Annotated in this window: 46 protein-coding genes, 1 tRNA gene, 1 pseudogene and 2 riboswitches (2 of these 50 running past the window's edge); of the genes and pseudogenes, 17 read left to right on the forward strand and 31 right to left on the reverse strand. The window is 72.4% G+C overall.

All coding sequences use genetic code 11. The annotated features are described in order from the left end of the window. The 6 genes from J2S41_RS31675 to J2S41_RS31700 all read right to left on the reverse strand — a co-directional run. Window positions 1-740 carry the 5' end (the start) of a YhgE/Pip domain-containing protein gene (locus J2S41_RS31675; RefSeq protein ID WP_310373459.1) on the reverse strand. 1,327 nt of this gene lie to the left of the window's left edge, so the window shows 740 of its 2,067 coding nt (coding positions 1-740); its start codon is at window positions 738-740; its stop codon lies beyond the left edge, outside the window. Then, window positions 737-3,196 (reverse strand): AMP-binding protein, encoded by a 2,460-nt coding sequence (locus J2S41_RS31680; RefSeq protein ID WP_310373461.1) that lies wholly within the window; start codon window positions 3,194-3,196, stop codon window positions 737-739. The genes J2S41_RS31675 and J2S41_RS31680 overlap by 4 nt, the downstream gene beginning before the upstream one ends. A 365-nt stretch (window positions 3,197-3,561) precedes the next feature. Beyond that, window positions 3,562-4,797: an IS110 family RNA-guided transposase gene (locus J2S41_RS31685; RefSeq protein WP_310361669.1), complete on the reverse strand. Its 1,236-nt coding sequence runs from the start codon at window positions 4,795-4,797 to the stop codon at window positions 3,562-3,564. 302 nt (window positions 4,798-5,099) lie between these two features. Next, window positions 5,100-8,162 (reverse strand): EAL domain-containing protein, encoded by a 3,063-nt coding sequence (locus tag J2S41_RS31690; protein ID WP_310373464.1) that lies wholly within the window; start codon window positions 8,160-8,162, stop codon window positions 5,100-5,102. A gap of 175 nt (window positions 8,163-8,337) precedes the next feature. Continuing rightward, window positions 8,338-8,688 carry a hypothetical protein gene (locus J2S41_RS31695; protein ID WP_310373466.1) on the reverse strand — a complete coding sequence of 117 codons (351 nt, stop codon included), beginning with the start codon at window positions 8,686-8,688 and terminating at the stop codon, window positions 8,338-8,340. Between the two features lie 115 nt (window positions 8,689-8,803). Further along, complete coding sequence (locus J2S41_RS31700) at window positions 8,804-9,934, reverse strand: glycosyltransferase (protein WP_310373467.1); 1,131 nt, start codon at window positions 9,932-9,934, stop codon at window positions 8,804-8,806. Window positions 9,935-9,998: 64 nt separating this feature from the next. Here J2S41_RS31700 and J2S41_RS31705 point away from each other — a divergent pair, with 64 nt between their 5' ends. Further along, entirely contained in the window at window positions 9,999-10,799 is an 801-nt protein-coding gene (locus J2S41_RS31705; RefSeq protein WP_310373469.1) for a methyltransferase domain-containing protein, read from the forward strand. A gap of 183 nt (window positions 10,800-10,982) precedes the next feature. Here J2S41_RS31705 and J2S41_RS31710 read toward each other — a convergent pair whose 3' ends face one another. After that, a complete protein-coding gene (locus J2S41_RS31710) occupies window positions 10,983-12,404 on the reverse strand; it encodes a glycine hydroxymethyltransferase (protein ID WP_310373471.1) in 1,422 nt (473 codons plus the stop codon). A gap of 20 nt (window positions 12,405-12,424) precedes the next feature. After that, window positions 12,425-12,517: riboswitch (ZMP/ZTP riboswitch) on the reverse strand. A 50-nt stretch (window positions 12,518-12,567) separates the two neighbouring features. On the opposite strand from J2S41_RS31710, the gene J2S41_RS31715 reads away from it, so the two are divergent. Beyond that, window positions 12,568-12,777 (forward strand): RNA-binding S4 domain-containing protein, encoded by a 210-nt coding sequence (locus J2S41_RS31715; protein ID WP_310373473.1) that lies wholly within the window; start codon window positions 12,568-12,570, stop codon window positions 12,775-12,777. Window positions 12,778-12,791: 14 nt separating this feature from the next. Further along, complete coding sequence (locus J2S41_RS31720) at window positions 12,792-13,055, forward strand: hypothetical protein (RefSeq protein ID WP_310373474.1); 264 nt, start codon at window positions 12,792-12,794, stop codon at window positions 13,053-13,055. Window positions 13,056-13,112: 57 nt separating this feature from the next. Here J2S41_RS31720 and J2S41_RS31725 read toward each other — a convergent pair whose 3' ends face one another. Beyond that, entirely contained in the window at window positions 13,113-14,420 is a 1,308-nt protein-coding gene (locus J2S41_RS31725; RefSeq protein WP_310373476.1) for an LPXTG cell wall anchor domain-containing protein, read from the reverse strand. Between the two features lie 482 nt (window positions 14,421-14,902). Between J2S41_RS31725 and J2S41_RS31730 the strand changes: the two genes are divergently transcribed. Continuing rightward, a tRNA-Arg gene (locus tag J2S41_RS31730) sits at window positions 14,903-14,975 on the forward strand. 319 nt (window positions 14,976-15,294) lie between these two features. Here J2S41_RS31730 and J2S41_RS31735 read toward each other — a convergent pair. Both J2S41_RS31735 and J2S41_RS31740 read right to left on the reverse strand, forming a co-directional pair. After that, entirely contained in the window at window positions 15,295-16,950 is a 1,656-nt protein-coding gene (locus tag J2S41_RS31735) for a sulfatase-like hydrolase/transferase (protein ID WP_310373478.1), read from the reverse strand. A gap of 48 nt (window positions 16,951-16,998) precedes the next feature. Beyond that, the gene (locus J2S41_RS31740; protein WP_310373480.1) at window positions 16,999-17,646 is read right to left on the reverse strand and encodes an SCO2207 family protein; all 648 of its coding nucleotides are present in this window, start codon (window positions 17,644-17,646) and stop codon (window positions 16,999-17,001) included. A gap of 435 nt (window positions 17,647-18,081) precedes the next feature. On the opposite strand from J2S41_RS31740, the gene J2S41_RS31745 reads away from it, so the two are divergent. From J2S41_RS31745 to J2S41_RS31755, 3 genes are all read left to right on the forward strand, one after another. Then, entirely contained in the window at window positions 18,082-19,884 is a 1,803-nt protein-coding gene (locus J2S41_RS31745) for a protein kinase domain-containing protein (protein WP_310373482.1), read from the forward strand. Window positions 19,885-19,960: 76 nt separating this feature from the next. Continuing rightward, the gene (locus J2S41_RS31750) at window positions 19,961-21,229 is read left to right on the forward strand and encodes a hypothetical protein (protein ID WP_310373484.1); all 1,269 of its coding nucleotides are present in this window, start codon (window positions 19,961-19,963) and stop codon (window positions 21,227-21,229) included. Window positions 21,230-21,293: 64 nt separating this feature from the next. Then, window positions 21,294-23,261, forward strand: a complete 1,968-nt coding sequence (locus J2S41_RS31755) for a hypothetical protein (protein ID WP_310373486.1) — start codon at window positions 21,294-21,296, stop codon at window positions 23,259-23,261. Window positions 23,262-23,283: 22 nt separating this feature from the next. Here J2S41_RS31755 and J2S41_RS31760 read toward each other — a convergent pair whose 3' ends face one another. Together J2S41_RS31760 and J2S41_RS31765 are read right to left on the reverse strand one after the other, a co-directional pair. Continuing rightward, the gene (locus tag J2S41_RS31760; protein ID WP_310373488.1) at window positions 23,284-24,354 is read right to left on the reverse strand and encodes an LCP family protein; all 1,071 of its coding nucleotides are present in this window, start codon (window positions 24,352-24,354) and stop codon (window positions 23,284-23,286) included. 237 nt (window positions 24,355-24,591) lie between these two features. Then, a complete protein-coding gene (locus tag J2S41_RS31765) occupies window positions 24,592-27,249 on the reverse strand; it encodes an ATP-binding protein (RefSeq protein ID WP_310373490.1) in 2,658 nt (885 codons plus the stop codon). A gap of 58 nt (window positions 27,250-27,307) precedes the next feature. On the opposite strand from J2S41_RS31765, the gene J2S41_RS31770 reads away from it, so the two are divergent. Continuing rightward, window positions 27,308-27,973 (forward strand): hemerythrin domain-containing protein, encoded by a 666-nt coding sequence (locus tag J2S41_RS31770; protein ID WP_310373492.1) that lies wholly within the window; start codon window positions 27,308-27,310, stop codon window positions 27,971-27,973. A 45-nt stretch (window positions 27,974-28,018) separates the two neighbouring features. Here the strand turns inward: J2S41_RS31770 and J2S41_RS31775 are convergent, their stop codons facing one another. Further along, window positions 28,019-29,353 carry an MFS transporter gene (locus J2S41_RS31775; protein ID WP_310373495.1) on the reverse strand — a complete coding sequence of 445 codons (1,335 nt, stop codon included), beginning with the start codon at window positions 29,351-29,353 and terminating at the stop codon, window positions 28,019-28,021. A gap of 86 nt (window positions 29,354-29,439) precedes the next feature. On the opposite strand from J2S41_RS31775, the gene J2S41_RS31780 reads away from it, so the two are divergent. After that, on the forward strand, window positions 29,440-30,252 hold the full coding sequence (locus J2S41_RS31780) for an SDR family oxidoreductase (protein ID WP_310373497.1): 813 nt from the start codon (window positions 29,440-29,442) through the stop codon (window positions 30,250-30,252). Here the strand turns inward: J2S41_RS31780 and J2S41_RS31785 are convergent. Then, window positions 30,249-30,857: a TetR/AcrR family transcriptional regulator gene (locus J2S41_RS31785; RefSeq protein ID WP_310373498.1), complete on the reverse strand. Its 609-nt coding sequence runs from the start codon at window positions 30,855-30,857 to the stop codon at window positions 30,249-30,251. The two genes, J2S41_RS31780 and J2S41_RS31785, sit on opposite strands and share 4 nt — an antisense overlap. A 391-nt stretch (window positions 30,858-31,248) precedes the next feature. Between J2S41_RS31785 and J2S41_RS31795 the strand changes: the two are divergent. After that, window positions 31,249-32,823, forward strand: a pseudogene (locus J2S41_RS31795) (immune inhibitor A domain-containing protein). A gap of 43 nt (window positions 32,824-32,866) precedes the next feature. Here J2S41_RS31795 and J2S41_RS31800 read toward each other — a convergent pair. Continuing rightward, window positions 32,867-33,601 carry an SDR family oxidoreductase gene (locus tag J2S41_RS31800; RefSeq protein ID WP_374728185.1) on the reverse strand — a complete coding sequence of 245 codons (735 nt, stop codon included), beginning with the start codon at window positions 33,599-33,601 and terminating at the stop codon, window positions 32,867-32,869. A gap of 70 nt (window positions 33,602-33,671) precedes the next feature. Next, complete coding sequence (locus J2S41_RS31805; RefSeq protein ID WP_310373505.1) at window positions 33,672-34,451, reverse strand: SDR family NAD(P)-dependent oxidoreductase; 780 nt, start codon at window positions 34,449-34,451, stop codon at window positions 33,672-33,674. Between the two features lie 46 nt (window positions 34,452-34,497). Between J2S41_RS31805 and J2S41_RS31810 the strand changes: the two genes are divergently transcribed. Next, entirely contained in the window at window positions 34,498-34,620 is a 123-nt protein-coding gene (locus J2S41_RS31810; protein ID WP_310373506.1) for a 50S ribosomal protein L36, read from the forward strand. Window positions 34,621-34,773: 153 nt separating this feature from the next. Here the strand turns inward: J2S41_RS31810 and J2S41_RS31815 are convergent, their stop codons facing one another. Further along, complete coding sequence (locus tag J2S41_RS31815; protein WP_374728186.1) at window positions 34,774-35,454, reverse strand: HAD family hydrolase; 681 nt, start codon at window positions 35,452-35,454, stop codon at window positions 34,774-34,776. A gap of 146 nt (window positions 35,455-35,600) precedes the next feature. Between J2S41_RS31815 and J2S41_RS31820 the strand changes: the two genes are divergently transcribed. Next, window positions 35,601-38,522 carry a glycosyl hydrolase gene (locus tag J2S41_RS31820; RefSeq protein ID WP_310373508.1) on the forward strand — a complete coding sequence of 974 codons (2,922 nt, stop codon included), beginning with the start codon at window positions 35,601-35,603 and terminating at the stop codon, window positions 38,520-38,522. A 41-nt stretch (window positions 38,523-38,563) separates the two neighbouring features. Here J2S41_RS31820 and J2S41_RS31825 read toward each other — a convergent pair whose 3' ends face one another. The 6 genes from J2S41_RS31825 to J2S41_RS31850 all read right to left on the reverse strand — a co-directional run bounded on the left by J2S41_RS31825 (window position 38,564) and on the right by J2S41_RS31850 (window position 47,685). Then, complete coding sequence (locus J2S41_RS31825; RefSeq protein WP_374728287.1) at window positions 38,564-39,559, reverse strand: coiled-coil domain-containing protein; 996 nt, start codon at window positions 39,557-39,559, stop codon at window positions 38,564-38,566. Window positions 39,560-39,561: 2 nt separating this feature from the next. Continuing rightward, a riboswitch (cyclic di-AMP (ydaO/yuaA leader) is annotated at window positions 39,562-39,692 on the reverse strand. Window positions 39,693-39,909: 217 nt separating this feature from the next. Then, window positions 39,910-42,276, reverse strand: coding sequence for a glycoside hydrolase family 65 protein (locus J2S41_RS31830; RefSeq protein WP_310373510.1), 2,367 nt, complete (start codon window positions 42,274-42,276; stop codon window positions 39,910-39,912). Window positions 42,277-42,335: 59 nt separating this feature from the next. Further along, complete coding sequence (locus tag J2S41_RS31835) at window positions 42,336-43,088, reverse strand: HAD family hydrolase (protein WP_310373513.1); 753 nt, start codon at window positions 43,086-43,088, stop codon at window positions 42,336-42,338. Between the two features lie 213 nt (window positions 43,089-43,301). After that, entirely contained in the window at window positions 43,302-44,609 is a 1,308-nt protein-coding gene (locus J2S41_RS31840; RefSeq protein ID WP_310373514.1) for an ABC transporter ATP-binding protein, read from the reverse strand. A 170-nt stretch (window positions 44,610-44,779) separates the two neighbouring features. Next, window positions 44,780-45,985 (reverse strand): glycosyltransferase family 2 protein, encoded by a 1,206-nt coding sequence (locus J2S41_RS31845; RefSeq protein ID WP_310373516.1) that lies wholly within the window; start codon window positions 45,983-45,985, stop codon window positions 44,780-44,782. After that, window positions 45,985-47,685 (reverse strand): CDP-alcohol phosphatidyltransferase family protein, encoded by a 1,701-nt coding sequence (locus tag J2S41_RS31850; RefSeq protein WP_310373518.1) that lies wholly within the window; start codon window positions 47,683-47,685, stop codon window positions 45,985-45,987. Before J2S41_RS31850 ends, J2S41_RS31845 begins: the two co-directional genes overlap by 1 nt. A 154-nt stretch (window positions 47,686-47,839) precedes the next feature. Here J2S41_RS31850 and J2S41_RS31855 point away from each other — a divergent pair, with 154 nt between their 5' ends. Beyond that, window positions 47,840-48,052 carry a PspC domain-containing protein gene (locus J2S41_RS31855; protein ID WP_310373520.1) on the forward strand — a complete coding sequence of 71 codons (213 nt, stop codon included), beginning with the start codon at window positions 47,840-47,842 and terminating at the stop codon, window positions 48,050-48,052. Window positions 48,053-48,107: 55 nt separating this feature from the next. Here the strand turns inward: J2S41_RS31855 and J2S41_RS31860 are convergent, their stop codons facing one another. Further along, the gene (locus J2S41_RS31860; protein WP_310373522.1) at window positions 48,108-48,839 is read right to left on the reverse strand and encodes a DUF4230 domain-containing protein; all 732 of its coding nucleotides are present in this window, start codon (window positions 48,837-48,839) and stop codon (window positions 48,108-48,110) included. A gap of 143 nt (window positions 48,840-48,982) precedes the next feature. Between J2S41_RS31860 and J2S41_RS31865 the strand changes: the two genes are divergently transcribed. Continuing rightward, entirely contained in the window at window positions 48,983-49,861 is an 879-nt protein-coding gene (locus J2S41_RS31865; protein ID WP_310373524.1) for a CDP-alcohol phosphatidyltransferase family protein, read from the forward strand. Window positions 49,862-49,877: 16 nt separating this feature from the next. On the opposite strand, the gene J2S41_RS31870 is transcribed toward J2S41_RS31865, so the two are convergent. Genes J2S41_RS31870 through pdxH form a run of 4 tightly spaced genes read right to left on the reverse strand, consistent with a single transcriptional unit; the run spans window position 49,878 to window position 52,533 of the window. Next, window positions 49,878-50,192 (reverse strand): type II toxin-antitoxin system VapB family antitoxin, encoded by a 315-nt coding sequence (locus tag J2S41_RS31870; RefSeq protein WP_310373526.1) that lies wholly within the window; start codon window positions 50,190-50,192, stop codon window positions 49,878-49,880. 45 nt (window positions 50,193-50,237) lie between these two features. Next, window positions 50,238-50,894 (reverse strand): nitroreductase family protein, encoded by a 657-nt coding sequence (locus J2S41_RS31875; protein WP_310373528.1) that lies wholly within the window; start codon window positions 50,892-50,894, stop codon window positions 50,238-50,240. Window positions 50,895-50,904: 10 nt separating this feature from the next. Then, the gene (locus J2S41_RS31880) at window positions 50,905-51,852 is read right to left on the reverse strand and encodes an aldose 1-epimerase family protein (protein WP_310373531.1); all 948 of its coding nucleotides are present in this window, start codon (window positions 51,850-51,852) and stop codon (window positions 50,905-50,907) included. Window positions 51,853-51,888: 36 nt separating this feature from the next. After that, window positions 51,889-52,533 (reverse strand): pyridoxamine 5'-phosphate oxidase, encoded by a 645-nt coding sequence (gene pdxH / locus J2S41_RS31885; protein WP_310373533.1) that lies wholly within the window; start codon window positions 52,531-52,533, stop codon window positions 51,889-51,891. A 116-nt stretch (window positions 52,534-52,649) separates the two neighbouring features. On the opposite strand from pdxH, the gene serC reads away from it, so the two are divergent. From serC to J2S41_RS31900, 3 genes are all read left to right on the forward strand, one after another. After that, complete coding sequence (serC, locus tag J2S41_RS31890; RefSeq protein ID WP_310373535.1) at window positions 52,650-53,777, forward strand: phosphoserine transaminase; 1,128 nt, start codon at window positions 52,650-52,652, stop codon at window positions 53,775-53,777. Between the two features lie 186 nt (window positions 53,778-53,963). After that, window positions 53,964-55,055, forward strand: a complete 1,092-nt coding sequence (gene sepH / locus J2S41_RS31895) for a septation protein SepH (RefSeq protein WP_310373537.1) — start codon at window positions 53,964-53,966, stop codon at window positions 55,053-55,055. A gap of 73 nt (window positions 55,056-55,128) precedes the next feature. Then, complete coding sequence (locus tag J2S41_RS31900) at window positions 55,129-55,623, forward strand: nuclear transport factor 2 family protein (protein ID WP_310373539.1); 495 nt, start codon at window positions 55,129-55,131, stop codon at window positions 55,621-55,623. Between the two features lie 125 nt (window positions 55,624-55,748). On the opposite strand, the gene thpR is transcribed toward J2S41_RS31900, so the two are convergent. The 3 genes from thpR to J2S41_RS31915 all read right to left on the reverse strand — a co-directional run. Further along, window positions 55,749-56,309 carry an RNA 2',3'-cyclic phosphodiesterase gene (thpR, locus tag J2S41_RS31905; protein WP_310373541.1) on the reverse strand — a complete coding sequence of 187 codons (561 nt, stop codon included), beginning with the start codon at window positions 56,307-56,309 and terminating at the stop codon, window positions 55,749-55,751. A 9-nt stretch (window positions 56,310-56,318) separates the two neighbouring features. Further along, window positions 56,319-56,648, reverse strand: a complete 330-nt coding sequence (locus J2S41_RS31910) for a hypothetical protein (RefSeq protein WP_310373543.1) — start codon at window positions 56,646-56,648, stop codon at window positions 56,319-56,321. Between the two features lie 257 nt (window positions 56,649-56,905). Then, on the reverse strand, window positions 56,906-57,398 hold the end of the coding sequence (locus tag J2S41_RS31915; protein WP_310373544.1) for an MFS transporter. Its footprint extends 803 nt past the window's final position; the window shows 493 of its 1,296 coding nt (coding positions 804-1,296); the start codon falls outside the window, past its right edge; its stop codon occupies window positions 56,906-56,908.

Genomic DNA, 57,398 nt, shown 5'->3' on the forward strand with positions numbered 1-57,398 from the left:
AGGCCCCGGGCGCCGGCGCCACCGGCCTGCGCGACCGCGGCCAGGTCACGCGCGCCGGCGAGCAGGTCGTGGTCGCCGCCGGCCAGCTTCGCACTGCGGTCCGCCAGCTTCTCCGCGCCGTCGTGGGCCTTGCCGGCGCCCTCGGCGAGCGTGTCCGCGCCGTCCGCCGCCTGGGAGGTCCGCTGGTAGATGTGCTGGAAGCCGAGCAGGAACCGCTCCGCGGCCCGGCTGCCGACCTCGTGGGACAGCGACTCCTGGACGCGCGTGGCGACCTGCGCAGCGATCGTGTGCACCAGGTAGTTGTTGGCGTCGTTCGTGGTCAGCACGATGGTGCCCTGGCGCGGCGGGCCGCCGGACTCGACCGCCTCGGTGGTGGAGATCAGCGAGGCGGAGAAGTCGGCCGGGATGCGCAGCGCGAAGTCGAACTCGCCGTCCCGCACGCCGGCCTCCGCGGCCTCCGCGGTGGTCCGCCGCCAGTCGAACGTGCCGTCGGAGATCAGTTCGGCACCGACCCGCGCGCCGGCCTGCATCAGCGTGCCGTCCCGCTGGGTGGCCCCGACGTCGTCGACGACCAGCGCGGCCGGCACCCGGTCGAGCCGCTCGTACGGGTCCGCGTTCGCGTAGAGGTACAGCCCGCCGTAGAGCAGCGGCACCGCGGCCAGCGCCAGCACCACCAGCGTGGGCGCGCGGCCCGCGGTGAGCCTGCGCAGCTCCGAGACGGCCAACCGGACAGCACTCACGATCTCTCCTCGGTGTGACGGCCGGCCGCCCCCGCGCGGCGGCCGAGCGGCTCCGTGTCGCGGACGGACGGCTCCGGATCGCCGGCGATCGCGGCGGCACCCAGCTCCCGGCGGCGCACCCGGCCGATGCTGAATCCGCCGGTCCCGGCCGGCGCCTCGGGATCGGCGTTGCCGAGCCCGACCGCGGGCAGTCCGAGCAGCTCCGCCGAGCCGTCGGTGCACTGGACGAGCACGCCGTAGCCGCGGGCCGCGAACACGCCGGCCAGGTCCCACCAGGCGCCGGGACCGCCGCCGTGCCGGTCGGGCAGCGTGAGCACGAGCACGCTGACGCCGGGGCGCAGCGCGGCCAGTTCGGCCAGCACCCGGGTACGAACCGGGCCCGGCACGTGCTCGGTGCGGGTCTCCGCGTAGACCAGCGCACCGTGCCGGTCCAGCCACTCGCGGACGGCGCGGCGCCCGGCCTTCGCCCTGGCCATGGAGAGCTCCTCGCCGACCACGGTGGCCAACGGCAGCATCTCGTCCGGCTCGCTGACACCGGGCACGTCGACCAGGGCGACGACCTGGCGCAGCCGCCGCCCGGAGCGCTCGCCGTCCAGCGTGACCTCGCCGCCGTCCGGGTCGAGCCGGCCGCCGAGCGCCAGCGCGAGCGCGGTGTGGCCGTGGCCGGGCGGCCCGGCGACCGCGACCCGCCGGCCGGTGACCACGCCGACGCTGGTCGGGCGCAGCAGCGTGCCGTGCGGTCCCCGGACGGTGAGCGCGCGGGCCTCGATGGTGAGCGCGTCGACCGGGTCCTCCAGCACCACCTGCGGCGTCGTCTCGATCGCGTACAGCCGCTCGATCTGCGCGGCGAACAGCGCGTCGAGCAGGCGGCGGCGCGGGCGCAGCGCGGGCGTGAGGTGGCCGGCCCGGCGGGACAGGCCACCGGGCAGGATCTCGAACCGGCGGATCTGCTCGGCCGCGGAGGCGCGCGCGTTGGCCGCGTCGATCGCCACCCGGATCGCCTCGATGACGCGCGGGTCGCCGACCGGGTCCTCGATGCCGGGGAACGCGCGCCGGACCGCGCTCTCCTCCAGCGCGATCAGCGCGGCCACGTACGGGCGGCGGTCGCCGACGGCCAGGCAGTGCGCCACCAGCGGGTGCGCGCGGACCGCCTCCTCCAGCGCGACCGCGGCGACCCGGCGGCCGGAGCGCAGCGTGATCATGTCCTCCACGTTGCCGAGGATGCGCAGGTAGCCGTCGTCGTCGAGGGCGCCGAGGTCGCCGGTGTGCAGCCAGCCGGACGCGTCCACCACCGGGTCGCGGTCCACCTCGGACGGCCCGTCGTAGCCGCCGAACACGCCGGGACCGCGCACGTAGATCTCGCCGTCCGGGCTGACCCGCACCTCGACGCCGGGCAGCGGCGTGCCGACCGTGCCGGGCCGGTACAGCGCGGGCGTGTTGAGCGTGACCGCCGCGGTGGCCTCGGTCAGCCCGTAGCCGGCCAGCAGCGGCACGCCGGCGCCCCGGTACAGCTTCGCCAGCCGGTCGCTGACCGGCGCACCTCCGGTGATCACGCACTCCATCCGGCCGCCGAGCGCGTCCCGCAGCGCCGCGTAGGCCCGCTTGTGCCGCGACCGGCGCAGGCGCCCGCGCAACCGGCCCGGCTCGGCCAGCGCGGCCCGCTCCGCCGCGTCGTCGTCGCCGAGGTGGCGACCCCACAGGTGCTCGAAGAAGCGCGGCGGCGCCGCGAGCACGGACGGCCGCAGCTCCGCGAGGTCGGCGAGGATCCGGTCCGGCCCGGTGTGAGCCAGCCGGACGCCGCCGATCAGCGCCGCGAGCTGCACCACCCGGCCGAAGATGTGCGACAGCGGCAGCGCGGTGAGGACCGTACCCGGGTCACCGCCGAACAGCTGCGGCAGCGCGTCCCGGACCGCGCGGGCAGCGGCGTCCAGGTTCGCGTGCGTGAGCCGGCAGGCCGCGGGCCGCCCGCTGACGCCGGACGTGTACACCACGGTGGCGACCGCACCGGACGGCATCGCGGCCGGCGGAATCACGCCGAGCGTCGGCACGTCCAGCGCGGACAGCGGCGCGAGCGGCCCGTCCCCCGGCTGCCACGCGTGCCCCAGCCCGGCCGCCGCGACCCGCTCCGCGAGCACCGGATCGGTCCCGGTCACCACGCAGGCCGCGGCCCCGCAGCAGCGCAGCATCCAGTCGAGTTGCTCGCCCGGCACCTCCTCCTGCAACGCCACCGGGATCGCGCCGATCCACCAGGCCGCGAGGTCCGTGAGCGCCCACTCCGGCCCCGGCGGCCCGAGAATCGCGATCCGGTCCCCCGCGCCGAGCCCGGCCGCCAGCAGCCCGCCCGCCCGCTTGCTGATCCGGGCCTGCAACTCGGCGGGCGCGAGTTCGCGCCAACCGGCGACGGTCCGTTCGCACAGGAGGGCGCGCTCCGGCCACCGCTGCGCCGACACCGCCACAACCGGCAGCGTAAGCCGGATCTAAGCCCTATACCGCGCGAATCGTCCTAACCGGCCACAGGCCGAAATCCTGTGCTAAAGGCCTTCCTTTCCCACTCCCGGCGTGGTCCCGCGGGCACCGCTCGGCCGTGGCCGGCCTCCCTGCCGGTTCCGCATCCCCGAACCCCAGCACCGCAGAGGGGTGGGCCTCGATGACTACTGATACGTAGAGCACGTAGACAGCGCCTCCTGACGTGCTCTACGTATCAGTAACCAGTGGATCATCCGCGTGAGGCGCCGGAAGTCGCGTGGTTTTGGGTGACCGCCCGCGGGACAGGCAGGGAGGCCGCCCGCGGCCGACCGGTGCCCGCGGGAGTTGCTCTGTGTCAACGTCTCTGGTCGAGTATGAGTTGGAGTTGGCCGTGTTTGTCCTGTTCGTAGGGGGTGTTCGTGGTCCAGCATTTCCAGATCACTGTCAGCCAGGCGCGGGCGAGGATCCGGACGGCGTGCTGGTGTGTGTGGCCGCGTTCGCGGGCGCGGTGGTAGAGGTTCGCCGCCCATGGGTTGGCGTGGCGGCTATCGGCGGCGAAGTCGCAGACCGCGTCACGAAGGTGTTTGTCCGCGCTCCAGCGGAACGTGACCACCTTCGATCGGCCGGACTGGCGGGTCGAGGGAGCGGCGCCGGCCAGGCAGGCCATCGCGTTCGGGGTGGGGAACCGGCCGCGGGCGTCACCGATCTCGGCCAGAAGCCGGGCCGCGCGGATCGTGCCGGCTTTCGGCAGGCCGGCGAAGATCGGCGCGTCGGGGTGGGCGTCGAATGCCTCACCGATCTGCGTGCTGAGGGCTTTGATCTGCGCGACGAGGCTCTGCAGGATCGCCACGAGCGCGACGGTGATCCCTGCCAGCCCGGCCCCGGCCGGGCCCTGCGGCCCGCGGGGCGCGGACCGGATCCGCGCCAGCAACACCGCCGCTGACGTCCGCCCGGAATACCGCTGCCGGGCCAGCCACCGGGCCAGCCGGGCCTCGGTCAACCGGTCCAGGGCGTCCTGGCTGGTGAACACGGCCAGGAACGCCAGACTGATCGGCGAGTCCAGGTCCGCGAACAACCCGACCGTCCCGGGCATGGCGGTGTCCAGATGCGCCCGTAGCTGGTTCGCCGCCGCGACCCTATGCCCGATCACGTCCTTACGCGCCCTCGACAACCGCCGCAACACCACCGTGTCATCCCGATCGGTGCACAGGGGCGTGAGCCGAGCCCGGTCCGTGCGCACCACATCGGCCAGCACGAACGCATCGAACCGGTCATCCTTGTTCCCCGCCGACCCATACCGGCCCCGCAACGCCTTCACCTGCCCCGGAGCAATCACGAACACCGGAAGACCCGCATCGAGCAGCGCATCGACGACCGGCCCGTCACCCCGCTCGATCCCGACCGCGTCCACCTCATGCCGGTCCAGCACCCCGACCATCCGGGCCAGCCCCGCCGCCTTGTGCGTCACCGTGACCCGCTCCACCACCCGCCCGGCCTCGTCGACCACACACACCACATGATCATCTTTCGCCCAGTCGACTCCCGCCCACCGCACTCGACCCGACACCACCGTCTTTGCCACACTCACCACAGGATTCCTCGCTGTTGCAGCAGCAGGGGAAACACCAGGCGGCTCCCGGGGACCACCACCACCGAAAGCTCATTGACCGGCACTCGACAAGGTGCATAGCTCTGTCGTCGGTCAAGGTGGCACCCCGGGCGCCCGTCAGGCCTCGCAGAACTCCCGCAGGACCTCAAAAATCTCGCAAGCAGAGGCAATGACCCAACGAACACCCGGTGCTACCCGACCCATACAGACCCGGGCACCACCCATGTTGACCAATGAGCATGCGGGTCGTGGCCACGCCGGAAGTGGGCGGAGCAAGAGGGGTTTCAGGCGGCGAGGCGTTCGCGGATGCCGTGGTCGAGCCAGGTGAGGACGGTGTCGGGCCAGGCGGGTGGGGAGAAGAGGTAGCCCTGGCCGAAGGGGCAGCCCATGTCGAGCAGGAGTTGTTTGTGGGCCGGGTCCTCGACGCCCTCGGCGACCACGCCGAGGTTGAGGTTGTCGGCGATGTTGACGATGGCGGCCACCAGCGCGCGCTGCTGCCGGCTGCTGGAGATGTCGTCGATGAAGGACTTGTCGATTTTGAGGATGTCGACCGGCATCTGCCGCAGGTAGCTGAGCGAGGAATATCCGGTGCCGAAGTCGTCGATCGCGATCCGGACGCCCATCTCGCGCAGCCGGGCCAGATCCTGCCAGACCGATTCGTCGTCGCGGAGCAGCAGGCTTTCGGTGATCTCCAGCAGCAGGCGCCACGGGGGTACGCCGCTCTCGGTGATCACCTTGGCGACCTCGTCGACGAAGCCGGGGCTGCGGAACTGGCGGGCGGAGACGTTGACGGAGACGTAGCGCAGCGGTGCGGCCGGGACGAGTTGCCGCCAGTTGGCGATGGCCAGCAGTGCTTCGCGCAGCACCCAGGCGCCGATCGGCACGATCGCGCCGTTCTCCTCCGCGACCTCGATGAACTCGCCGGGGCCGATCAGCCCGCGGGTCGGGTGTCGCCAGCGGACCAGCGCCTCCAGGCCGACCACGTCCTCGGTGGCCAGGTCCACGATCGGCTGGTACTGCAGGACCAGTTGCTGATCCTCGACCGCGCTGCTGAGCGCGGCGCGCATCTCCAGCCGCTCCACCATCGCGGTGTGCAGGTCCGTACGGAAGCGCTGGTAGCGGCCCTTGCCGTCGCCCTTGGAGACGTAGAGCGCGAGGTCGGCCTGGCGCTGCATCTCGGCCGCGTCGTGCGCCTCCACGTTCGTGGTGACGCCGATGCTGACCGCGCCGCCGACCATGGCGGTGCCGCCGGTGTCGTAGCGCAGCTCGAACGGTTCCGCGCAGGCGGCCACGATCCGGGCGGCCACGTCGTCCGCCTCGACCGGCGTCTGCGCCTGCTCGATCAGCACCGCGAATTCGTCGCCGCCGAGCCGCGCCACCGTCTCCTGCGGTCCCACCACGCTGGCGATCCGGGCGCCGACCGCGGCCAGCAGCCGGTCGCCGACCACCAGGCCGAGGGTGTCGTTGACCACCTTGAAGTCGTCGATGTCGATGAACAGCAGGCCGACCACGGACCGGTCGCGCTGGGCGAGCGTGAGCGCGTGCTCCAGCCGGTTCTGCAACAGCAGCCGGTTCGCCAGGCCGGTCAGCGGGTCGTGGAACGCCTGGTGCGCGAGGTCGCTCTCCAGCCGGCGGCGTTCGGTGACGTCGCGCATGGTCAGCACCGCGCCGCGGACGGTCGGCTCGTCGCGCATGTCCTGGATGGCGCATTCGACCTGCACGGTACGGCCGTCCGCGCCCAGTCCGACCAGGTCGAACGACATGGCCTGGCCCCGGCCGCCGCGCAGCCGCTGCAACGACTCCCGCAGCCGCTCGTGCTGCTCGCCCACGATCAGGTCGGTGACCGGCGCGCCGGTGAGCATGGCCGCGGGCGTGCCGAAGACGTCGCCGGCGGATGGGCTGGCGTACGTGATGTGGTCGTCGCCGCCGACGATCAGGATGACGTCGGAGGCGTTCTGGATCAGCGTCCGGAAGTACGCCTCGTGCTTGCGCCGGCTGACCTCCGCGCCCAGCGCGATCCGGTCGATCGCCATCGTGCCCTGCGACACCAGCGCCTCGAACGCGGGCCGCAGCCGCCACAGCACCGGCTCGCTCGCGGCCAGGCAGATCCAGGTAAACTGGAACTCCGAGGAGCCCTCCTCGGGCAGCAGCGGGCCGGGTGCGCGCAGCGCCACGTCGAAGCCGTCCAGCGGTTCGCCGTGCGTGGCCGGCAGCTGTGCGACGGGCTCCAGCGTGACGCCCTCGGCGAAGAACTCCTCCCGGGTCATGCCGCTGAAGATCCCGGCGCTCTCCAGCACGTACGGCTCGTTCGGCGGCATCAGCTGCGCCATCGCGGCCCGGACCGCGGCCGCGACGTCGCCGGGCGTGGCCGCGGAGACCAGTTGGGTCCCGGCCTCGCGCAGCACCCGTTCGCGGTGGCTGATCCGCCGGTGGTCCGCGAGCAGCCCGGCCAGCCGGCCGATCACCAGCAGGAACATCAGCGCGGAGAAGATGGCGATCACCGGGGCGTCGGAGACCGTGCCGTCGAGGTTCTCGTAGACCAGCACCGCGGGTGCGACCAGCGCGGCCGCGACCAGCATGGCGAGCCGCCGCCAGCCGGCCACCCGGGGGGTGAACGCGGCCGGGGTGTGCTCGGTGAGCCGGGTCATCGACGGGTCCAGCGACGCGTACCCGAGCAGCGCGTAGAAGATCACCCAGCCGACGTCGACCGGGCCGCCGGTGCTCCAGTCCTGGTTGAGCCGGCTCAGCCCGTAGATCAGGTCGGTGCCGAGCAGCGCGATGACGCCCACGGTGAGCGCGGTGATCGACAGATGCCGGGTGCCGGGCGCGCTGAGCAGGCGCACCAGCATGGCGAGCGCCAGCACGTCGCCGAGCGGATAGCCGATCGAGGTGAGCTTCTCGGCCGTGCTGAGGTCGGTGTCGCGCACCAGCGGGCCGATCCAGAACACCCAGACGACCAGCCCGATCGCGGCCGTGGGCAGCAGCGCGTCGAGCAGCGCGGCCCGGTCGTCCGCGCCGGACCGGAACCGGATGAAGACCAGTAGGGCGCCGGCCAGCAGCGGGTACGACAGCAGGTAGAACCCGTCCGCCGGGGACGGGAACGCGTCGCGGGACGTCAGGTTGTAGACCGCGTCGCCGAGCGCGAACGTGACCAGCACGCCGCAGAGCAGGAACCAGGGCAGCCCGCGGGCCGGCCGGTTGAGGAGCACGCCGACCAGCACCGCGATCGCGGCACCGAAGCCGAGCCCGGCCCAGAACGCGGTGCCGTACACCGGGAACGCGTAATAGGCCCCGGTCAGCACGACCATCCACGCGCCGAAGCTGACCCGCGCGACTCGGGTGGACATCAGCCCTCCGTTCCGGTTGCCCTCCGAAGGCCACTTCGGTAGCAAACCGGTGGAATCTGACTAATATCCACCCAGTTCAATGGAAAACTCGATGTGCCCGGTCAGCGCGCGGAACGCGGACCCGCCGCCGCCGAGGCGGAACCCGCGATGCCCCGGCCGAGCGGGCACCGGCGGCTCACTGCTGCTGCGTCCAGACCTGCTCGTCCAGCCACTTCGCGTGGGTCTCCCACGCGGACTGCTTCGTGCAGCCGAGGGATTGTCCGATCTGCGCCCAGGAGGCGCCGGCCTTGCGGGCGGTGCGCACGTCGAGCTGACGGCCGTAGGTCGCCTTGCGCGCGATCAGCTCGCCCAGTGCCAGCAGTTCCAGCGCCTCCTCCTTGGACAGCGGCGCCAGGTCGGGGTCGAGCGGGGTCTCGTCGAGCGAGGACGAGGCCGAGGCCAGTGCGTCGCGGGTGCGCAGAGTGTCGTACCGGGCCACGGCGGTCAGCAGGGTGTACTCGTACTCGAGATCATCCGGCGCAGGCATGGCTCCAGCGTGCCCGTCAAGACGTCTTGACGGCAACCGATTCCCACGTCAGAAAACAGACCAAAACTCATCAAACTCCGGCGGGGGTACGCGGTGCGTGCGCGACCGGAAACGATCAGGCAATCGACTCCAGCAGGCGGACCGCCGCGGCCGGGCCGGGCAGCGCCGCCCAGCCGGCGCGCAGCGCGCGGGCGGTGTCGCGGCAGCCCGGGCCGGCCAGCACGGCCGCGGCCTCGGCGGCGGCCCGCTCCGGCGTGACGGTCTCCGCGTCCAGCACGCGGCCGAGGCCGAGCGCGGCCACGCGAACCGCGTTGTCCGGCTGGTCCGCGCCCATCGGCGCCACCAGCATCGGCAGCCCGTGCGCCACCGCGCCGAGCACGCTGCCCGAGCCGCCGTGCGAGACGACCAGGTCGCAGCGGGGCAGCAGTTCGTCCTGCGGCACGAACCGCTCGATCCGCACGTGCGCCGGCTGCGGCCCGAACACGGCCGGGTCGAGGTGGCGGCCCACGGTCATCACCAGGTCGGCGGGGAGGTCGCGCAGCCCGGCGAGGACCCGCTCGAACAGGTCGCCGGACTCGATGTTGAACTCCGTGCCGAGCGTGAAGTAGATCAGCGGCCGGTCGCCGCCCTCGGCGATCGGGGGCATGGTCTCGGCCGGGCGGATCGCGTGGCCGGTCGCGGGCAGCGGGAACGCCGGGTCGCGGAAGCCCGGCGGCACCGGCTCCAGCACCAGGTGGCGGCCGAGCATGGCGAGCCCGCCGTCCGGCGGCAGCCCGAACTCCGCGCGCACCTCGTCGATCGCCTCGGCCACGTATCCGTCCTGGACGAACGACCCGGCCGCGAGCACCACCACGGTGGCGTGCGGGATGCCCAGCCGCTCCGCCGCGATCATGGCGCCGTAGTCGACCTCGTCACAGACGATCAGGTCCGGCCGCCACTCGGCCGCCTGGGTCAGCAGCCGGGCGGCGCGGTCGGGCCCGGCCTTACGGACGAACATGTCGGTGACCACCCGCCGCTCCCGAGCCTCGTCCAGCGGCGCCAACGGCAGCCGCTCGCGCCGCTCGGGCGTGGGCGCGTCCGCAGCGCCGTTGTCCAGCACCTCGAAGCCGGCCCGCCGGACCGTGTCGACCATGCGCGGCCCGGCCGACAGCGCCACGTCGTGACCGGCGGCCCGGGCGGCCCGGGCGATCGGCGTCAGCGGCAGGAAGTGCCCGGCACCGCCCACGAACGAGAACAGGATGCGCATCATTCGATCTTATTATCTGGGAGATGCTTCCCGCAATACGAGAAGCGGGGCCTATCGTCGGGGTATGTCAGCCGTATACACGCACGGTCATCACGAATCGGTGCTGCGCTCACATCGCTGGCGCACCGCGGACAACTCGGCCGCCTACCTGCTGCCGCACCTGCGCGCCGGCCAGTCGCTGCTGGACGTCGGCGCCGGCCCCGGCACCATCACCATGGACCTCGCCGCGCTGGTCGCGCCCGGCCGGGTCACCGCCATCGAACTCACCGAGGACGCGCTCGCGCTCTCCCGCACCGAGGCCGCGGCGCGCGGGGTGACCACGGTCGACTTCGCGGTCGCGGACGTGCACGACCTCCCCTTCCCGGACGACGCGTTCGACGTGGTCCACGCCCACCAGGTGCTCCAGCACGTGGCCGACCCGGTCCGCGCGCTCGCCGAGATGCGGCGCGTCTGCCGCCCCGGCGGCGTGGTCGCCGCCCGGGACAGCGACTACGACCGGTTCGCCTGGTTCCCCGCCGTCCCCGAACTGGACGAGTGGCTGGCGCTCTACCGCGCCACCGCCCGCGCCAACGGCGGCGAGCCCGACGCCGGCCGCCGCCTGCTCTCCTGGGCGCGCGCCGCCGGCTTCACCACCATCACCCCCGGCGCCGGCGTCTGGTGCTACGCCACCGACGAGGACCGCCGCTGGTGGGGCGGCATGTGGGCGGACCGGATCGTCGAGTCCGCGATGGCCCGCCAGCTCCTCGCCGCCGGCACCGTCACCCCCGCCGACCTCCAGCGCCTCGCCGCCGGCTGGCGCCGCTGGTCCGACTCCCCCGACGGCTGGTTCACCGTCCTCCACGGCGAGATTCTCTGCCACGCCTGACCGGACCGGCACCGGGTTTGCGCACCCGCGGATCCGGCAGGGAGGCCGGCCACGGCCGACCGGTGCCCGCTCCGAGCTTGCGGACCGCGACCACGCCGGGAGCGGGCAGAAAGGAATTCTGATGGTGATGGGCAAGCGAAAGGCCCGCTCACCGGTACGCGGGAGCGGGCCTTCCGGGTGGGCTTACAGCGAGACCGCGCCGTAGAGCGGGAACGGTGCGAGCAGCTCGGTGGCCTGCTTGGACACGCGGTCGGCGACGGCCGGGTCGAGGTGGAACCTGGCCTTGGAGTCGGGGTCCGGCGTGGTCTGGGACAGGACCGTGTGCATCAGGTCGGCGATCTGGTCCATCTCCGCCGTACCGAGACCGCGGGTGGTGAGGGCTGGGGTGCCGACGCGGATGCCGGAGGTGTACCAGGCGCCGTTCGGGTCCTGCGGGATGCTGTTGCGGTTGGTGACGATGCCGGAGTTGAGCAGCGCCTGCTCGGCCTGGCGGCCGGTGAGGCCGTACTTGTCGACGTCGATCAGCACCAGGTGGTTGTCGGTGCCGCCGGAGACCACGGTGGCGCCGCGCCGGAGCAGGCCCTCGGCGAGCGCCTGGCTGTTGGCGACGATGCGCTGCGCGTAGTCGGCGAACTCGGGGCGGCGGGCCTCGGCGAGCGCGACGGCCTTGGCGCCCATGACGTGCGCGAGCGGGCCGCCGAGCACCATCGGGCAGCCGCGGTCGACCTGCTCGGCCAGCTCGGGCTGGCAGAGCACCATGCCGCCGCGCGGGCCGCGCAGGCTCTTGTGCGTGGTGGTGGTGACGATGTGCGCGTGCGGGATCGGGTCGAAGTCGCCGGTGAAGACCTTGCCGGCGACGAGGCCGGCGAAGTGCGCCATGTCGACCATGAAGGTGGCGCCGACCTCGTCCGCGATCTCCCGCATGACGCGGAAGTTCACCTTCCGGGGGTACGCGGAGTAGCCGCCCACGATCACGGCCGGCTTGAAGTCGCGGGCGATCTCGCGCAGGCCGTCGTAGTCGATCTGGCCGGTGGCCGGGTCGACGCCGTAGGAGCGCTGGTCGAACATCTTGCCGGAGATGTTCGGCCGGAAGCCGTGGGTGAGGTGGCCGCCGGCGTCGAGCGACATGCCTAGCATGCGCTGGTTGCCGAACGCGGCGCGCAGCTCGGCCCACTCGGCGTCGGTCAGGCTGTTGACCTGCGTCTTCTTGAGCTTCGCCAGGTACGGCTGCTCGACCCGGTCGGCCAGGATCGCCCAGTACGCCACCAGGTTCGCGTCGATGCCGGAGTGCGGCTGCACGTACGCGTGCGGCGCGCCGAACAGGGCCTTGGCGTGCTCCGCGGCGACGGACTCGACGGTGTCGACGTTCTGGCAGCCGGCGTAGAAACGGCGCCCGATGGTGCCCTCGGCGTACTTGTCGGAGAACCAGTTGCCCATGGCCAGCAGCACGGCCGGGGACGCATAGTTCTCACTGGCGATCAGCTTGAGCGACTCGCGCTGGTCGGTCAGCTCGGACGCGATGGCGTCGGCGACTCGCGGCTCGACGGAACGGATGACCTCGAGCGCGGCACGGAAGGCGGTCGACTCGGCGTTCAACTCGGACATTGGACCTCCCTATCACAGGTGGAAGAGGCCCAGGCGCGCGGCAGACGCCCGGTGTGGGCGGGACCGCTCCCCGATGGTTGATCCATCTGACAGCGCCAGTCACGGTCCGCCTCGGAGCATACCCGCTGCCCCGCGGATCGCGGCCAGGCTCGATGATGAATTCATGCGTGAGGTCACCATCAACACCGACATGATCCGCCTGGGCCAGTTCCTCAAGCTCGCAGACGTGATCGAGGCGGGTTCGGACGTGAAGTACCTGCTCGGCTCCGAGGACGTCACGGTCAACGGCGAGCCCGAGGACCGGCGCGGACGGCAGCTCTTCAAGGGCGACGTGGTGACGGTGGGTGACGACATCACGCTGGTGGTGGCCTAGCGTAGGTTCGATCCATGGGCACCTACCTCGGCAGCGCCACGCTGTTCGCCTCCGACGGCACCGCGCAGACCGTCAAGCACACCAGCATCCGTACCCGCCGGGACGCCGGCACCGGCGTCGTCACCTGGACCGGCACGCTCGACCTCAGCGACGGCGAGATCGCCGACCTGCTGCTCCCCTCCGGCGAGGGCACGCTGCGCCTGCCGGACGGCACGGAGGCCTCGGTCCGGGTGTCGGCCGGCGGCGCGTTCACCGGCACGGCCACCCAGCCCGCCTGAGACGAAAGGGCGCGCCGACCGCAGCGGTCGGCGCGCCCTCCGGGTGCGTTACGGCGATCAGGCCTGGAACTTCAGCTTCCGGCGACGCGCCATCAGGAACAGGCCGGCACCGGCCGCGAGCAGCACGATCGCGCCCGCGGTGATCGAGCCGACGGCCGCGCCGGTCAGCGGCAGCTCCGGCTCGCCGTCACCCGGCGTGAACGCGACCGGCGTGGTCGACGGCCCCGGGCTGGCCGGCGTCTCCGGCGTGCCGGTCGGCACCGGGGTGGTCGGGGACGGCGACGGCGTGCCGGTCGGCGGGGTGGTGACGCCGCAGTCCGCCGGCTTGGTCCAGGCGACCTCGCCCTTCAGCGCGTCCAGGTCGCCATCGACCTTGACGGTCAGCCCCTCGGAGCCCGGGAACATCACCGGCGGCGCGGTCTGACCCGGCTTCACCGTGATGGTCTGCGGCTGGCCCGTGCTCGGCGTGAAGGTGACGGTGAACTCCTTGCCGTTCTCCGGGTTCTTGACCGTGAAGCTCAGGCCCTCGCAGGTCTGGGCCACGGTGGCCTCCGGGGTGCCGACCTCGGGAACCTGGCAGTCCTCCGGGGTGCTCCAGGCGCCGCGGTAGAGCTCCTTGCCACGCGAGCTGACCACGATGTTCTTGGCGTTCGCGGCCGGCACGGTGACGGTGGCGGGCTCCTGGCGGGCCTTCAGCGTCTCGGTCTTGCTGAAGCCACCGTCGGCGGTGATCGTGAACGTCTCGCTGTGCGTGCTGCGGTTGATCAGCTTGAGCGCGACGTTGCCCGTGCAGTCCGGCAGCGGCTCGACGGCGGGCTCGGCCTTGCAGGTGCCGGAGCCGCCGTTGTACCAGGCGTGCTGCGGCTGACCCGGCTTCGGCGTGGAGCGGTTGCCGGGCGCGCTGCTCTCGCCGACCTTGCGGCTGTTGTAGCGGTCACTGCCGTCGGTCAGCGGGTTGATGATGTCCGCGCCGAAGACGAAGTCCACCTGGGTGAAGCACTCCGGGACCTCGACCTTGAACTCCAGCTTGTTGACGCTGAGCTGCCCCGCCGTGGCCGGCACGAACTTCTTCACCGAGCTGTCCAGCACGTGCTGCGGCGTGGCGAACGTGGCCGACGGCGCCGTGTAGGAGACCAGCGCGAACGCCTGCTCCGCGCAGAGCGGGCCGTTGAGCAGCTTGATGCTGGCGGTGCCCTTCGGACCGTCGAAGGTGTGCTGATACTTGGCCTGCTCGGGGGTGACGCAGCTGGGCTGGTGCCCTCTGGTGGCGCTGGCCGGGGAGCCGACCGTGGCCAGCCCGGTCAGGCCGAGGACCACGCCGACCGCGAGAGCGGCGACGCGGCGGATACGGGGGACGGATTTCATGGGTGCGACGCTCCAAAAGAGGGGAACGAGCGAGGCACGCCGATTCGACGGTCGGCGCGCCCCGAGTGATGCCGATTCAGTGGTGCTGCTTCACGGCCCAGCGGTGAGCGCCACTCTCCGGCGGCGGCTCATAACACAGTGGACGCTCACAACGCAGGGTTACGCCTTTTCCTACGGAATGGAGTCGAGGGGGACGCGCGAGGTGGCCGACCGTCTGCCATGGACGGAAGCCGTGCTCGCGGCGCGACTGAGATTAACCATTCGCCCGGCAGCAAAGAAATCTTTTAGGATGCCCTTAATCTGTTGAGATCATTCCGAGACATTTCATGCACTCAATGCAGCGGCATGGACGCGGTGGGTACTTGCGCCGAAGCAAGAGTTCACCCGACGGCCGCTTCGGCGGAGTTGCGGTACAGCCACGGGAGCAGGCCGACGGCGGGCAGCGTCGGCCATGGCCCGGGTCGGGTAACATGACCTTCCGCGCCCTCGTAGCTCAGGGGATAGAGCAACGGTTTCCTAAACCGTGTGTCGCAGGTTCGAATCCTGCCGGGGGCACCCTGGCCACAGCCTTGATTCACATCTGGTGGATCTTCGCGTGGCGCGATCCGTGGGGCCGGTGGCCCAGCTCGCGGCGACCTCTGCGCGTTTGGCGTGGACCGGATCGACGCCGATGATTCCGGGCCGTACCGCCGGATCGCCGCCGGCCTCCGTGCGGCGGTCCGGTGTGGTGCGCTCCGGCCGGGCGGTCCGCTTGCGACCGCTATAGATGTAGTGATTCGGGGGCGTGCAGGCGGAGCATCGTGGCGCCGACCATGGGTGGGATGTGGCGGCGGGCGGCCAGGGAGACCTCGATCATGGTCGCGAAGTGGCGGGCTCAGGGGCCTGCGGAGGCGTACGCGGTAAGGAAGTGGTCGCGGAAGGATTCCATCGGCCAGACCGGGGCGTCGGGGGCGGGCTTGAGGCCGGTGGTCCAGTTCCAGGAGGCGATGCGGTCGAGGACGGCCGGGTCCTTGGCGACGATGGTGACCGGGACGTCGTGGCTGGCGTTCGGGCCGGTGACCGTGGTGGCCGGCTGGTGGTCGCCAAGGAAGATCATGACGGTGTCGTCGGTGCCGTGGCGTTCCAGGTAGTCGAAGAGCGCGGTCAGCGAGTACTCGATGGAGATCCGGTACGCCTCGCGGGTGCGGTTCTCGTCGGTCGGGGCGGGCGGGTTCGCGGCGATGCGCTCGGGCATGCCGGCGAACGCGGAGCCGTCGCCGACCGAGTCCCAGTCGATCATCTGGGGGATCGAGTCCCACGGGAAGTGGCTGGAGAGCAGGTCGATCTCGGCCATCAGCGGCCCACGGTCCGCGCGCCCGTGCTCCAGCCGCTCGAACGCGGTGAGCGTGTACTGGTCGGGCATGGTGGTCCAGCCGAACTTCGGTCCGGCGTACCCGAGGTTGCGCGAGTCCCAGACGCGCTCGAAGCCGTACCAGTCGCCCTCCGGCCACGCGTACGTGTTCGCCGGCGCGACGCCGGCCGTGGACCAGCCGGCCTTGCGGAACGCCGCGGTCAGCGTGAGCCGGTCGCTGGCCACGATCGTGCGGTACCGCTGCTGGTTGTCGACGCGCAGTCCGGCCTGGAGCGACGAGTGCGCCAGCCAGCTGTAGCCGCCGAACGTGGTGGAGGTGAGCCAGCCGCTGCGGGCCGCGAACCCGGCCGCGGTCAGTCGCCTCTCGCCGTCCGCCAGCACCGCGTTGACCCGCGTGGACATCGCCGGGTCCTCGACCGCGCTGCGGCCGTAGCTCTCCACGAACGTGAGCAGTACGTCCTTGCCGCGCAGCGCGGTCAGCAGCCGGCTGGGCGGCACGTCGCGGAACGCGTCGACCGCGGCCGCGGCGGCGAACTCCTCCTGGTCGTTCAGCGCCGCGTTCACCAGCCCGACGCGCTGGGTGAGGAACGCGGACGCGCCGCGGTCCGCGATCGGGCTGCCGGCCAGCGCCAGCACCAGCCACCCGGTGGTCAGCAGCGCGATGCCGCGGGTGGTGGCGGTCCGGTGCCGCGCGAACGCACGTCCCAGCCGGATCAGGGCCAGGGACATCAGCACCGGTACGCACAGCAGCAGCGCGACCGCGAGGATCACCGCGACGATCGCGCCGGGCCGGCCGATCGAGCCGGTCAGGAACGCGACGCCGTCGTCCGCGAGGCTCCAGTCCAGCACCAGGTCGACCTGGCGGGCGTAGACCGTGAAGAAGCCCATGTCGGCCAGCTTGACCAGCACCAGCAGCCCGAGCACCACGCCCGCGGCGATCGCGCCGGCGAGGCGTGCCCGGCCCGGCAGCAGCAGCAGCAGGAGCACGGCGACGATCAGCGCCTCGACCGGGATTCGGAGGAACGTGCCGGCGGTGAGGCCGGTCGTCTGGTTCGGCAGCAGCAGCGCCACCAGGACCAGCAGTCCGGCCAGCACGGTGACCACCGTCCCGGCGACGGGACGCCGCCGTGGTGCGGCGTCCTCGACCGTCGTCTCGTGCTCTTCCTGCTGCTCCGGCACACCGCACCCCTCATCTGAAGAACAGGTCCGGTGCCCAATACGAGCGGATCAGCCGACCAGTTCGATGACCGCGCGTCGGATCAGGAACTTGCCGGGCTCGCGGACCTCCTCGAACGCGGCGTCGTTCAGCAGGATGCAGCTGCCGGACGTACCGGTCACCTCGACCGTGATGCTCTTGTCGTTGTCCAGGTTCGTCACCCGCAGCCGGGTGCCGGCCGGGAACTGGTTGCTCGACGCCGCGGGTGCGCCGGCCTCCCCGGAGAGGGTAACCGTCGAACCGTCGCAGACGACCTGTCCCGTGGCTTCGTCGGCGGACTCCTCGGACTCCTCGGGCTCCTCGGCGGGCTCCTCGGCAGGCGGGGCGTCGGGCGCGTCCGCGACCGGCGGCTCCGCGATCACGTCGTCGCCGCCGCCCTGGGCCGGCGCGCAGCCGGCGGCCGCGAGCTGCTGGTCGATCACGGCGATGACGTCCTGCCGATTCTTGATCCGGGCGTCGGAGAGGGCGTCCGGGTTGGCTCGCTGCTCCGCGATGAAGTCGAGGTTCCGCTGGCGGGCCGCCTCGATGCCCGCGCACGGCCCTTCGGCCGCGCCGCTGATGCCGGTACCGACCGCGAAGGCACCGCCGGCGATCGCGAGCGCGGTCACCCCGATGACGATTTTCCGGTTGCGGCCGATGAGGAGCTGGCGCCAGTTCATGATCTTCTCCGTCCGTTGCCCTGCGTCGTTGCGGCACCGGTTCCTACGGCTCCGGACGGGCGGGGAGATCAAGCCGCGTACCCTAAAGTTTCACTAAGCGCCACGAAAAGGGACCAATGGGGTGTGGCGAAATCGATCTCGCGGCGGCATCCACATAGGGGCGGGGAATCACGCGGTGCCGCATGTGAATAGCGAAGTTTATTACCTGTAAGTAGCGGGCTACCGGGTGGAATACCTTGCAGGTCAACGGATGTTTGTCGCCTGCACATTCCCTAAACCACATGTCCAATGTGAGTTTTGCGACTGTGGCCGATTGCCGACCCCGTCGATATGATCCCGCAATATTCAAACCGGTACGGTTCTGTGGTGCCCGAATCCTCCGAACGATCGTTGGCCGGTCGTTACACCCTCGTTCGCGCGCTCGGGCAGGGCGCCATGGGGCGGGTCTGGCTCGCCCGTGACGAGATGCTCCGGCGCGACGTCGCCGTCAAGGAGCTCGTGCCGCCACCCGGCCTCAGCGAGGCGGAGACTGCCCAGCTCCGCGAGCGCTCGCTGCGCGAGGCGCGCGCCATCGCGCAGCTCAGCCACTCCAACGCGGTCCGGATCTTCGACGTTCTGATCGACGGCGGCGACCCGTGGATCGTCATGGAGTTCATCCCGTCCCAGCCGCTGCACAGCGTGCTGCGCGCCGAGGGCCCGATGGCGCCGGCCCGCGCCGCCCGCATCGGGCTCGCCGTGCTGGCCGCGCTCACCGCCGCGCACCGCGTCGGCGTGCTGCACCGCGACGTCAAGCCGGCGAACGTGCTGCTCGGCACGGACGGCCGGATCATGCTGACCGACTTCGGGCTGGCCACGGTCGAGGACGACCCGGGCATGACGCGCACCGGCATCGTGCTCGGCTCCCCGGCCTACCTCGCGCCCGAGCGGGCGATCGGCGAGCCGGCCGGGCCCGCCTCCGATCTGTGGTCGCTCGGCGCCACGCTCTACGCGGCCGTGGAGGGCCGCTCGCCGTACGCGCGATCCTCCTCCATCGCCACACTGGCCGCGCTCGCCACCGAGCTGCCCGCGCCGCCGCAGCGCGCCGGCGCGCTGTTCCCGGTGCTGGAGGGGTTGCTGCGCAAGGACCCGGCCCGGCGGATCGACGCGATGCAGGCGGAGAAGCTGCTCACCGCCGCGGCCGAGTCGGGGGAGGAGCTGACCGCACCGCTGGAGGGCCGGGCCGTCCCGGCGCCGCGCCGCGAGGAGCGCGCCGAGGCGACCGGCACCCCGGCCGCCGCCGCAGGCACGGTCGACTCCCGGTTCGGCTACCGGGGCGCGGAGGCCAGCGCGTCCGCGCCGATCGCGACACCGCCGCCGGCCTCGGCCATCCCGGGCGTCGAGGGCAGCTTCGGGTTCCGCGGGCTCGACTCCGCGTCCGGCGGCTCCGGCGGGGCCGCCGGCAAGGCCGCCACCCCGCCGCCGAAGCCGCGCACCGAGCCCGGCCTGGTCGATCGGCTGCTCGGCCCGGGCGGCGGGCGCAGCCGGCTGGCCATCCTCATCCTGATCCCGCTGCTGGTGGTGCTCATCGGGTTTCTGCTGATCGGCCCGTCGCTGGCGGACGGCGGCACCGGCGAGGACGACGGCCACGCCGAGGACCCGGCGATCAGCGCGCCGGTCTGGGACCAGCCCGGCGGGGTCGCTCCGGCGCCGGGCGGGACCGCCCCGGTCTCGGTCGCGCCGCCGCCCCCGTCACACGGCGCCGGCGCGGGCGTGCCTCCGCAGGGCGCGCCGGAGGCGCCGGCCGAGCAGCCCACACCGAGGGCGAGCACGACCCGGCCCGGCACCGGCGCGGCCGGTGCGAACGAGCCGCCGCCGATCTTCTCCGGCCGCGCGGTCGTCAACTTCGGCAGCGGCAGGTGCGTCGACGTGCCGGACAGCGACGCCTCCACCGGCCGCGCGATCCAGCTGTGGGACTGCAACGGCACGGCCGGGCAGACGTTCGAGCTGACCGCGGACGGCCGGCTGCGCGCGCTGGGCCGCTGCCTGGAGGTGACCGGCGACGGGGACGGCAGCACGCTGCGGATCGCCGCCTGTGACGGCGCGTGGGACCAGATCTTCACGCTCAACGCGGTCGGCGACCTGGTCAACGTGCGTGCCGATCGGTGCGTGGACGTGATGGACGGCAACACCGGCAACGGCGCGCTGCTTCAGATCTGGCAGTGCAACGGCGGCACGCACCAGAAGTGGTACGTCGGATAGCCGCAGGTCGGCGGGCTGTTGTAGCCGCCGCCGGCCGCTAGACTCCGCTGGCGATACGTAGCGGAGAGGCAGGTCGATGGCGCCGGACATTCCGTACCGGGTGGTTCGAGAGCTCGGCTCGTGCGACGTCGGCACCGTGTGGTCGGCCGTCGACGAGGAGCGCGGCGTCCCGGTCACCGTGGCGGTGCTGACCGCGCAGGCCGCGGCCGACCAGCGCTGGCGGGACGCGTTCGCCGGGCACGCCGGCGCGGTCGGTGGCTCCCGATACGTGAACGCCGGCTTCACCGCCGCGGTGCCCTGGGTCGCGTTCGACGGCGACGCGGATCAGCCGGGCGCGGAGCGCGTCTTCGCCTCGCTCGGCCGCACCTACACGCCGGCCGCCGCGTTCGGCACGCCGGTCTCGGGGTCGGTGGCGGACACCGGCATGGAGCTGGGCGACGACCCGTTCGGCCTGGGCGGCGACGCGCCCCGGCGTCCCTACTTCGGCGAGGGCGCCCAGGATCCGTACGCCGAGAATCCTCCCGCCTCCCGCCGCAACCGGCTCTGGATCGGCGTGGCCGCCGGCGTCGCCGTCCTGCTGGTCGGCGTCGGCGTGGCGGTCGGCGTCACCCGGCCCGGCGACGACACCGGTGGCGACCCGGAGGCGGCCGGGACCGTCGCCGCGCCCCTGCCGGCGACCACGCCGGCCGGTTCGCCCTCCGCGTCCGCGTCCCCCGGCTCGCTCAACGCCACCTCGCTGACCGGGTCCGTCACCCCCTCGCCCGCCGCACCGTCCGCACCCGCACCCACCGGAGCCGCCGCACCGACCGGCGGGAACGCGCCCGCACCGGCCACCTTCACGGTGCCGGCCCGCGCGGTCCGGCCGGGCATCGAGCCACCGTTCGGCGGCACCTGGCCGGCGGAGTGGCCGAAGTACGGCAGCGGCGACCCGACGAAGGTGGTCTCGCTGCCCGGCCTGGGCTTCGGCGTGCGGATGCCGTCCAACTGGCAGTGCAAGGCCGGCGGTGCCGGACACGTCTGCGGCTACGTGGAGAACGGCACGCTGGTCGCGGGCGGCGAGATCATCGCCCGGGACTGCGGCTCACCCTGCGACGACGCCCGCCGCACCGCGCTGCGCGGCACCGAGGACGCGTTCGGCGCGCAGTGGCGGAAGGCGGGCGGCAACACCACGATCGCGGAGACCCAGAATCTCGACGGCACCTCCGGGTACGGCCTCGTGGTGATCGGCTACTACCGTGCCGGCTCGGTCGACCGTCAGGTCGTGCTGCGGATGACCGCGGACATCGCCTGGAACGACGAGTTCCGGCGGATCGCGAACAACATCCGCGACTCCACCGGGATCTGACGACCGTTACTGTGACCGTCGTCGGCGTCTTCGATCCACGGAAGAACGGAACAACGACACAGACATGGCCACGGTACGTCTGAGCGCGCTGACCCGCCGCGTGGTGGACCGCCCCTCGACGGTGGTGCTGTCGGCCGTCGTCCTCACGCTCGGTGTCGTCCCGTCGGCGATGCCGGGCGCGGTCTGGGCGTACGCCGTCGCGCTCCTCGCCGCGGCCGCGGTGATGGCCGTGCGCATGCCGCGCCGGCTGGTCGGCGGCCTGCTCCCCTGGCTCCCGCTGGCCGCCTGGCTGGGCGTGGCGCTGCTGGTCCTGGGCCGGTTCTCGTTCACCGGCGCGCTGTACCTGGGCCTGGCCGGGCTGAGTTTCGCGGTCGGCTGGGCCGCCGCTCAGGTGCGCCTGTTGCGCCACGACGGCGACCGCCGCCCACCGGCCCTGGCCTGGGCGTTCGCGCTGATCGTCTGGGCGCAGCCGCCGATCGTCGCGCTCACCGGCGCGCCCGGCGGCCTGTTCCTGCTCTGCGGCCTGTGCGCGCTCACGCTGCCGCGCGCCCGCTGGTGGACCTGGGCCACGCTGACCGCCGCGCTCGTCGGCACCGGGCTGGCCCGAAGCTGGTCCCTGCTCGCCGCGACGTTGGTCATGGTCGCGCTGTACGTGCTGCTGGAGCTGCTGTCCGGGCACCGCCGGCGCGGCAGCGCGGCGCTTCTCGGCCTCGCGGTCGCGCTCGCCGCCGTCGCGGTCCCGTGGCTGCTCACCCGGCCCGCCACGGAGCCGGCCGGGCTGCCGGCCGACGCCCACCCGCTGGTCGGCGCCGGAGCCGGCGCGCTGGCGGGCACCGCCGACGTGCACAACGTGGTGGTACGCGGCGCGGCCGAGCTCGGCGTCGCCGGCGCGCTGCTGCTCTGGGCGCCGATCGTCCTGGTCCTCATCGCCGCGGTACGGCGCACGTGGCTCACCCGGGGCGCGGACCTGCCGGCCCGGCTGCTGGTCAGCGTCGCGCCGGGCGCGGCCCTGGCGGGCGTCACCGGCTGGGACCCGTATCTACTGGTCCTCACGCTGCTGGTCGGCTATTTCGGCGCCCAGATCGACATCGCCGCGCCCAACCCGCTGTCCGCGATCTCCCGCGCCGCCGTGCTCCCAGCACACACCACAGCACCTCCGGCCACCGACACGCAACCTCTCTCCCACGATCCGGAGACGGACGCCCCGGACGGATCCGCCGTCACGAACTCGGAGCGCGTTCCCCCGGCTCCCGGCGATCTTGCAGACGAGTTTCCCACCCACGACACGGACACCACCCTGGACGCCGCCGCGGACGCGGATACCGCCGCGGACGCGGACGCCGTCGCGGACGCGGATACCGCCGCGGACGCGGATACCGCCGCGGACGCGGATACCGCCGCGGAAGAGGAGGGGGCCGCAGACCCGGATGCCGCCGCACGCCCGCAGGCCGCCGCGGACGCGGATGCCGTTTCCCGAGCGACCGCGGAGGCGACCCTGCCCGTGGCCAACGCAGATCATCCGGCGGATGACCCGGGGTCGGCCCATGCGCGAACCGGTGCCTGGACCAGCCAACATCACCCGGCGGACCGCCCGGAGCGGGCCGACGCGGAACCCGCGCCCGAGGCCGGTACAGATCACGGGGCGGAGGTCGCCGACCCGGCCGATGCGGAGTTCGGTCGCGAATCCGCAGCCGAATCGGCAACCGGGGACATCGCGGCCGATCGAGAGGCCCGCGCGCCGGTCGAGGCGGTAAGCAGCGAGCGCAGGCCGGACGTGACCGGCCCTGATGACGAAACGACAGCCCCCGCCAGCACTGAAGCGGCTGAATCCGACGCCGAGGAGGCGAAGGCCGAAGCCGAAGCGGGAGACGCCATCGAAGCCGGAACCGAGGCGGTGACGGACACGCAAGCCGTGGCTGAGGCGGTGACGGAGACGAACGCCGGAGCCGAGGCGGAGAGCAAGACCGAGGCCGGCGGCCGGCGGCCCCGGACGAAGACGCGCGGCGGCCGGAGGCCGGGGCGCCGGCGCTGACGAGAGCCGTGGCCGGCGGGCGTTACCGTCCCGCGGCGGCGAGGATGTCGGGGACGGAGTCGGTGCGGACGGCGTCGTAGAGGGATTGAGCGGCGGCGTCGTCGGCCAGGACGACGCTCTGGTCACCTACCCGGCCGGTGCCGGTGGTGGGGGTGGTCAGGAAGGTGAGGTTGCCGCCGCGGACATTGCGCATCTGGGTGGCGAGGTCGAGGATCGACAGCGTCTGGTCGACCGAGACCGAGTCGGCGGTGGCCTGGACGAAGTCGTTGATCGCGGCGGGGCTGGAGAGCATGCCGCCGGACGCGGCCCGGTCCAGGATCGCCTTGATGACCTGCTGCTGGTGGCGGATGCGGGCGAAGTCGCCGTCCGGGAACTGGTAGCGCTGGCGGGCGTAGTCGAGTGCGGTGGCGCCGTCCATGTGCATGGTGCCCGCGGTGAACCGCCGGAACGGCTCGTGGATCGACGTGAAGTCCTGCTCCACGTCGATGTCGATGCCGCCGAGCGCGTCCACGATCTGCTGGAACCCGCCGAAGTCGACGAGGACCACGTGGTCGATGCGGACGCCGGTGAAGGATTCCACGGTCTGGACCATCAGCGGGACACCGCCCCACGCGTACGCGGCATTGATCTTCGCGTCGGTGTCGCCGTTGCGGCCGTCGGCGGAGCGGGGCACGTGCACCCAGGTGTCCCGCGGTATCGAGATCAGCTGTGCGCCGGAGCGGTCGGCCGGGAGGTGCGCCACGATGATCGTGTCGCTGCGGGAGCCGGTGGTGTTCTCCGGGTCGCGGGAGTCGCTGCCGAGCAGCAGCAGGTTGAGCGCGTCCACCGCGACCGGCTCCTTGGCCGGGCGCGACTCCTCCGGCACCTCGGTGAACGCGTCGACCTTCTCGATGCTCCGCTCGACCGAGCCGACGTAGAGCGCGGTGGCCGCGGTGGTGCCGCCCGCGATCAGGACCAGCGCCACCAGCGAGATGATCAGGACGCGCCGCCACCGGATGCGCGCGCGACCGCCCGCGGGCGGCGGAGAGTCCGCGGCGACGGCCTCGATGACCTGCGTCGCGTCGTCGTCCACGAGCTTCCCCCGACGTTCCATTCCGCGGATCGTACTGACGCGCACACCCCTCCTGACCAGCCATTTCAGCCGCATTTGGCCGTCCGTCCGGCCCAATCTCACCCACACGAACCGGGCGGGCGCACCCGGACGGCGCGGAAACGGCCGATCGTGCCCACCCACGGACCCGGCAGGGAGGCCGCCCGCGGGAGCATGCCCCTGCTGCCGCCCCTGTACCGGCAGTGCACGCCGAGCTTCCGCCGGAAGCGGGAGATCGGCTTATTGAAGGCCCGTCAGCAGCGCGATCAGGTCGTCCTCGGTGAGCGGCTCGCTCGCGGCGGCGGCCGAGGCGCGCAGGTCCGGGTCGAGGGCGGCGATCTCCGTCCGGAGCATGGCCATCGCGGTCGGGTCGGCGTTGTCCAGGCGGATGCCGCCGCGGGCGGCGAGCCGGTCGGCGCCGGTCAGCAGCGTGACCGCGGCGGCCGGGCGGCCGGTGCGCAGCAGCACCAGCGCGCCGTGTGCCAGGCAGGACAGCACCTGCACGCGGTCGTCCTCCTCGCGGAACCAGGTGATCGCCCGGTGCAGCACCGGGAACGCGGCCTCCGGGTCGTCGACCACCAGCGAGCGGATCAGCAGTTGCGCGGCCAGCCCGCCGTCCCAGCCGTAGCCGTCGCGCTCCGCCTCCTCGATCGCGGCGCGGAGCCGGCGGCGGCCCTCGGCGATCTCGCCCCGGCCGGCCAGCGCGCCGCCGAGCAGCGCCTGCGGCAGTACGCCGTAGCGGGGCTCGCCGACGGTGCGGGACACCTCGATGGACGCGCGGGCGCTGTCGGCGGCGCGGTCGAAGTCGGCGTCCGCGGTCCACAGCATCGCCCGGTAGTAGTGGAGCTGGCCGAGCAGCCGCCGGCCGTCCTCGCCGTCGGGCGCGCCGAGCGCGTCGAAGGCCCCGGTCACGCACCGGCGCACCTCGGCCAGGTCGCCGCCGATCCAGTGCAGGCCCGCGCAGGCGGACAGCGCGCGGGCCCGGACCACGGGCGGCGCGCCGGGCGCCCGGTCCATCGCGGTGGTGAGCAGGCGCAGGCCTTCCGCCGCATGCCCGCCGCGCACCCAGAACCACTCCAGCAGGCCGGCCGTGCGCAGCGCCGCGGCCGGGTCCTCGGCCAGGTCGTGGGTGAGCGCGGCGCGCAGGTTGGGCAGCTCGCGGTTGAGCACCCGGATCGCCCGGGCGGAGCGGCGCCCGCGCAGGTCGGGCACGGTGCGCGCGACCAGCTCGCGGGCCCAGGCCGCGTGTGCGGCGCGACTTCCGGCCGGGTCCGGATCATGGTCTCGGCAGTACGCCCGGATGATCTCCAGCAGGCGGTAGCGGGCCGGCGTGAGCGTGGTGTCCGCGGCCACCACCGAGCGCGAGACCAGCGACGACAGCGCCGCCAGGTCGGAGCCGAGCGCGGCCGCGCCCTCCAGCGTGAAACCGCCCTCGAACGGCCACAGCCGCAGGAACAGCGCGCGGTCGCGGTCCGGCAGCAGGTCCACGCTCCACGCGACCGTGGCCTCCAGCGTGGCGTGCGGCGTGAGCGCGCCGCGCGGCACCCGGCCGAGCGCGGACAGGTGCCGGCCGGACAGCTCGCCCAGGCTCAGCACGCGCGCCCGGGCGGCGGCCAGTTCGAGCGCCAGCGGGATGCCGTCGAGCGCGGACGCCAGCCGGTCGAGCTGCGTGAGGTCGTCGCCGGTGGGCTGCCAGCCGGGGCGGACCGCGGCGATCCGGTCGGTCAGCAGCGTGACCGCGTCCGCGCGGGGCAGCGGGTCGATCGGCAGCAGGCGTTCGCCGTCGACGCCGAGCGCCTCCCGGCTGGTCGCCAGGACGCGCAGGTCCGGGTTGTCGGCGAGGAGCGTGACCGCGAGATCCGCGACCGCGTCCGTCAGGTGCTCGCAGTTGTCCAGCAGGAGCAGGCCGCCGGCGCCGGTGATCCGGGACGGCGTGTCCGCCAGGCCGAGCGCGGCGGCGATCACGGACGGCAGGTCGACCGGCGACCGGACGTCGGCGAGCCGGGCCAGGTACGCGTCGCCGGCCCACTCCAGCGCCAGCCGGGTCTTGCCGGTGCCGCCCGGCCCGACCAGCGTGACCAGCCTGGTTTCGGCCATGGCCGCGGACAGCAGGCCCAGTTCGGTGGCGCGCCCGACGAAGCGGGACAGCGGCCGGCCGGTCCGCGCCGGCTTCGCGGCCAGCAGCAGCGACGGGTCCTGGGCGAGCAGGCGGCGCTCCAGGCTCTGCAGTTCCGCGCCGGGGTCGACGCCGAGGTCGTCGGCGAGCAGCGCGCGCACCTCGCGCAGCGCGGACAGCGCCTCGGCCTGCCGTGCGCTCCGGTAGAGCGCGAGGATCAGCAGTTCCCAGCGGCGTTCCCGGTACGGCTCGTCGCGGACCGCCGGCCGCAGGTCGGTCACGGCCGCGGGCGCGTCGCCGAGGGCCAGCAGCGCCGCGGCGCGCTCCTCGACCGCGGTGGCGCGCAGCTCGGTCAGCCGGCCGCGCTCCGCCTCGGCGAACGCGTCCAGGTCCGGGTACGGCCGGCCGCGCCACAGCCGCAGCGCCGCGTCGAGGTGCCGCAGCGCGTCCCCCGGCCAGGCCGCGGCCAGCCCGCGCTCCACACCGGACCGGAACTCGTCCGCGTCCGAGTCGGCGATCAGCGTGTATCCGCCCGGCCCGCGGGTCAGCGCGCCGGCGCCGAACGCCTTGCGCAGCCGGGACACGTACGCCTGCAACGACGCGGACGGGTTCGCCGGTGGCGTGTCGCCCCAGATCGCCTCGGTCAGCCGGTCCTCGGAGACCGCCTCGCCGCGCGCCGCGATCAGCGCCTCGGTCAGCCGGCGCGGCTGCGGGCCGCCCGGGTCGACGCGGGCGCCGTCGGCGACGATCTCCAGCGGCCCGAGCACCCGGCAGAACAGCACGACGGGCAGCATAGGTCGTTGCAAGTATCCTGCAAGACCGGCCCGGCACGGTGTCCGCATGACAACAACGACCGCCGGCGTCGACACCTGGGAAATGGTCATGGCGCACCGGCTCTACCGCCGCGAGTTCCGCATCCTGCCCGCGATCATCCGCGGCATCCCGGACGGCGACCACACCCGGGCCGCACTGGTCGGTGACCACCTGGACATGGTCACCACCATGCTGCACCACCACCACGAGGCCGAGGACGAGCTGCTCTGGCCGATCATGCTGGACCGGGTCGGGCTGCACGCCGACGTGGTGCACCGGATGGAGTCGCAGCACGAGCGGCTGGAGGGCCTGCTGGACCGGCTCGGCGAGCTGAACGCGCGCTGGCGTGCCACCGCCACGGCGGAGGTCCGGGACGAGCTCGCGGACGTGCTGGCGCAGGCCTCGCCGGCGCTGGACGAGCACCTGGACGACGAGGAGCGGGACCTGCTGCCGCTGGTGCCGCCGCACGTCTCGCAGCAGGAGTGGGACGCGCTCAACGCGCGGGCGCGCGGCGCCGGGCCCAAGGATCTGAGGACCGCGTTCGCCGCGCTGGGCGCGATGCTGGAGGACGCGACGCCGGAGGAACAGCGGCGCTTCCTGGCGGAGCTGCCCCCACCGGTACGGCTGCTGTGGCGCCTGTTCGGCCGGCGCTCCTGGGCCAGGTCCCGGGACGCGGTGCGCCGCGGACGCTAGGCCTGGCGGATCTTCGCCGGCCCGCGGCGTGGCCCAGGCGCGCCCCTAGCCCACCCGCTCCGCGCGCCGCTCCAGCACGTCGGCCGCCGCCCGGTCGAGGTCGCCGTGCAGGTGGCGGGCGGCGCGGGCCAGCACCAGGCCCGCCACGACGGAGGCGGCCGGCGCGACCACCGCGACGGCCGCCTGAGGGCCCCACACCTGCGAGAGCACGCTGATGACCAGCGCGCCGCCGAGCCCGCCGACGACCGACAGGTAGAGCCCGACCAGCCCGAACGCGGTGGCGCGGATCTCCGGAGGGGTCACCGCGGCGACGATGATGCTCAGCGGCACAAGACCGGCGAACGTCATGCCCCCGGCGATCATGCCGACCACCACGTAGGTCGCCACGTTCGGCGCGTAGGCCTGGACGGCGAACCCGGCGCCGAGGACCGCCAGCGCCCCGACCGCCAGGTACAGCGAGGCCACCGGGCTGCGCCGGAACACGCGGTCGCCGTAGACGCCGCCGAGCACCGCGCCGGCCAGCCCGCCCACCGCGGTGACCGCGGTGATCACGCCGCGCGCCCCGGCGCCCTGTCCGAGTTCGTCGCCGAGGATGAGGCTGAGGTAGCTCGGCACCGCGCCCACGCAGAGCCCGAGCGCGCCGAGGGCGATCATCACGAGGTAGAACGTGCGGATCCGCCGCAGCCGCGCGAACGTGGCGCGCAGCGTCACGGGCCGGGCGAGCGGAACCGGCACCGGGTCGTCGCCGAGCAGCGCCTCCCGCTCGACGTGCCCGCGGACCGGCTCGCGCAGGCGCAGCGCGGCCACGCCGAGCAGGATCGCCGGCACCGCCAGCAGGACGAACGCCCACCGCCACGCCTCCTGCCCGGCGGGCACGGCGGCCGCGACGGCCGTGGCCAGCAGCGGGCCGATCACGATGCCCAGCGGTTGCGCGCCGCGGTGCAGGCCGAGCACCCGGCCGCGGCCGGCCGGCGGATAGGCGTCGGTCAGCAGCGAGACCTGGATCGGGCCCTCGTTGGCCTTGCCGGCGCCCGCGCCGATCCGGATCGCGGCCAGCTGCCACAGGCTCTGCGCCAGGCCGAGCAGCGCGGCGGCGACGGCCCAGACGAACGTGCAGACGCCGACGATCACGGTGCGCCGGCGCCGGTCGCCGAGCAGGCCGAGCGGCAGTGCGCCGAGCGCCACCATGACCGCGGCCAGCTGGCCGACCACGACGGTCGCCTCCGAGGTGAGGCCCAGCGTGTCGCGGATGTCGGGTGCGAACACGATGAACATCGCGTTGTCGACGGTGTCCAGCAGCTGCAGCCCGACGAGCACGGCCAGCGTCGCGGGTCCGCCGGTGGACAGGACCTTGCGGAAGGTCATGGTTGGCGCGGTCATCGAGGCCCCCTTGAATCTCTGTGTTGGCTAGCATAGAACAAGTCATGCAACACAGGAACTGATGTGCGTCGAAAAGGGGTTAACTCGTGAGGGAATGGACGGGATCGGTCGCCTTCATCACCGGCGGCGGCCAGGGCATCGGCCTGGGCATCGCGCGGTCACTGGGCCGGCGCGGCGTGCGACTGGCGCTGGCCGACATCGACGAGGCCGCGCTGGCCCGCGCCGCGGACGAGTTGTCGCGGGTGACGACCGTGGAGACGGTACGGCTGGACGTGCGGGACCGGGCCGCGTTCGCGGTGGCGGCCGACCACGTCGAGTCGACGCTCGGGCCGGTGGGCCTGCTGTTCAACAACGCGGGCATCGTGCCGTACTCGCCGGTGGCGGAGCTGCGCTACGAGAAGTGGGACCTGGCGCTCGGCGTCAACCTGACCGGCGTGATCAACGGTGTCCAGACGTTCCTGCCCCGCATGATCGAGCGCGGGGCAGGAGGGTACATCGTGAACACCTCGTCCGGCGCCGGCCTGGTGGCCGACGCGAACGTGCTGTACGCGACCGCGAAATTCGCGGTGGTGGGTCTGTCCGAGTCGCTGCGCGCCGCGGCGAGCCGGTACGACATCGACGTCAGCGTGCTCTGCCCCGGCCCGGTCGACACCGCGATCGTGCGCAACACCGCGACCTCGGACGGGGGCACCGCCATCACGCTGGCCGACGACGTCCGCCCGGGCGTGGAGGAGTTCCTCAGGTCCGGCGCGGACATCGACTCCGTCGGCGAGATGGTGGTCGCGGGCATGGAGGCCCGGTCACTGTGGATCCACACCGGCGACCTGATCCGGCCCTACCTGGAGAAGCGGATGACCGACCTGCTCGCCTCCGTCCCGGCGCCGGCCGGCAAACCCTAGACCCAGAGGTCGGCGAGGTTCTTGTCGATCAGCGTGGCGATCGACTGCAGGCTCTCGCCGAGGTCGAAGCTCTCCGGGTCGATCAGCGCCTGGAGATGGATGCCGACCATCGCGCCGTTGAGGGCCGCCGCGAAGACGCGTTCCCGGCGCGCGGCGGTCTCCGGGTCCACTCCGGCGGGGCGGCGCGCGCGCAGCCAGTCCGCGAGCCCGTCCCGCCGCCGGCCGAGGAACTGCCGGTACTGCTCGCGCACCGCGCCCGTACCGCGGATGGCCTCGGGCAGGATGGTGAACATCAGGGCCGAGTTGCCGGTGCTCAGCAGCGCGGCCGAGTCCTCGAACAGCTCGGTGAGCGGCGGCACGGTCTGATAGCGCTCCGCCGACATCAGGCGCTCGACCGCGCGCTCGACGACCGCCATCACTAGGCCGTTCTTGTTCTTGAAGTGCCAGGGGATCGAGCCGCGGCTGATGCCGGAGCGCTCCGCGATGTCCACGAAGGACGTGCGGTCCAGCCCGCGCTCCGCGAACAACTCCTCGGCCGCGTCCAGGATGCGGCGCCGGCTCTCGTCACCGATCTCGTCGATCCGGCGCCGTCCCTGGGAACTCACGAGGGTCATCCTAGGACAGTGTCCCCGGACCGTCGGTGAGGGAAGCGACATCGGACCGCAACACTTCATCGCTAGATCCAGATACATAAGATCTTAGGCTGTCTCTCCAGACCGGCCCGGCACCCGAGGGCCGGCAGCTGGAGGGAAGGAGCCTGCCCTCGTGAAGAGGCAACTCAGCGTGGTCGTGGCCGGAACCCTGGTCGCGGCCCTGGTGGCGGCACCGGCGGAGGCCGCACCGAGCGCACTCACCACGGACGTGGAACCCACGGCCGTGCTGGGTGAGGACAATCTGCCGCACCCGCTCGCCGAGCAGCGCGAGGCGGAGCGGACCGAGGCGCTCGAAAAGCTCATCGCGGGTACGACGACCACGGAGCGGCGGAACGGGTCCGAGGTGATCCGGCTCGGCGGCAACCGGTTCGTCGAGTACCGCAAGAAGGAGACCAAGACCGACCCGGTCCTGACGTTCCTGGTCGAGTTCGGCGACCGGATCTACCCGCGTGCCGGTGGGACGCCCGGGCCGCTGCACAACGCGATCCCGGAGCCGGACCGGGTGTGGGACGGCGGCGCCACCGACGACAACACCACGATCTGGGAGCCGGACTTCAGCCCGGCCCACTACGAGGACCTGCTGTTCGCCAAGAACTAGGAGTCGATGGCGAACTTCTACTACAAGCAGTCCGGTGGCCGGTACACGGTCGGCGGTGACGTCTCCGAGTGGGTGACGGTCCCCTACAACGAGGCGCGGTACGGCAGCAACGCCGTGCCGCAGAGCGACGGCTACTGGAACTTCGTCAAGGACAGCGCCACCGCCTGGTACCAGGCGCAGCTCGCCGCCGGGCAGACGCCCGAGCAGGTGAAGGCGTACCTGACGTCGTTCGACAGCTGGGACCGTGACGACTTCGACGACGACGGCGACTTCAACGAGCCGGACGGGTACGTCGACCACTTCCAGGCCGTGCACGCCGGCATGGGCGAGGAGGCCGGCGGCGGCGCCGAGGGGACGGACGCGATCTGGGCGCACCGCTGGTACGCGTTCTCCAACCTGCGCGGCACCGCCGGCCCGGCCGGCAACCTGGCCGGCGGCGTGCAGATCGGCGACACCGGCATCTGGATCGGCGACTACACCACCGAGCCGGAGAACGGCGGCCTCGGCGTCTTCGTCCACGAGTACGGTCACGACCTGGGCCTGCCGGACCTCTACGACACGGCCGGCGGCGAGAACGGCACCGGCTTCTGGTCCGTGATGTCCTCCGGCTCGTGGCTCGGCCGCGGCAACCCGACGATCGGCTCCACGCCCGGCTACATGGGCGCCTGGGAGAAGATCTGGCTCGGCTGGTCCGACTTCGTCACGGTGAACCCGGGGAGGTCGAAGTACGTGACGCTGGGCAGCGCGGCCTACGGTGACGGCATCCTGCCGGAGGCGGTGGTCATCCCGCTGGCCGACGGCGGCTACTACGCCGCGGAGTACCGCTCCTACACCGGATACGACGAGACGCTCCGGCTCGGGCCGTACAACTGGGGCTGGGCGAACTCGCGGCCGGACTGGGCCGAGCGCTTCCCGTACCAGGACGGCCTGCTGATCTGGTACGTCAACCCCGCGGTGGGGAACAACAACACCAGCGTCCACCCCGGCACCGGACTGACGCTGCCGGTCGACGCGCGCCCCGCGCCGATCACGTTCCCGGACGGCACGCTGCTCAGCAACCGCCGCCAGCCGTTCGACGCCACGTTCGGCCTGCAGGCGACGGACCCGGTGACGTTCCACCGCAACGGTGAGCCGGTCTCGGTGCCCCGGCGACCCGCGATCCCGGTCTTCGACGACTCGGACCCGCTGCGCTACTGGAACGCCGCCAACCCGCAGCACTCGGTCAAGGTGGCCGGCGCGGGCGTGAAGATCGAGGTCAAGACGCAGCTCGGCGGCCTGGTCCCGCTGATGACGCTGAAGGTGACCCCGCCCGCGAAGTGACCGCGTGAGGGCCCGGCGCTCCCCCGCCGGGCCCTCACCGCCGTCAGACGATCCCGCCGTTGGCGCGGACCACCTGGCCGTTGATCCAGCGGCCGGGCCCGGCCAGGAACGCGACCACCTCGGCCGCGTCCTCCGGCGTGCCGAGCCGCTCCAGCGGCGGCTGCTTGGCCATGTGGTCGATCGTGGCCTGGTCCTTGCCGTCGAAGAAGAACGAGGTCGCGGTCGGGCCGGGCGCCACCGCGTTGACCGTGATGTCCCGGCCGCGCATCTCCCGTGCGATCACCATGGTCATCGCCTCCACCGCGCCCTTGCTGGCCACGTACGCCGCGTAGCCGGGCAGTCCGAGGCCGATCACCGAGGTGGAGAAGTTGATGATCGAGCCGCCGTTCCGGACGCGCCGGGCGGCCTGCTGGGAGACCACGAACGCGCCCCGGATGTTGACCCGGTGCACCCGGTCCAGCGTGTCCAGGTCGTACTCGGCGATCGGCGCGAGCACCATGATGCCGGCCGCGTTGACGACCACGTCCACGCCGCCGAAGCTCGCCTCGGCCGCGTCGAACACGGCCGTGACGTCCGCCTCCTCGGCCACGTCCGCCTGGACCGCGATGGCCCGGCCGCCGGCCGTGGTGATCTCCTTGACCACCGTCTCCGCCTCGGCCTGCTTCCCGACGTAGACCACTACGATCGCGTACCCGTCCGCGGCGAGGCGCAGCGCCGTCTGCCGCCCGATGCCCCGGGATCCGCCGGTCACGATCGCCACCCGGGTGTTCTCCGCCATGATCATTCCCCTCTCGCATCAGCGCTTCGATGACGTCGATACTAACGCTAACACAAGGACGTTATCGACGCTAACGACCGAGAGCTGCACCACCGTTGACCTGCACGACCTGCGCGGTCACGTAGCCCGCACCGGGCGAGGCCAGCCAGTGCACGGTCTCCGCGACGTCGACCACCGTGCCGGCCCGGCCGTTGTGCGTCTGGCGCAGCAGCCGCTCGCGGCGCTCGTCGGTCATGCCGTCGCCGAAGAACTCGGTGCCCTCCACATACCCGGGCGCCACCACGTTCACCGTGATGCCGCGCGGGCCGAGCGCGGACGACAGATCGAACGCGTACGGATGCAGCGCCGCCTTCGCCGCGCCGTAGGAGCCGTTGCCCGACCCCCGGTACGCCGCGATCGAGCTCAGCAGCACGATCCGCCCGCCGTCCGTGAGCACGTCCGCCAACGCCTCGACCAGCAGCACCGCGGTGAGCACGTTGGACTCGAAGTTGCCCTGCCAGTGCTCCCGCACGGTGAGCAGCCGGTCCAGCTCGGGACGGCCGGTGTCGTGCGCGCTCGGCGGGCCCTGCCGCGTCACGTTCCCGCCCGCGTTCGCCACCACCACGTCGACCCGGCCGTGACGCTCGACGACCTCGTCGCGTACCCGCAGCGCCTGATCCGTGTCGGTGAGGTCGGCCGCGATCGCGTGCACCGAGCCGGAGCCCTGCGCCTCGATCCCCGCCGCGGCGCGGTCCAGCACGTCCGCGCGCCGGCCGACGATCACCACGTCCGCCGCGTCGCGCGCGAACCGCGCGGCCACCGCCTGTCCCGTGCCGGTACCGCCGCCACTGACCACCACGACCCGCCCCATAGCGCCCTCCCGGAATATCGCCAAGCTGAAAATCATTGTCAGAAACATGAAGGTACGCAGCTCACTCAGGTCACTCGCCCGCAAGCCCGGCTCGCAGGTGGTCCGCCGCCGCGGCCGCGTCACGGTCGTCAACCGCCGCAACCCCCGCTGGAACGGCCGGCAGGGCTAGGACGGGCCTGTGGATCTCGTCGAGCCGAGGCGAGGTGCGGGTGTCGTCCGGCGTGCGGCGCGGAAGTCCACATACTGCTTCCCCGACGTGCGGGCAGGCGGCACCCGGGCCACGCCCGAGGCCGGCGAAGATCCGCAAGCCGCGCCGGTCGCCCTAGAAGTGCTTGCGCAGCGCGGTGAACGACGGCAGCTCGAGCACGCCGGTGTCGGCCGGGTCGAGGGCGGCGTGCTCCAGCTCCCAGGTGTGCGGGTGCGGGATGAAGACCGCGTTCCACCCGGCCCGGCGCGCCGGGATGATGTCCGACTTCGGAGAGTTCCCGATCATCCAGGTGTCGGCCGGGTCGAACGCCATCGACTCGGTCAGCCGCAGGTAGGTGGCGAGGTCCTTCTCCCGCACCACGTGCACGCTGCCGAAGTGCCCGGCCAGCCCGGAGGCGGCCAGCTTCCGGCGCTGCTCCGCGTCGTCGCCCTTGGTCAGCAGCGCCAGCTCGTGCCGGGTGCCGAGGTCGGCGAGCGTCTCCGCGACCTCCGGCATCAGCTCGACCCGGTCGAAGACCAGCGCGGCGGCCAGCTCCTCGATCTCGCGGCGCTCCGCCTCGGTGGCCGGGCGCTCGTGCAGCCGCTCGAAGCACTCCCGCAGGTTGCGCAGGAAGACGCGGCTGCCGTACCCGTAGGTGGCCGCGTTGGCGCGCTCGACGTCGTTGAGCACGGCGCGGATCGCGGCGTGCTCCAGCGTGGGGTGCGCCAGCCAGGCGAGGAAGTCGTCGACCACGCGGATGAAGAGGATGTTGTTCTCCCACAGCGTGTCGTCCGCATCGAAGACCAGGGTGCCCATGCCGGACATCCGATCACGCGGCCGGATCGGTGTCGCGCGGGTTTCCTGAGGTATTGACCACAGACCCGGTCCGTTCCTATGGTCGTATCAACCGACGTTGTTGAAACGTTTCACGAACCCGGCGGGCACCCGGGGAAAGGTCGGACATGAGTGGACTGAGGCGCCGTACCGTGCTGGCTCTGGGAGCGGGCACGCTGGCGGCCGGCTGGGGCGCGGTCCCGGCCGAGGCGGACACCGGCCGGAACGACTTCGCCCGTCCCGCGACCGGGTTACGGCCGTACTTCCGCTGGTGGTGGCCGGACGGGCTGGTCGACCCCGCGGAGATCCGGCGCGAGGTGGACCAGATCGCGGCGGCCGGGTTCGGCGGCGCGGAGATCGCGGCCGTGCACCACAGCGTGCGGGACAAGGCCGCGCTGGACACCGCCGGTCACGGCTGGGGCACCGCGGCGTGGACCCGCGGCGTCGAGGCCGCGCTCGACCAGGCCGCCCGGCGCGGCATCACCATCGACCTGACGATCGGCCCGTCCTGGCCGGCCGCGGTCCCGACCGTCACGCCGGACGGCCCGGCCGCGGTGCAGGAGCTGGCGCACGGCGTGGCCACCGTGGCGGCCGGCGGCACGTTCGACGGCCCGGTGCCGGCCTCGGTGACCGCCGCCGCGCCGTCCGTCACCCGGCAGACGCTGATCGCGGTGCAGGCGGTGCGGGTGGACCCGGCCAACGCCACGCGCAAGGAGACCGGGCTGGCCGCGGACTCCGTCACCGACCTCACCGCGCGCGTGACGGACGGGCGGCTGACCTGGACCGCGCCGGCCGACGGCGACTACCTGGTGCTCGCCTACTGGCAGCGCGGGTCCGGGCAGGAGCCGGAGTCCGGGCCGCACACCAGCCCGGACGCGTACGTGGTGGACCACTTCAGCGCGGCCGGCACCCAGGCGGTGATCGACTTCTGGGAGGCGCGGCTGCTCACGCCGCGCATCCGGGCGCTGCTGCGCCGCGCCGGCGGCTCCCTCTTCGAGGACTCGATCGAGCTGGAGACGCACGCGCTCAACTGGACGCCCGCGATGCTCACCGAATTCCAGCGTCGCCGGGGGTACGACCTGCGCCCCTACCTGCCCGCGGTGGTACGGGTGAAGGAGGCGACGGTCTACGCGTTCGACGCGGCGACGAGCCGCCGGGTGCGCGCGGACTACTGGCAGACGATCTCCGATCTGTTCACCGAGCACCACTTCGTGCCGCTGACCCGCTGGGCGCACTCGCTCGGGCTGACGTTCCGGGCCCAGCCGTACGGGCTGGAGACGGACGCGATCGCGGCGTCCGCCGTGGTCGACGTGCCGGAGGGCGAGTCGCTGGGGTTCAAGAACCTGGACGACTACCGGTGCCTGGCCGGTGGGCGGGACATGGGCGGGCGGGCGCTGCTGTCCTGCGAGGCGGGCGCGTACCAGGGCGGCGCCTACAACACCACGTGGAAGAGGCTGCTGCGCACGATGGGTGGCGCGTACGCGGCGGGGCTGAACCAGACCGTGTTCCACGGCTTCTCGTACGCGACCGCGCCCGGTGCGGCCTGGCCCGGCTTCGCCGCGTTCACGCCGTACTCCGGCGCGATCGGCTACGCCGAGTCGTGGGGCCCACGGCAGCCGAGCTGGCGGCATGCGCCGGACGTGGCCGCCTACCTGGGCCGGGTGCACCTGGCCGGCCGGATCGGCGTGAACCGGGTCGACGCGGCGGTCTTCCGGCAGAAGGGCTACAGCAAGACCGGCATCGGCGCGTCCTGGTTCACCTCGGACGGCGTACCGTCCGGGTGGACGCACCAGATGATCAGCGCGCCGCTGCTGGCGCTGCCCAGCGCGACGGTCCGCGACGGCCGGCTGGCCCCGGACGGCCCGGCCTACCGGGTGCTGCTGGTGGAGCCGGACCCGTTCTCCGGCTCGGCCGCGACGCTGGACCTGCCGTCCGCGCGCCGAATCCTCGCGCTGGCGCGGCAGGGCCTGCCGGTCGTGCTGCTCGGCGACTGGTCCGCCGCCACCGTGCCGGGCCGGGCCACCGGCGACGAGGACGTCGCGCTGCGCGCGCTGCTGGCCGAGCTGACCGCGCTGCCCCGGGTACGGACCGTGGCCGCGAAGACCGAGGTCGGCGCCGCGCTGGCGAGCCTCGGGCTGCGGCCGGCCGTCTCCTACGCGCGGACGTCCACGCTGTTGCACGGGCACCGGGTGGACCGCGGGACCGACTACTACTACCTGGTCAACGGCAAGCACGCGGAGACGGTCAAGCCGCCGGTGGCCGCGATCGACCACGACGTGACGCTGCAGCGGTCGAGCCGGACGGCGGTGCCGTACCGGATCGACCCGTGGACCGGCGCGCGTGAGCGGATCGCGGTCTACACCGCGGACGGCGACCGGGTGACGATGCGGGTGGCGTTGCAGCCGGGCGAGTCGGCGATCGTGGTGCTGGACGCGCCCGGCGCGGCGAACCGGCACGTGACCGCGACGACCGCGGACCGGGTGCTGGCCACGGAGCGCGGGCTGACGCTGCGCGCCGCGACCGGTGGCACGTACACCGCGACGCTGGACGACGGGCGGACCGTGAGCCGGACGATCCCGGCGGTGCCGGCGCCGATCCCGCTCACCCGGTGGACGCTGCGGGTGGCGGACTGGCGGCCGGGGTCCAGTGCGACCGAGACGCTCTCCGTGACGCACACGGTGGAGCTGGACGGGCTGCGGCCGTGGACAGAGCTCCCGGGGCTGGCGGACGTGTCCGGCGTCGGGCGGTACACGGCCGTGGTGGACGTGCCGGCGTGCGCCGGGGCGTACCTCGGCCTGGGCGAGGTCTTCGACACCGCCCGGGTGACCGTGAACGGGCGCGCGGTGCCGGTGAGCCCGCTGAACCCGGTGGCGGACGTGGGGCCGTACCTGCACGAGGGCCGGAACACGATCGAGGTGGAGGTGGCGACCACGCTGAACAACCGGCTGCGGGTCGCCGATCCGGCGGTCTACGGCGTGGCGCCGCGCCAGGCCTACGGGCTGACCGGGCCGGTCACGCTGATTCCGTACGGCGAGGTGCGGGTCTGGTGACGAAGGAGCCCGCGGCGCGTGCCGCGGGCTCCTTCGTCACGTCAGATGACGGATAGATGCACGTGGTTCGTATGGTCACCGGACGGGGTGCCGCCGCCCGCGTACGACTGCCAGCCGCTCGACGGTAGCCAGATCCGGCTGTACCAGATCACGTAGAGCACGCCGAGCCGGTCCGCGTTCTTGATGTAGAAGTTGGCCAGGTTGTCGCCGTAGGCCTTGTCCGCACCGAACGCGACGCCGCCGAAGCCGCTCGCCTGCGCCGACCAGTCGCAGGCCCGGCCGCGCGGATGCTCACCACCGTCCTCGGCGCTGCGATAGCAGGAGACGAAGTGGTTGAAGCCGGCCGACTTGGTCTGCTGGTAGGCGTGCAGCAGGCGGGGGGTGATGCAGCCGCCGGTCGTGGGGTCGTCCACGGTGCAGCTCTCGGCCGGGAACGAGCCGTCCGCGCCGCGCTCGGTCGCGACCGCGACCGCCGCGGAGCCGCTGCCGGACTGCACGTTCGCCGCGGCGCCGCCGCCCGCGGCCTTCAGCGCGTTCTCCGCCTGCTTCTTCCGCTTGTCCATGGTCTCGACCTGCTTCTTCTGCTCACCGATCTCAGCCTCGATGGCAGACTTCGCACGGGTGGCCTCGTCCTTGGCCTCGACCAGGTTCTGTACCTGCTTCTCCTGGTTGATCGTCATGGTCTCGAGCAACGTCGCACGGTCCATGAAACCGTTGCCCTCGGAGACGTTCAGCATCGCGACCATGGGGGCGAGGCGACCGTTGCGGTAGGTCCGGCCGGCCAGCTCGCCCACCGTCTCCTCGCGCTTCTTGAGGTCGGCCTCGATGGTCTTGAGCTCCTCGGTCAGCTCCTTCTGGCGCTTCTCCGAGGCGGCGAGCTTGTTCTTCGCCTCGATGTAGCCCTTGCTGGCCGCGTCGAGCTGCTTCCTGAGCTGTTCCGTGCCGCCCTCGTCGATCGCGTAGGCGGGCGCTGCGAACGCTGCGGTGGCAACGCTCGCCAGCAGCACGGCGAGTGCCGCTATTCGCCGTAGGCGCATCATGTTCCTCTCCTCAACCGCCGGCCGGGTTAGCTGACGGGTTCGGGATGGGAACGACACCCCTACCGCTGGCGCGGATTCACCCCACGAACGTGGTTCCCCGACTCGCTGAGCGATTTGGCGGTGGTCGCCACGGGCACCGGGCGCGCCCGCCGATGACGACCGGCGGCAAGACTACCCAGTCGCTGCTAGGACGACCGCTCTAGATCCGGAAACTTAAGAATTCCCTATAGTGACGCAAAGTGCCCGCTCAATAACAGGAAACCATAGAGACACATCGACACGGTATGCGAAAAGGCCGCCCCGGATAATCGGGGCGACCTTTCCTATACTAATTGTCGAACAGTCAATTACAGAGAGCTTGCACGACGGGCCGGTGCGCGGCCCGCGGGCTGGTGCGGCTCCGGCCCCACGTGGGTCCGCTCCGGGATTCCCATCGTCACCGGCTTGTCCGCCGACACCGTCACCAGCTCGCCGTGGTGCACAAGTGTGATGCTCTTCTCACCGGTGCCGTTACGCAGCGAATAGGTGACCTCGTCGCTGCGTACATCCACCCGCAGCCGCAGCCCGCGCCAGAGCAACGCGAACTCCATCCGGGTGATCCGCTCCGGCAGCCGCGGGTTGAACGACAGCTGGCCGCCGTGGTCCCGCATGCCGCCGAGGCCCATCACCAGCGAGATCCACGAGCCGCCGAGCGACGCCACGTGCAGGCCCTCGCGCGCGTTGTTGTGCAGGTCGTGCAGGTCCATCAGCGCGGCCTCGCCCAGGTAGTCGTGGGCGAGCTCCAGGTGGCCGGTCTCCGCCGCCAGCACCGCCTGGGTGCACGCGGACAGCGACGAGTCGCGGACCGTCCGGGCCTCGTAGTAGGCGAAGTTGCGCGCCTTCTCCTCGTCGCTGAACGCGTCGCCGCGCCACAGCATCGCGAGGACCAGGTCGGCCTGCTTCACCACCTGCTTGCGGTACAGGTCGAAGTACGGGTAGTTGAGCAGCAGCGGGTAGTTCTCCTGCGGCGTGCCCTCGAAGTCCCACTCCTGCAGCCGGGTGAAGCCCTCCGACTGCTGGTGCACGCCCAGTTCGTGGTCGTACGGCAGGTGCACGGCCGCGCCCGCGTCCCGCCAGCCGGCGATCTCCTCGTCGTCGACGCCGGCCGCCCGGGCCTTGTCCGGGTACTTCAGCGCCACGTCCGCCGCGGCGTAGAGGTTCAGCTGCGCCATCAGGTTGGTGTAGATGTTGTCGTCGACCACGGCCGTGTACTCGTCCGGGCCGGTCACGCCGTCGATGTGGAAGCGGCCGTGCCGGTCGTGGTGGCCGAGCGAACGCCACAGCCGGGCCGTCTCGATCAGCAGGTCGAAGCCGTAGTCGTGCTCGAAGTCCTCGTCACCGGTGGCGAGCACGTAACGCCGGGCCGCGTCCGCGATGTCCGCCGCGATGTGGAACGCGGCGGTGCCGGCCGGCCAGTACGCGGAGCACTCGTGCCCGCGGATGGTCCGCCACGGGAACGCGGCACCGCGCAGGCCGAGCGTCTCGGCCCGCTCCTTGGCCAGGTCGAGGGTGGCGTGCCGCCAGCGCAGCACGTCCTTGGCCGCGTCCGGCTGCGTGTACGTGAGCACCGGCAGCACGAACGTCTCCGAGTCCCAGAACGTGTGGCCGTCGTACCCGGGGCCGGTGAGCCCCTTCGACGCGATCGGCCGCATCTCCGCCCGGGCGCCGGCCTGCAGCACGTGGAACAGCGCGAAGCGCACCGCCTGCTGCACCTCCGGGTCGCCCTCGACCTTGACGTCCGAGTGGTCCCAGAACGCGTCGAGGTACTCCCGCTGCGCCGCGACCAGCCCGTCCCAGCCGGTGAGCCGGGCGCTGGCCAGCGCGGCGCCGACCTGGTCCCGCAGCGCGGGCACCGAGCGGCGCGACGACCAGCCGTACGCGATGAACTTGACGATCCGCAGCTTCTGACCCGGCTCGAGCATGCAGGCGACCGTGGTGCGCAGCCAGTCCGGGTTGCCCTCGGTCTTGACCATGTGGCGGCCCTCGGTCTCCACCACGTGCTCCATCGCGGCGGCCATCCGCAGCTTGCTCGTCTTGGTGCTGTGGATCAGCAGCCCGCCCAGTTCCTGGGTGAGCTCCTCCTCCGCCAGCAGCGGCGACTCCAGCAGCGCCGCGACCCGGGGGTCGCGCTTGGTGGGCGGCAACTGCTCGTTCGCCACCAGCTCGGACTGCACGATCACCCGGGCCGGGCCGTTGACCGGCTCGACCTCGTAGGCGATCGCGGCGATCGCGCGCTGGGTGAACGACACCAGCCGGGTCGAGCGCACCCGCACCGACCGGCCGGCCGGCGAGACCCACTCGACCTCGCGCTCCAGCGTCCCGGCCCGCATGTCCAGCACGCGCTCGTGGGAGACCAGGTCGCCGTACCGGACGTCGAACGGCTCGTCGTCGACGAGCAGCCGGATCGGCTTGCCGTTCGTCACGTTCACGATCGTCTGCCCGGACTCCGGGAAGCCGTAGCCGGCCTCCGCGTAGGGCAGCGGCCGGAGCTCGTAGAAGGAGTTCAGGTACGTGCCCGGCAGACCGTGCGGCTCGCCCTCGTCCAGGTTGGCCCGGAGGCCGATGTGGCCGTTGGAGAGCGCGAACACGGACTCCGACTGTGCCAGGACGTCGAGGTCGAGCCGCGTCTCGCGGACATGCCAGGGCTCGACCGGATAAGCCCGCTCTCGGATCACAGCGATCCCTTTCAGTGTTGATCTGAGCCCGTCGGTGAACCACCGGCGGGTTGCCGTCCCTATCGGGGCTCGCCGCCGTCCAGGAGTTCGGCGAGATCCGATACGACGATGTCGGCGCCGTGGGCACGCAACGCGTCCGCGTGCCCGACCCGGTCCACTCCGACCACAAACCCGAAGCCGCCGGCCCTGCCGGCCTCGACGCCCGCCAGTGCGTCCTCGAAAACCGCCGCGTTGCGAGGGTCGACGCCGAGCCTCTTCGCGGCGGCGAGGAACGTGTCCGGCGCGGGCTTGCCGGGCAGTCCCTCGGCCCGGGCGACCACACCGTCGACCCGTTCCTCCAGCAGATCCTCGATGCCGGCCGCGCGCAGCACGTCGCGGCAGTTGGCGCTCGCGGAGACGACGGCGGTCCGCATCCCCGCATCCCGCACCGCATGCAGGTAGGTGACCGAGCCGTCGTACACCAGTACCTTGCCCTCGGCGATGTACTTCAACACCAGGACGTTCTTACGATTTCCGATGCCGTTGACGGTCTCGGCGTCGACGCCGTCGTCCGGGGAGCCCTCCGGGAGCACGATGCCCCGGGACGCCAGGAATGTTCGTACGCCGTCGGCGCGCTGACGGCCGTCCACGTACATGAGGTAGTCGGAGCCGGGATCGAAGGGGACGAAGGGCATGCCCTCCGCCGCGGCGCGCCTGCTCAGGTACTCGTCGAAGGTCTCCTTCCAGGCCGCGTTGTGCACCAGCGCGGTCTGGGTGAGGACTCCGTCGAGATCGAACAGACAGGCAGTCACGTGAGGTGGAAGACCAAGCACCCGCTCAATTTAACTGTGAAACGGAAAGTTAACCGGATTTCGGCGGTGTCAAACCCCGGGCGCGGCGCCTCGTATGGTGCCCCTTCTCCCAGGTTATCGCCGGTCAGCCCACCTCCGTGGGAAAACGTTGAACCTTTCGTGTCGCCCGTCCGGCACAAGAGATCGCACAAAGGGTCCGTCGGTCCCGGGCCGTTCGACCCACATTGTTGATCTTCACCGCCAGCCCACGTCGATCCGGTCACCTCGCTCGTCGAAGAAGTGCAGCGCGTCCATCCGCACGCCGATCGCCAGCGGGCTGCCCGGGCGGATCGCCGGGTAGGGCGCCAGCCGGACCGCCAGCTCGGCCGGGCGCCGGTGGTGCCGCCCCGGGTCGCTCAGCACGCTCGTCCGGGTGCCGCCCGCCGCCTGCTCCTGCTCGGCCCGCTCACCGAACCGCCCGGTGAACCGCTGCACCGCCTGCCCCAGCCGCTGCATCGGCGAGACCGGCTCCGGGTCGACCTCGACCGCGGCGCCGCCCAGCTCGTCGACCAGCACCGCGGTGGCGCCCACGTCGACGAAGGCCAGCGACTCGTGGCCGTGGTGCTCCAGGTAGCGGATGCGACCCTGGAGCACGTCGCCCGGCGCGTCCGGCGCCACCGGCGTGAGCGCCTCCGCGCGCAGCCCGATCACGATGCGCTCGCCGTGGTAGTGCGAGACCACGCGCGCGCGGATGTCGTCCCACGGCAGATAGAGCGCCTGCTCGCCGAGGTTGAGCGCGACGTACCGATCGAGGTGCACGTAGACGGACGCCTCGATCAGGTTCATCCTGGGGCTGCCGAGGAACGCGGCCACGTAGAGCGTCGCGGGCCGGCCGTAGACCTCGGTGGGCGTGCCGACATCCTGCAGCACGCCCTTGCGCATGATCGCCACCCGGTCCGCCATGGTCAGCGCCTCGGCCTGGTCGTGCGTCACGTACATGGTGCTGACGCCCAGCTCGCGGACCAGGCCGGAGATCTCCGCGCGCAGCTCCGCGCGGAGCCCGCTGTCGAGGTTCGACAGGGGCTCGTCCATCAGGAACAGACCGGGGCGGCGGACGATCGCGCGCCCCATCGCCACCCGCTGGCGCTGACCGCCGGACAGCTGGCCCGGTCGCCGGCCGAGCAGCTCGCCGATGCCGAGCGCGCCGGCCACGTCCGCCACCCGCTCCGCGCGCGGTCCCGGCTCGACGCCGGAGAGGCGGAGCGGAAACGCGATGTTCTCGTTCACGGTCATGTGCGGATAGAGCGCGAAATCCTGGAACACCATCGCTATGCGCCGATCGCGGGGCGGAATCTCATTCGCCACCTCGCCATTGAGCAGCACGACACCACTGCTCGGATCCTCCAGGCCCGCGACCATTCGCAGCACCGTCGACTTGCCGCAGCCGGAAGGCCCCAGCAAGACCATGAACTCGCCGTCCTCGACGTCGAGATTGACCCTGTCGACCGCCACAGTTCCATCGGGGAACACCTTTGTGACGTCTTTGAGCGCGACGGTAGTCACCGCCACCTCCCCGCAACTTCTTCAGCCGGCCCCCGAGCTCTGTCCACTGTGACGAGCATCATCTCAACTAGCCCATCGGGTAAACGTGCCATGTTCACGGCGTAATCGCATGGTTACGGAAATCGCCCCCAACCGCCCCGCTGGCCGCTTTGACCGTTTTTACGCGTCATTTATCGGGACGAATCTTCCGATTTGATCTTGTAATCGACGGGGGTCGACGCCCGATTCACGACCGCACCTCTTCCTGTGAACATCCTGAACGCGGCGGCGGACAGGCGCCGAGGCATCGCGCGGCGGGCCCGGTAGAGCCGGCGAGGCAGATACGGCAGGCCGTCGTCCAGGAACGGCAGCGCGTGATAGCGGCGCAACCCGCGCCGGACCACCGGCACGCGGCCGTCCCGGCTGGCCCGGATCACCGTCAGCAGCTCCGGCACGCGGCGCTGCCGCACCAGGTGCCACTGCACCCGGGTAGCGGCCGGCAGCCCGTCCAGCACCCGCTGCGGCACCCGGTCCAGGAACGCGGCGCACCGGTCCAGGAACATCGTGCGGTAGTCGTCGTCGGCCTCGGGCAGCACACGCAGATAGAAGGCCAGGTCGGAGCGGACGGCGGAGGCGTCGTACCAGGCGCGCAGGTCCTCCCAGCCGCCGTCGCCCAGGAAGCGGCTGACGCGCTCCACCCCGGCGTACCGGTCCGCGAAGTTCCGCGGCTCCTCCCGGCGCTGGGTGATCGACCGGTCGTCGCCCTCGCGCCGCCGCCAGTGATAGACCGGCTCGTGCAGCACGTCCACCGCGCGGGCCAGCACGTGCGCCGGCACCATCACGGGCGTGTCCTCGTAGAGCACGCCCTCCGGGAACGCCAGCCCCTGCCGCTCCCAGAAGTCCCGGCGGAAGACCTTGTTCCAGGCGGTACGGTCGCCGAGCAGCTCGCGGTCGCGGGTCACGTGCGTGCGCAGCCGGGTGTGCGTGAAGATCCGCGCGTGCATGCGCGACGGGTGCAGGCCCCGCGAGTCCAGGCGCAGCGTGTTCCCGGTGGCGAAGTCCGAGCCGGTCCGGGCCAGCGCGGCGGCCAGCCGCCCGGAGGCGCACCGGGGCAGCACGTCGTCGCTGTCCACGAACTGCAGCAGCGAGCCGCGCGCATGCCGTACCCCGGTGTTGCGGGCCGCGCCCAGCCCCGCATTGGGCTGGGTGATCAGCCGGAACCGGTCGTCGCGGGCGGTGAACGCGGCCGCGATCCGCCCGCTGTCGTCGGTGGACCCGTCGTCGACCAGCACGACGTCGAGGTCGCGGTACGTCTGCGCCGCGATCGACTCCAGGCACTCCACGAGATAGGGCGCCACGTTGTGGACCGGCACGACGACACTGAGCACGGAGCCCATCAGCGGGCCTGCCTTCCTGGGACGAGATCGGGCTCAGCATCCCCCGCCGGGCGCGGCGCGCCCGGCAACCGCGCATCGCGCGTACGGGTGGTGCTGACCCGGCGGGCCAGCACCATCAGCGTGTAGGCCGCGACCGCCGGGACGGCCACGCCGCCCAGCACCGCCACCGCGAGCGACCGCCCGGACCAGCCCGGCTCCCAGCGCGGCCGGTAGCCCGCACCGGCCCGCGCGGTCAGATCGTAGTGGTGCATGGCCACCGCGAAGACCAGCGCGAACACCAGCCACGGCGGCACCCGGTGGACCACGCCCGCGCCGATCAGCAGCGAGAACTCGAGCAGGCGCAGCCCGGCCGGCAGCAGCCAGTCCAGCGGGCCGGTGACCGCGGGGAGCCGCCGCGCGAGCCACCCGTCGTCGCGCGCCGGGACCGGGTCGGCGGTCGCGAGCACGCTCACCCGCATGGCGCGCGACCGCAGCCCGCGCAACGCCAGCGTGTAGAGCAGCGCGGCGCCGCCCCAGCCGAGCACCGCGAGCAGCGCGGCGCGGCCACCGGCGCACGCGGCCAGCACGCCGATCAGTGCCCAGCGCTCGCCGATCGGGAAGACCACCACGCGCTTCAGCCAGTAGACCGGCGACCGGCCGTCCGCGATCACCCGGTCGGAGAGCCGGCCGAGCGCGCCGCCGGTCCGGCCGCGCGGCGCGGCGGTGTCGTGCAGCGTGGCGTACCAGGAGTCGGTCGCGTGCCGCACGGTCTGCGCCGCCATCGCCGCGACCGCGAGCCACCAGGCGCCGTCGTGGCCGAGCCGCACCGCGCCCGCGGCCAGGCCGGCGTAGACCGCGTACTCCTTGGCCCGGTCCGCCATGGTGTCCAGCCAGCCGCCGAGCGGCGTGAACCGGCGGGTGTAGCGCGCCACCTGCCCGTCCACGCAGTCCAGCACGAACCCCAGGTAGAGCAGGACCGCACCGGCGATCATGGCGGGCCGCGACGCCTGCGCGAAGCCGAGCGCGGCCGCCAGCGCGCAGAGCACGGAGAGCACGGTCACCGCGCTCGGGGTGAACCCGAGTCGCGCGCACGCCCGGGTGATCACCGGTGACCAACTGCTGACCAGGAACGTGGCGACGAAGTCGTCGCGCTCCTTCACCGCGAGCCGCAGCCGCGCCCGCTCCTCGTCGATCCCGGCGAGTTCCGCCTCGGCCTCGGCCACCTCGGCGCCGCTCGCGCAGCGCCGGGCCGTCAAAAGCCGCAGCGGGTACGCACGGACCCGCGCGCCGTCCGCGACCAGGCGCTCCAGCAGCGCGTCCAGGTCGTCCGTCCCGGCGCGCCGCACGGCGTGCGCCGCCCGCGCGCGATCGGTCCCAGCCAGCCGCAGCGCGCCGAGGAACACGGCCGGGCCGTCCGCCGCGCCGCCGATGATCATGCCGCGCGCGATCACCGGCCGGAGCCCACGCTTCCCCGCGCCGGTCAGCGCCACCGCTTGCCCACCCGGCTCGGTGGCCAGGTGCCGGAACACCGCGTCGTGCGCGACCAGGTCCGCGGCGACCAGCAGGACCGGCGCGGTGCCGGCGCACAGCACCGTGGCCAGGTCCGCCGCCGTGTCCGGCTCCACGATCCGGGTCGCTCCGGCACGGCGGAGCTGATCTCTCAGCCGGTCCCGGCGGGCGGTCTCGACGGCGGCTCCGGCCGTCAGCACTGCGAGCGTCACGCCTCGCTCAACCCGATATCGGCCGCTTAGTGGCGACTCCCTACGGGAATGACGGAAGAGATCCCCTTCGGGACGGACGACGGACTAGCGCCCGTTTCTTACCGTTGAGTCATCGGCACAACACACAGTGCCACGAACTGAGGAGTTGAGCACCATGGCCTCGTCGCCTCGCCGCCTCTCCCGGCCGCGCGACAACCGTTGGATCGCCGGCGTCTGCTCCGGCCTGGGCCGCCGTTTCGGGCTCGGTGCCGGCACCGTCCGGCTTCTCTTCGTGCTGTCCTGTCTGCTGCCCGGTCCGCAGGTGTTGCTCTACCTCGCGCTGTGGATCCTGCTGCCGAACGAGGAGCGGTACTCCACCGCGCACTGACCTCGCCGCTCGCGACGGCCGCCGGGGTTCCCGGCGGCCGTCGCCGTGCCGGGCGTCAGGGCGCGGTGTAGGTGACCGTCACCCGCTCGTAGCCGAGCGACTTGAGCAGCCCTTCCAGCATCTTCGTGGTGTTCTCCTGGGCGCGCTGCGGCAGCTCGCTCTCCCGCGCGGCCGCCTCGATGCGCTCCTCGGAGAGCACGTAGATCGCCTGCTGCTTGTTCGGATCCTGGCCGAACATGTCGCCGATCCGGTTGAGCAGGCCCTTCTCCTCGGAGAAGACGTAACTCTTCTCCTGGTCCAGGTTCGCCTCGCCGAGCTGCGGGGCGGGCAGCGTGATGGTGGCGCTCTTGCCGTCCTCCGACACCACGATCGCGTCCTCGGAGATGGTGCTGAAGTCGACATATGCCTCGACGGAGCCGGCGGCCACGAACAGCGTGCGCTCGTTGAGCAGGAAGTCCGGCACGTTCTCCCGGTTGCGCTGGGTGTCCACCACGACCTGGAAGTTGCCCTCGGCCGCGACGTACCGACTCAGATCCTTGATCGACTCCAGCAGCGGCGGCTGGCTGCGGTCGGTCTGCTGCTCCGCGAACGGGTTGGTCAGGCGGTCCAGCAGGCCGGTGGTGGTGCGCACCACGACCAGGCCGCCGACCAGCGCCACGAGCAGGAGCGCCACCAGCCAGAACACGCCCCGGCGGCGACGCTCGGGCTCCGCGGCCGTCGTCGTCTCCGGCGCGTCCGGCACCGGCATCTCGGTGGTCGGTTGGTCGATTCCCTTGTTGCCGCCCATCGCGGCTCACCCGCCCTTGCAAGCGCAGTTACTCCTACCCCAAACGGTACGGGTGGGGTACGACAGTCGCGAATCGAGCGCAACCCGTACCCTTATGGTCGGTTTTGCGTATTGTGTTGTTAACCGTCCGAAGGGTAACGATGGTGTCCACGTTCTCCGCCGAGCGGGTCCGCGCCACGCTCAAGGACCGCGACGCCTGGTGGACGGTGCTTCTGGTCGACCCGGTCGCGACGCCGATCGTGCGGCGGGTGGCCGGCTACCGCTGGGTCACGCCGAACCGGATCACGCTGGTCGCGTTCCTGCTCGGGCTGGTCGCCGCGGCCGCGTTCTGGCAGGCCACGTGGGGGTGGCTGGCCGTCGGCGCGCTGCTGTTCCACCTGAGCTTCGTGCTCGACTGCATGGACGGCAAGGTGGCACGGCTGCGCGGCGACGGCTCCGCGTTCGGCGCCTGGCTGGACTTCATCGGCGACCGGATCAAGGACCTGACCTGCACCGCGGGCCTGTTCGGCGGGCAGTGGGCGGTCACCGGCGACGACCGCTGGCTCGGCCTCGGCGCGCTGGTGCTGTTCGTCAACATGTTCCGCTACCTCAACGGCGCACAGATGAACAAGGTGCGCGACGACATGCGCGAGCGGATGGAGCGGGCGCGGCGCGCGGCCGGGCTGGACGGCGGCCTGCGCTGGGTCGAGGAGGCGATGGACGTGCTCCCGGCCGGCACCGCCTCGGCCGGCGCCTCGGTCGCGGACATCAACGACGACTTCCGGGCGCGGTACGGCCGGTTCGTCGGCCTGCGGAACGCGCTGCGCCGGTACCGCATCCGCCCGCACCTGGTCAGCGGCATCGAGTTCCAGATGTTCGTGTTCATCGTGGGCCCGCTGACCGGCCGCGTCGCGCTGGTCACGCTGGTCACCGGCGCGTTGCTGCTGGTCTTCGAGGCCGGCCTGATCTACAAGCTGTGGCTGTCCACCCGGTCGTTCGAGCGGCAGCTGGCCGCGCTGCGGGAGTCCGTCACCGCGGGATGACGGACTCCACCGGCGATCAGCCCGGAGCCTCGGTGAACTCGCTGAACAGGAACACCCGGGCGTGGATCTGATTGCGCTGCTGGAGGGCCGCGCGCAGCGCCCGGTGCAGGCCGTCCTCCAGGTACATGCCACCGTTCCACTGCACGACGTGCGGGAACAGGTCGCCGTAGAACGTCGAGTCCTCCGCCAGCAACTTGTCCAGCGCCAGCTCGCGCTTGGTGGTGATCAGCTGATCCAGCCGGATGGGCCTCGGCGGGATCTCCGCCCACTGCTTCAACGTGAGCCCGTGCTCCGGATAGGGCCGACCGTCCCTAACCCCCTTGAAGATCACGACGGCACGCTCCCCTCCCCTGTTCCGTGCCCGGCCGTAGTCAGCCTAGCGACCCGGACCGGCGGATGATTCGTCCCCGCTCACGCCGCCCCGCCGAGTCCAGCGACCCCGGTGGATGACCTCGGCCTGCGGGCGGCGACCCCGCTTCAATGACGGCGAGCGACGATCTGGTGCACGGTATCCGATCGTCAGCGCGCCCACGGGGACGAAGTCCTCGGGCACGCCGAACGATTCCCGGTACGCGGACGTGCGCTCCGGCGGAATGCCGAAGAAGCATGCGCCCAGCCCCTCGTCCACCGCCGTCAGCAGCATCATCAGCGCGGCCATGCCGGCGTCGATGTCCCAGTACGGCACCGGCCAGCGCCGCTCGTCCCGGTCCGACCAGCCCTTGTCCGGTTCCGCGTACCGATCGAGGTAGGCCGAACGGTTCGAGTGCGGCACCACGATCAGCGGCGCCCGGCTCATCCCGGTCAGCCAGCCGCTCATCCCGGACGCCGGATCCTTCGGGCTGGTGGCCGTCCAGAACCGGGCGCGGTCGGCCGGATCCTCCAGCACCAGGAAGCCCCAGCCCTGCGAGAAGCCGGCCGAGGGGGCGCGCACCGCGTGCGCCAGCAGCCGGTCCACCACCTCGGGCGGCACCGGCCGGTCCGGGTCGTAGTTGCGGACCATCCGGCGCCTGCGCACCACCTCGGCGAACTCCATGCCGGGCCGCTTAGGAGGCCGGCACCGGCGTGATGCCCCAGACGCCGCGCCACGCGTCGCCCGGGTCCAGCACGATCAGGCCACGGCCCGACCGGAACGCGTCCGGCGGGCAGGTCATCGGCTCGATGGCGACCGCCTTGCGGTACCGGTCGCCGCTCAGCGTGTCCGAGGTGAAGACCTGCCACCAGCCGAACGAGTCGTCGCCCCAGATCCGCACCTCGGCGCCGCCGCCGGCCAGCACGACCGTGGACGTGCCGTCCGCCGCGTGCTCCACGTCGCCGAACGCGGTGTCCAGCACCGCGGCGCCGATCCGGCGGCCCTCGGTGTAGTCGAACTCGGTGCCGGCCACCTTCGACGCGCCGATCGGCAGCAGCCGCGAGTCGACCAGCAGCCGGTTCCGCGCGGGCAGCGTCAGCGTCAGCTCGTCCACCGGAACGCCGGGGATCTGCAGGTACGGGTGGACGCTGAAGCCGAACGGGACCGGCTGGGCCGCCAGGTTCGTCACCTCGTGCGTCGCCCGCAGCCCGGCCGCGCTCACCTGCCAGGTGGTGCGCAGCCGCAGCGGCCAGGGGTAACCGGGCTGGGCCGGCATCAGGTACTCCAGCGTCACCGCGTCGGCCGACTGCTCGACCGCGTGCCAGCGGGCGTAGTTGACCAGGCCGTGCAGCGCGTTGTTGCGCTCCGGCTCCGTGATGAACAGCTGGTACTGCGTGCCCTCGAAGGTGTACTGCCCGTCCCGGATCCGGTTCGGCCAGGGCGCCAGGATCTGGCCCGCGCAGCCGGCCGCGAGCTCGTCGTCGCCGTACCCCGACACGTGGTCCACGCCGTTCGCCCGATAGGACCGCAGGCCACCGCCCACCTCGACGACGACGGCCTGGTGGCCGTCCGCGGCGATGGTCCACTGTGTCCCGGAGAGCGGCTCGGCAGCGGCCCCGGACTGGTGCGCGACAGAAGTCATGGTCGAACTTTAGCCAGCGTAGGGGTTAACGCGGGCTCAGGGAGCCAGCCGTTCGATGGCCCACCCGCCGGCTACGCGGCGGTAACGCAGCCGGTCGTGCAACCGGCTCGGCCGGCCCTGCCAGAACTCCACGCTTTCCGGCACCACGCGCAGCCCGCCCCAGTGCGGCGGGGGCGGCACCTCCGTGTCCGGGCCGAACCGCGCGGCGGCCTCCTCGAACGCGGCCTCCAGCTCGTCCCGGCCGGTCAGCACCGTGGACTGCGGGCTGGCCCAGGCGCCGAGCTGCGAGCCGCGCGGGCGGGTCGCGAAGTAGGCCTCGGTCTCGGCCCGGTCGACCCGCTCGATCCCACCGCGGACCAGTACCTGGCGGTGCATCGGGTGCCACGGGAAGAGCAGCGCGCCGTGCGGGTTGGCGGCCGCCTCCGTACCCTTGCGGGACCCGTAGTTCGTGAACAGCGTGAAGCCACGCGCGTCCACGTCCTTGAGCAACACGGTACGGCTGCTCGGGCGGCCCTCCGCGTCCGCGGTCGAGAAGATCATCGCGTTCGGCTCGGGCAGCGGGAAGGCCTGCGCCTCGGCGAACCAGCGGGCGAACTGGGTGGTCCAGTCGGCGGCCAGGTCCGCACGGCGCAGCCCGTGGTCGGGATGGTACTCGCGGCGCATTCCGGCAAGGTCGGACATGTGGTGCACGGTAATGGCTTTCCCGGTCGGGTGGACCATGTGGGATCGTCGTGTACGCGCGCCTCGTCATCCGGGAGCATGGAGGCGACCGACTCGCGGAAGGACCCTGGATCACCGTGGCTGACCCGTCGACGATTCGCATCCCCGACGACCTGCTGCCCGCCGACGGCCGCTTCGGCTGCGGCCCGTCGAAGGTCCGGCCGGAGGCGGTGGAGGCGCTGTCCCGCGTGTCCCGGACGTACCTCGGCACCTCGCACCGGCAGAAGACGGTGCGGAACGAGGTCGCGCGCCTGCGCCGCGGGCTGGCGGAGTTCTTCTCGCTGCCGGACGGCTACGAGGTGATCCTCTCCAACGGCGGCACCACCGCGTTCTGGGAGAGCGCGGTGTTCGGCCTGATCCGCGACCGCGCGCAGTTCGCCACGCACGGCGAGTTCGGCGCGAAGTTCGCCACGGCGGTACGGGCCGCGCCGTTCCTGGGCGAGCCGACCGTGCACAGCGCCACGCCCGGCACCGCGGCGGCGCTGACCGCGGAGGCCGGCGTGGACGTCTACGGCATCCCGCAGAACGAGACGTCGACCGGCGTGTCCGTGCCGGTGCGCCGGGTGCCCGGCGCGGACCCGGACGCGCTGATGCTGATCGACGCCACCTCCGGCGCGGGCGGCCTGGACGTGGACGTGGCCGAGACCGACGTCTACTACTTCGCGCCGCAGAAGTGCTTCGGCTCGGACGGCGGCATCTGGATCGGGCTGTTCTCGCCGGCCGCGATCGCGCGCGCGGAGGAGATCAAGGCGTCCGGGCGGTACATCCCGGCTTTCCTGGACGTGGTCACCGCGATCGAGCAGTCCCGGCTGGAGCAGACGTACAACACGCCGGCGCTCGCCACCGTGTTCCTGGCCGCGGAGCAGACCGACTGGATGCTGTCGCAGGGCGGGCTGGCCTGGGCCGCGAAGCGCACGGCGGAGAGTGCGTCGATCATCTACGGGTGGGCGGCGCGCTCGTCGTTCGCGACGCCGTTCGTCACCGACCCGGCCGTGCGGTCCACCGTGGTGGCCACCATCGACCTGGACCCGGCGGTGTCCGCGGACGCGGTCTCCGCGGTGCTGCGGGCGAACGGCATCGTGGACACCGACTCGTACCGCAAGCTGGGGCGCAACCAGCTTCGGGTGGCGCTGTTCCCGGCCGTGGAGCCGTCCGACGTGGAGCGTCTGACGCACTGCATCGACCACGTGGTGGAACGACTTTAGTGATACTTTGTCCGCTTTCAGCGAAATCGGACGCTTAGCGAGATCAATTCGGGCTGGTCAGCGACACGCGGTGTGGCTTACTCCCATCGTGGGAAGATTGCGCGTACCGTGTCCGGGAAGGCTCCGAGCGCATCGTGTGCTAGGGGCAGGCCAGCCCAGCGAGACCGACGGGACGGAGGCAACGCGATGCGACCGGTTCGCTTCGTCGCCCTCTCCGAGGACGGCCAGGCCCTGGTACTCGCCGACGAGGTCGGGCGACTCCTGGCACTCCCCATCGACGAGCGCATCGCGGGTGCGCTGCACACCGAGCCCGGCGGAGGCGGCGTCGCCCTCGCCGTGGCCGGCACCGCCACCGAACTCAAGGCCACGCTGGCCCCGCGGGACATCCAGGCCCGCATCCGGGCCGGCGAGTCCGCCGACGACGTCGCCCGGATCGCGGGCGTCCCGGTCGACCGCGTGCTCCGCTACGCCGGCCCCGTGCTCCAGGAGCGGGCCATGCTCGCCCAGCACGCCCGGCGCACCCGGCTGAAGACCTCTGAGCGCGGCGCGCCGCTGGCCGAGGTCGTCGACGGCCGCCTCGCCCAGCACGGCATCGACACCGAGAAGATCTCCTGGGATGCGTATCGGCGGGAGGACGGCACCTGGCGCATCATCGCCACCTGGCCGTCCGGCAAGGCCACCGCCCAGGCCTCGTGGGACCTCGACAAGTCCCGCCAGGTCGTGGCGCCGCACGACGACATGGCGCAGTACCTCTGCGCCGAGCGCCCCACGCCGATCCTCGGCCAGGAGCCGGCCCCCGAGCGCAGCGGCCACGGCCTGCCCACCCCGTCGCGCACCGAGCCCGGCCGCGGCGGTCACGGCCTCCCCGGCGCCACGACCGAGAAGCCGCGCCCCGCGCGCGACCTCGGCCGGGACCCGATCCGTGCCGGCCGCGACGCGCTGCTCGCGTCCCTCGACCGCCCGCTCGGCCAGAGCTCCGGCCGCTCACTCGACCCGGCCGCCCTGACCGAGTCGGTCCGCCCCCGCTCCGCCCCCACCGTGGGCGGCGCCGCCTCCCTGCTCGGCGGCGGTGCCGGCTCCGCCTTCGACGACGACGCGGACCTCCCCAAGGAGGTGCCGGCCGTGCCGTCGCTGGCCGTCCTGCGCCCGCGCCGGACGACCAACTCCGGTCAGGGCACCGCCGAGTCCACCGACGCCTCCGGCAAGCCCCGCAAGCGCCTCCCGAGCTGGGACGACGTCCTCTTCGGCGGCGGACCAGCGGCCCGCGAGACAAGCTGACTCCCTTCATCACCGAACGGCGGCGTGACTTTCACGCCGCCGTTTCCCGTTCCTGCCACCAGCCGGAGTTCTCGTGGTTCAGTCCTATGACGCCGTCACCGCATGGCGGGCCGCCGGCGAGGCCGGTGACGCCGCCGGTGCGGTCGCCGCACTCAGCCCTGACGTCACGCTGGTCTCGCCGATCACCGAGCGGTTCACCTTCCAGGGCCACCGCCAGGTACGCACCCTGCTCGACGTGGCCCTGGCCGTCATCGACGACCTCACCTACACCGACCAGGTCGCCGAGGCCCGCACCGTGGCGCTCTTCTACGAGGCGAGGATCGGCACGACGCGCCTCTACGAAGCCCAGCGGCTCCGCCTGGGCGACGACGGCCTGATCCACCACATCACCCTCTACGTCCGGCCACTGCCGGCACTCACCCTGCTGATGACCCGTCTCGGCCCCGATCTGGCCCGGCGCAACGGACAACCCGGCCTGGCCCGCCTGATCCCGCTCGCCAGCGGCATGCTGCACTCGATGGCCACCACCGGCGAACAACGAATCATGCCGAGAGCGGCACCCCGATGACCTCACACCGCTCTCGCAGTCGACGTAGCTGATCGATCATCTCCTCAAGGCGTTCCTCATCGGTCACGCGATCACCCTGGAGGGCGACGCGGCACCTGACAACACCTACCGGGCCCTGCGACCCGCTAGATCGGATAGCGGCCCAGTTCCGTATACACCGGGCTCGGGCCCAACTGGCTTCGCATCAGGCGGAGGCTTGTCGCCGGCCACTCGGGGCCCGAGTAGGCGTCCAGGGCCGCGCGGTCCTGTTCCACCTGAGCGGCGTCGATCCGGTCGCCCGGTCGTGCCAGGGTCAGGTGCGGCCGGAAGGGGCGGTCGTCGAACGGCAAGCGGGACCGCTTGAGCGCGTGCCGGATCGCCCGCGCCGACGACTGGAGACGATCGACGTCGCCGGTCAGCCCGGCCCACAGGATGGTGAACCGGCCCCGCCCGAACCGCCCACCCCCGGCGATGCGGAGGCGGGCGGGCGGCGTACCGGCGGATGGGGTCGCCTGCCGGAAGGCCGCGTCCACGTCGGTCAGCCGGTCGTCCGGGACCTCGCCGAGGAAGACGAGGGTCACGTGCCACTGTGCCCGCGGCGCGAGCCGCGTATTGACCCGTGCGGTGCTGATGTGCAGGCCGCTGACGTGCGCCGCCAGGTGGGCGCACGCCTCCTCGGGCGGGTAGATGCCGGCGAACAGGCGCACCCGCCGACGTTAACGCGGCGCGCGCAGCACCAGGCCGGCGGCCTCCAGCTCCGACTCGATGCGGAGGCGTTCGATCTCCAGGTCCATGCCGACCACCTCGGCGAGGTGCTCGGGGATGTCGAGGCAGCGGCTGGCCAGGCGCAGGCGGGCGTCGTACGCCCGGAGCACGGCGATGTGCCAGACCAGCGAGTGGGTGGCGATGCCCAGCCGATGGCGGTACAGCCGGCGGAGGTCGGCCGCGAGGAACTCGATCGCGGGGCTCGGCGGGTCGGGGTCGGCGGGGAGGCCGTCCCAGCGCCGGTCGAGGCGCCGCAACAGGATGCGGTCACGCAGTGTCATGCGTCCGTTGCTCCGGAGCCCTGCCTCTCCGGAGCCTCTCGCGCATCTGACCAGGATGACGGGCAGGCACAACATCGCCAGTAGCAGGAGTGCCAGCACCACCATGTGCTTCTCGCCCACGTGCCTGACGGTATGCGCAGAGTGTCAATGATCACTACTGATATGCCGCGACATGACAAGAATTAGCCACCTGGCTGAATGCGATTCTGCCGATCGGGTGATGGACGACCGCGAGCCTGCATTCGTGGATCCGGCGATTATGAAACTGGCGCGTTCGCCTCGGCCGGCGTGATCACGGACAGCCGGGGCAGCGGGCGCAGCGTGATCCGCAGTCGCTCGCCGGATCGGCGCAGCTGCCAGATGAGCGCGGCCAGCGCCGCGACCAGCGAGATCGCGCCGCTGAGCGCGATGCTCACGGCCGGGCCGAACCACTCCGCCCACGCGCCCGCGATCGGCGCGCCGATCGGCGTGGTGCCGAGGAAGACCAGCACGTACAGCGCCATCACGCGGCCGCGGTAGGCGCCGTCCGTGCCGAGCTGCACGCGCTGGTTCGCGGCCTGCGCGAAGAAGATCATGAAGAACCCGGTGGGTACGAGCAGGATCGCGGCCGCCCAGAAGGTGGGTGCGAAGCCGACCAGGATCTCCAGCACCGCGAACGCCACGCCGGGCAGCAGCACGGTGTAGACCGACGGCCGCCCGGTGCGCGCGCTGCCGGCCAGGGCGCCGCCCAGCGCGCCGAGCGCGAGCGCG

Source organism: Catenuloplanes atrovinosus (genome assembly GCF_031458235.1).
Lineage (GTDB): Bacteria > Actinomycetota > Actinomycetes > Mycobacteriales > Micromonosporaceae > Catenuloplanes > Catenuloplanes atrovinosus.

Bases quoted from the DNA above. Each gene is read 5' to 3' on its own strand.
- J2S41_RS31705 (WP_310373469.1), top strand. From the start codon at position 9,999: ATGTCAGCCGTATACACGCACGGTCATCACGAATCGGTGCTGCGCTCA.
- J2S41_RS31725 (WP_310373476.1), bottom strand. From the start codon at position 14,420: ATGAAATCCGTCCCCCGTATCCGCCGCGTCGCCGCTCTCGCGGTCGGC.
- J2S41_RS31695 (WP_310373466.1), bottom strand. From the start codon at position 8,688: ATGCCTGCGCCGGATGATCTCGAGTACGAGTACACCCTGCTGACCGCC.
- sepH (WP_310373537.1), top strand. From the start codon at position 53,964: ATGCGACCGGTTCGCTTCGTCGCCCTCTCCGAGGACGGCCAGGCCCTG.
- J2S41_RS31715 (WP_310373473.1), top strand. From the start codon at position 12,568: ATGCGTGAGGTCACCATCAACACCGACATGATCCGCCTGGGCCAGTTC.
- J2S41_RS31740 (WP_310373480.1), bottom strand. From the start codon at position 17,646: ATGAACTGGCGCCAGCTCCTCATCGGCCGCAACCGGAAAATCGTCATC.
- pdxH (WP_310373533.1), bottom strand. From the start codon at position 52,533: ATGTCCGACCTTGCCGGAATGCGCCGCGAGTACCATCCCGACCACGGG.
- J2S41_RS31775 (WP_310373495.1), bottom strand. From the start codon at position 29,353: ATGACCGCGCCAACCATGACCTTCCGCAAGGTCCTGTCCACCGGCGGA.
- J2S41_RS31755 (WP_310373486.1), top strand. From the start codon at position 21,294: ATGGCCACGGTACGTCTGAGCGCGCTGACCCGCCGCGTGGTGGACCGC.
- J2S41_RS31770 (WP_310373492.1), top strand. From the start codon at position 27,308: ATGACAACAACGACCGCCGGCGTCGACACCTGGGAAATGGTCATGGCG.
- J2S41_RS31700 (WP_310373467.1), bottom strand. From the start codon at position 9,934: ATGCGCATCCTGTTCTCGTTCGTGGGCGGTGCCGGGCACTTCCTGCCG.
- J2S41_RS31815 (WP_374728186.1), bottom strand. From the start codon at position 35,454: ATGGGCACCCTGGTCTTCGATGCGGACGACACGCTGTGGGAGAACAAC.
- J2S41_RS31810 (WP_310373506.1), top strand. From the start codon at position 34,498: ATGAAGGTACGCAGCTCACTCAGGTCACTCGCCCGCAAGCCCGGCTCG.
- J2S41_RS31760 (WP_310373488.1), bottom strand. From the start codon at position 24,354: ATGGAACGTCGGGGGAAGCTCGTGGACGACGACGCGACGCAGGTCATC.
- J2S41_RS31750 (WP_310373484.1), top strand. From the start codon at position 19,961: ATGGCGCCGGACATTCCGTACCGGGTGGTTCGAGAGCTCGGCTCGTGC.
- J2S41_RS31875 (WP_310373528.1), bottom strand. From the start codon at position 50,894: ATGGAGTTCGCCGAGGTGGTGCGCAGGCGCCGGATGGTCCGCAACTAC.
- J2S41_RS31845 (WP_310373516.1), bottom strand. From the start codon at position 45,985: ATGGGCTCCGTGCTCAGTGTCGTCGTGCCGGTCCACAACGTGGCGCCC.
- J2S41_RS31800 (WP_374728185.1), bottom strand. From the start codon at position 33,601: ATGGCGGAGAACACCCGGGTGGCGATCGTGACCGGCGGATCCCGGGGC.
- J2S41_RS31710 (WP_310373471.1), bottom strand. From the start codon at position 12,404: ATGTCCGAGTTGAACGCCGAGTCGACCGCCTTCCGTGCCGCGCTCGAG.
- J2S41_RS31720 (WP_310373474.1), top strand. From the start codon at position 12,792: ATGGGCACCTACCTCGGCAGCGCCACGCTGTTCGCCTCCGACGGCACC.
- J2S41_RS31855 (WP_310373520.1), top strand. From the start codon at position 47,840: ATGGCCTCGTCGCCTCGCCGCCTCTCCCGGCCGCGCGACAACCGTTGG.
- J2S41_RS31745 (WP_310373482.1), top strand. From the start codon at position 18,082: ATGGGGCGGGTCTGGCTCGCCCGTGACGAGATGCTCCGGCGCGACGTC.
- J2S41_RS31860 (WP_310373522.1), bottom strand. From the start codon at position 48,839: ATGGGCGGCAACAAGGGAATCGACCAACCGACCACCGAGATGCCGGTG.
- J2S41_RS31880 (WP_310373531.1), bottom strand. From the start codon at position 51,852: ATGACTTCTGTCGCGCACCAGTCCGGGGCCGCTGCCGAGCCGCTCTCC.
- J2S41_RS31820 (WP_310373508.1), top strand. From the start codon at position 35,601: ATGAGTGGACTGAGGCGCCGTACCGTGCTGGCTCTGGGAGCGGGCACG.
- J2S41_RS31910 (WP_310373543.1), bottom strand. From the start codon at position 56,648: ATGACACTGCGTGACCGCATCCTGTTGCGGCGCCTCGACCGGCGCTGG.
- J2S41_RS31690 (WP_310373464.1), bottom strand. From the start codon at position 8,162: ATGTCCACCCGAGTCGCGCGGGTCAGCTTCGGCGCGTGGATGGTCGTG.
- J2S41_RS31805 (WP_310373505.1), bottom strand. From the start codon at position 34,451: ATGGGGCGGGTCGTGGTGGTCAGTGGCGGCGGTACCGGCACGGGACAG.
- J2S41_RS31825 (WP_374728287.1), bottom strand. From the start codon at position 39,559: ATGCGCCTACGGCGAATAGCGGCACTCGCCGTGCTGCTGGCGAGCGTT.